Origin of the sequence: Nocardia sp. NBC_01377 (genome assembly GCF_045040005.1) — a bacterium.
GTDB classification, from domain to species: Bacteria; Actinomycetota; Actinomycetes; order Mycobacteriales; family Mycobacteriaceae; genus Nocardia; species Nocardia noduli.
Genome location: NZ_CP109566.1, coordinates 5,471,246 through 5,528,916, shown reverse-complemented (window position 1 = coordinate 5,528,916; position 57,671 = coordinate 5,471,246). Strand labels below are relative to the sequence as shown.

The 57,671-nt window shown below is 68.1% G+C and carries 49 protein-coding genes (1 of these 49 cut by a window edge); 28 read left to right on the top strand and 21 right to left on the bottom strand.

Annotated elements, in window-relative coordinates:
• Positions 1-34: 34 nt before the first annotated feature.
• Positions 35-601, bottom strand: a complete 567-nt coding sequence (locus tag OG225_RS25390; protein ID WP_405177571.1) for a hypothetical protein — start codon at positions 599-601, stop codon at positions 35-37.
• A gap of 12 nt (positions 602-613) precedes the next feature.
• Positions 614-1,531: a papain-like cysteine protease family protein gene (locus OG225_RS25385; protein ID WP_405177570.1), complete on the bottom strand. Its 918-nt coding sequence runs from the start codon at positions 1,529-1,531 to the stop codon at positions 614-616.
• Positions 1,532-2,972: 1,441 nt separating this feature from the next.
• On the opposite strand from OG225_RS25385, the gene OG225_RS25380 reads away from it, so the two are divergent.
• Positions 2,973-3,749: a hypothetical protein gene (locus OG225_RS25380; protein WP_405177569.1), complete on the top strand. Its 777-nt coding sequence runs from the start codon at positions 2,973-2,975 to the stop codon at positions 3,747-3,749.
• A gap of 184 nt (positions 3,750-3,933) precedes the next feature.
• Here the strand turns inward: OG225_RS25380 and OG225_RS25375 are convergent, their stop codons facing one another.
• From OG225_RS25375 to OG225_RS25365, 3 genes are all read right to left on the bottom strand, one after another.
• Positions 3,934-4,818, bottom strand: coding sequence for a hypothetical protein (locus OG225_RS25375; RefSeq protein WP_405177568.1), 885 nt, complete (start codon positions 4,816-4,818; stop codon positions 3,934-3,936).
• A 1,233-nt stretch (positions 4,819-6,051) separates the two neighbouring features.
• Positions 6,052-7,140, bottom strand: coding sequence for an N-acetylmuramoyl-L-alanine amidase (locus OG225_RS25370; RefSeq protein ID WP_405177567.1), 1,089 nt, complete (start codon positions 7,138-7,140; stop codon positions 6,052-6,054).
• 239 nt (positions 7,141-7,379) lie between these two features.
• On the bottom strand, positions 7,380-8,750 hold the full coding sequence (locus OG225_RS25365; RefSeq protein WP_405177566.1) for an ice-binding family protein: 1,371 nt from the start codon (positions 8,748-8,750) through the stop codon (positions 7,380-7,382).
• A 1,693-nt stretch (positions 8,751-10,443) separates the two neighbouring features.
• Between OG225_RS25365 and OG225_RS25360 the strand changes: the two genes are divergently transcribed.
• From OG225_RS25360 to OG225_RS25335, 6 genes are all read left to right on the top strand, one after another.
• Entirely contained in the window at positions 10,444-11,673 is a 1,230-nt protein-coding gene (locus OG225_RS25360; protein ID WP_405177565.1) for a cysteine desulfurase family protein, read from the top strand.
• On the top strand, positions 11,673-12,794 hold the full coding sequence (gene mnmA, locus OG225_RS25355; RefSeq protein WP_405177564.1) for a tRNA 2-thiouridine(34) synthase MnmA: 1,122 nt from the start codon (positions 11,673-11,675) through the stop codon (positions 12,792-12,794). The genes OG225_RS25360 and mnmA overlap by 1 nt, the downstream gene beginning before the upstream one ends.
• Before the next feature lie 204 nt (positions 12,795-12,998).
• On the top strand, positions 12,999-14,066 hold the full coding sequence (locus OG225_RS25350; RefSeq protein ID WP_405177563.1) for a methionine synthase: 1,068 nt from the start codon (positions 12,999-13,001) through the stop codon (positions 14,064-14,066).
• 109 nt (positions 14,067-14,175) lie between these two features.
• A complete protein-coding gene (gene ligA, locus OG225_RS25345) occupies positions 14,176-16,272 on the top strand; it encodes an NAD-dependent DNA ligase LigA (protein WP_405177562.1) in 2,097 nt (698 codons plus the stop codon).
• A 400-nt stretch (positions 16,273-16,672) separates the two neighbouring features.
• Positions 16,673-17,374 (top strand): SDR family NAD(P)-dependent oxidoreductase, encoded by a 702-nt coding sequence (locus OG225_RS25340; RefSeq protein WP_405177561.1) that lies wholly within the window; start codon positions 16,673-16,675, stop codon positions 17,372-17,374.
• Entirely contained in the window at positions 17,371-18,411 is a 1,041-nt protein-coding gene (locus OG225_RS25335) for an S-adenosylmethionine:tRNA ribosyltransferase-isomerase (protein WP_405177560.1), read from the top strand. Before OG225_RS25340 ends, OG225_RS25335 begins: the two co-directional genes overlap by 4 nt.
• Positions 18,412-18,848: 437 nt before the next feature.
• Here the strand turns inward: OG225_RS25335 and OG225_RS25330 are convergent, their stop codons facing one another.
• Complete coding sequence (locus tag OG225_RS25330; RefSeq protein WP_405177559.1) at positions 18,849-19,202, bottom strand: hypothetical protein; 354 nt, start codon at positions 19,200-19,202, stop codon at positions 18,849-18,851.
• Positions 19,203-19,462: 260 nt separating this feature from the next.
• On the opposite strand from OG225_RS25330, the gene OG225_RS25325 reads away from it, so the two are divergent.
• The 3 genes from OG225_RS25325 to OG225_RS25315 all read left to right on the top strand — a co-directional run bounded on the left by OG225_RS25325 (position 19,463) and on the right by OG225_RS25315 (position 21,631).
• Positions 19,463-20,689 (top strand): ATP/GTP-binding protein, encoded by a 1,227-nt coding sequence (locus OG225_RS25325; protein WP_405177558.1) that lies wholly within the window; start codon positions 19,463-19,465, stop codon positions 20,687-20,689.
• Positions 20,690-20,721: 32 nt separating this feature from the next.
• Positions 20,722-21,042 carry a hypothetical protein gene (locus tag OG225_RS25320; protein WP_405177557.1) on the top strand — a complete coding sequence of 107 codons (321 nt, stop codon included), beginning with the start codon at positions 20,722-20,724 and terminating at the stop codon, positions 21,040-21,042.
• Positions 21,043-21,118: 76 nt separating this feature from the next.
• Positions 21,119-21,631: a GNAT family N-acetyltransferase gene (locus OG225_RS25315; protein ID WP_405177556.1), complete on the top strand. Its 513-nt coding sequence runs from the start codon at positions 21,119-21,121 to the stop codon at positions 21,629-21,631.
• A gap of 14 nt (positions 21,632-21,645) precedes the next feature.
• Here OG225_RS25315 and OG225_RS25310 read toward each other — a convergent pair whose 3' ends face one another.
• Entirely contained in the window at positions 21,646-22,296 is a 651-nt protein-coding gene (locus tag OG225_RS25310; protein WP_216914843.1) for an amino acid-binding protein, read from the bottom strand.
• 277 nt (positions 22,297-22,573) lie between these two features.
• On the opposite strand from OG225_RS25310, the gene gatC reads away from it, so the two are divergent.
• Positions 22,574-22,873 (top strand): Asp-tRNA(Asn)/Glu-tRNA(Gln) amidotransferase subunit GatC, encoded by a 300-nt coding sequence (gene gatC, locus OG225_RS25305; RefSeq protein ID WP_109528547.1) that lies wholly within the window; start codon positions 22,574-22,576, stop codon positions 22,871-22,873.
• Between the two features lie 11 nt (positions 22,874-22,884).
• Positions 22,885-24,375, top strand: a complete 1,491-nt coding sequence (gene gatA / locus OG225_RS25300) for an Asp-tRNA(Asn)/Glu-tRNA(Gln) amidotransferase subunit GatA (RefSeq protein ID WP_405177555.1) — start codon at positions 22,885-22,887, stop codon at positions 24,373-24,375.
• Between the two features lie 48 nt (positions 24,376-24,423).
• Here the strand turns inward: gatA and OG225_RS25295 are convergent, their stop codons facing one another.
• Positions 24,424-25,101: an ANTAR domain-containing protein gene (locus OG225_RS25295; protein WP_405183365.1), complete on the bottom strand. Its 678-nt coding sequence runs from the start codon at positions 25,099-25,101 to the stop codon at positions 24,424-24,426.
• Between the two features lie 204 nt (positions 25,102-25,305).
• Here OG225_RS25295 and OG225_RS25290 point away from each other — a divergent pair, with 204 nt between their 5' ends.
• The 4 genes from OG225_RS25290 to OG225_RS25275 all read left to right on the top strand — a co-directional run bounded on the left by OG225_RS25290 (position 25,306) and on the right by OG225_RS25275 (position 29,658).
• Positions 25,306-26,202, top strand: coding sequence for an STAS domain-containing protein (locus OG225_RS25290; protein ID WP_109528113.1), 897 nt, complete (start codon positions 25,306-25,308; stop codon positions 26,200-26,202).
• A 140-nt stretch (positions 26,203-26,342) separates the two neighbouring features.
• A complete protein-coding gene (locus OG225_RS25285; protein ID WP_405177554.1) occupies positions 26,343-27,623 on the top strand; it encodes a PP2C family protein-serine/threonine phosphatase in 1,281 nt (426 codons plus the stop codon).
• Positions 27,620-29,218: an ATP-binding protein gene (locus OG225_RS25280; protein WP_405177553.1), complete on the top strand. Its 1,599-nt coding sequence runs from the start codon at positions 27,620-27,622 to the stop codon at positions 29,216-29,218. Before OG225_RS25285 ends, OG225_RS25280 begins: the two co-directional genes overlap by 4 nt.
• Positions 29,215-29,658, top strand: coding sequence for a response regulator (locus OG225_RS25275; protein ID WP_405177552.1), 444 nt, complete (start codon positions 29,215-29,217; stop codon positions 29,656-29,658). Before OG225_RS25280 ends, OG225_RS25275 begins: the two co-directional genes overlap by 4 nt.
• Before the next feature lie 26 nt (positions 29,659-29,684).
• On the opposite strand, the gene OG225_RS25270 is transcribed toward OG225_RS25275, so the two are convergent.
• Positions 29,685-30,035 (bottom strand): STAS domain-containing protein, encoded by a 351-nt coding sequence (locus OG225_RS25270; RefSeq protein WP_405177551.1) that lies wholly within the window; start codon positions 30,033-30,035, stop codon positions 29,685-29,687.
• Positions 30,036-30,282: 247 nt separating this feature from the next.
• On the opposite strand from OG225_RS25270, the gene OG225_RS25265 reads away from it, so the two are divergent.
• Together OG225_RS25265 and OG225_RS25260 are read left to right on the top strand one after the other, a co-directional pair.
• The gene (locus OG225_RS25265; RefSeq protein WP_216914832.1) at positions 30,283-30,708 is read left to right on the top strand and encodes an ATP-binding protein; all 426 of its coding nucleotides are present in this window, start codon (positions 30,283-30,285) and stop codon (positions 30,706-30,708) included.
• Entirely contained in the window at positions 30,698-31,519 is an 822-nt protein-coding gene (locus OG225_RS25260) for an RNA polymerase sigma factor SigF (RefSeq protein ID WP_405177550.1), read from the top strand. Before OG225_RS25265 ends, OG225_RS25260 begins: the two co-directional genes overlap by 11 nt.
• Here OG225_RS25260 and OG225_RS25255 read toward each other — a convergent pair.
• From OG225_RS25255 to OG225_RS25230, 6 genes are all read right to left on the bottom strand, one after another.
• The gene (locus tag OG225_RS25255; RefSeq protein ID WP_405177549.1) at positions 31,490-32,470 is read right to left on the bottom strand and encodes an anti-sigma factor RsbA family regulatory protein; all 981 of its coding nucleotides are present in this window, start codon (positions 32,468-32,470) and stop codon (positions 31,490-31,492) included. The two genes, OG225_RS25260 and OG225_RS25255, sit on opposite strands and share 30 nt — an antisense overlap.
• 112 nt (positions 32,471-32,582) lie before the next feature.
• Entirely contained in the window at positions 32,583-33,038 is a 456-nt protein-coding gene (locus OG225_RS25250; protein ID WP_254190439.1) for an ATP-binding protein, read from the bottom strand.
• Between the two features lie 169 nt (positions 33,039-33,207).
• Entirely contained in the window at positions 33,208-33,711 is a 504-nt protein-coding gene (locus OG225_RS25245; RefSeq protein WP_405177548.1) for a hypothetical protein, read from the bottom strand.
• 65 nt (positions 33,712-33,776) lie between these two features.
• Entirely contained in the window at positions 33,777-34,223 is a 447-nt protein-coding gene (locus tag OG225_RS25240; protein ID WP_405177547.1) for an SRPBCC family protein, read from the bottom strand.
• Positions 34,224-34,321: 98 nt separating this feature from the next.
• The gene (locus OG225_RS25235) at positions 34,322-35,698 is read right to left on the bottom strand and encodes an alpha/beta-hydrolase family protein (protein ID WP_405177546.1); all 1,377 of its coding nucleotides are present in this window, start codon (positions 35,696-35,698) and stop codon (positions 34,322-34,324) included.
• A complete protein-coding gene (locus OG225_RS25230) occupies positions 35,692-36,468 on the bottom strand; it encodes a hypothetical protein (RefSeq protein ID WP_405177545.1) in 777 nt (258 codons plus the stop codon). The genes OG225_RS25235 and OG225_RS25230 overlap by 7 nt, the downstream gene beginning before the upstream one ends.
• A gap of 168 nt (positions 36,469-36,636) precedes the next feature.
• Between OG225_RS25230 and OG225_RS25225 the strand changes: the two genes are divergently transcribed.
• Positions 36,637-37,854: a sensor histidine kinase gene (locus tag OG225_RS25225; RefSeq protein ID WP_405177544.1), complete on the top strand. Its 1,218-nt coding sequence runs from the start codon at positions 36,637-36,639 to the stop codon at positions 37,852-37,854.
• 65 nt (positions 37,855-37,919) lie between these two features.
• On the top strand, positions 37,920-38,585 hold the full coding sequence (locus tag OG225_RS25220) for a response regulator transcription factor (protein ID WP_216914820.1): 666 nt from the start codon (positions 37,920-37,922) through the stop codon (positions 38,583-38,585).
• A 7-nt stretch (positions 38,586-38,592) separates the two neighbouring features.
• Here OG225_RS25220 and OG225_RS25215 read toward each other — a convergent pair whose 3' ends face one another.
• Positions 38,593-39,426: a hypothetical protein gene (locus OG225_RS25215; RefSeq protein ID WP_405183364.1), complete on the bottom strand. Its 834-nt coding sequence runs from the start codon at positions 39,424-39,426 to the stop codon at positions 38,593-38,595.
• Between the two features lie 363 nt (positions 39,427-39,789).
• Between OG225_RS25215 and OG225_RS25210 the strand changes: the two genes are divergently transcribed.
• Positions 39,790-42,138: a protein kinase domain-containing protein gene (locus OG225_RS25210; RefSeq protein WP_405177543.1), complete on the top strand. Its 2,349-nt coding sequence runs from the start codon at positions 39,790-39,792 to the stop codon at positions 42,136-42,138.
• A 146-nt stretch (positions 42,139-42,284) separates the two neighbouring features.
• Here OG225_RS25210 and OG225_RS25205 read toward each other — a convergent pair whose 3' ends face one another.
• From OG225_RS25205 to OG225_RS25195, 3 genes are read right to left on the bottom strand one after another with little or no spacing between them, the layout of a single operon-like run.
• Positions 42,285-44,777 carry an FtsX-like permease family protein gene (locus tag OG225_RS25205; protein WP_405177542.1) on the bottom strand — a complete coding sequence of 831 codons (2,493 nt, stop codon included), beginning with the start codon at positions 44,775-44,777 and terminating at the stop codon, positions 42,285-42,287.
• Positions 44,774-45,502, bottom strand: coding sequence for an ABC transporter ATP-binding protein (locus tag OG225_RS25200; protein ID WP_405177541.1), 729 nt, complete (start codon positions 45,500-45,502; stop codon positions 44,774-44,776). The genes OG225_RS25205 and OG225_RS25200 overlap by 4 nt, the downstream gene beginning before the upstream one ends.
• A 28-nt stretch (positions 45,503-45,530) precedes the next feature.
• Positions 45,531-45,851: a hypothetical protein gene (locus OG225_RS25195; protein ID WP_216916506.1), complete on the bottom strand. Its 321-nt coding sequence runs from the start codon at positions 45,849-45,851 to the stop codon at positions 45,531-45,533.
• A gap of 194 nt (positions 45,852-46,045) precedes the next feature.
• On the opposite strand from OG225_RS25195, the gene OG225_RS25190 reads away from it, so the two are divergent.
• The 5 genes from OG225_RS25190 to OG225_RS25170 all read left to right on the top strand — a co-directional run bounded on the left by OG225_RS25190 (position 46,046) and on the right by OG225_RS25170 (position 54,460).
• Positions 46,046-47,452, top strand: coding sequence for a sensor histidine kinase (locus tag OG225_RS25190; RefSeq protein WP_405177540.1), 1,407 nt, complete (start codon positions 46,046-46,048; stop codon positions 47,450-47,452).
• Between the two features lie 125 nt (positions 47,453-47,577).
• Positions 47,578-48,231, top strand: a complete 654-nt coding sequence (locus OG225_RS25185; RefSeq protein WP_405183363.1) for a response regulator — start codon at positions 47,578-47,580, stop codon at positions 48,229-48,231.
• Positions 48,232-48,284: 53 nt separating this feature from the next.
• Positions 48,285-51,107 carry a protein kinase domain-containing protein gene (locus OG225_RS25180; RefSeq protein WP_405177539.1) on the top strand — a complete coding sequence of 941 codons (2,823 nt, stop codon included), beginning with the start codon at positions 48,285-48,287 and terminating at the stop codon, positions 51,105-51,107.
• Between the two features lie 290 nt (positions 51,108-51,397).
• Positions 51,398-52,273, top strand: a complete 876-nt coding sequence (locus OG225_RS25175; protein ID WP_405177538.1) for a hypothetical protein — start codon at positions 51,398-51,400, stop codon at positions 52,271-52,273.
• A 96-nt stretch (positions 52,274-52,369) separates the two neighbouring features.
• Positions 52,370-54,460: a protein kinase domain-containing protein gene (locus OG225_RS25170; RefSeq protein WP_405177537.1), complete on the top strand. Its 2,091-nt coding sequence runs from the start codon at positions 52,370-52,372 to the stop codon at positions 54,458-54,460.
• 33 nt (positions 54,461-54,493) lie between these two features.
• On the opposite strand, the gene OG225_RS25165 is transcribed toward OG225_RS25170, so the two are convergent.
• The gene (locus OG225_RS25165; protein ID WP_405177536.1) at positions 54,494-55,534 is read right to left on the bottom strand and encodes an NAD(P)-dependent alcohol dehydrogenase; all 1,041 of its coding nucleotides are present in this window, start codon (positions 55,532-55,534) and stop codon (positions 54,494-54,496) included.
• A 523-nt stretch (positions 55,535-56,057) separates the two neighbouring features.
• Here OG225_RS25165 and OG225_RS25160 point away from each other — a divergent pair.
• A complete protein-coding gene (locus OG225_RS25160; protein WP_405177535.1) occupies positions 56,058-57,092 on the top strand; it encodes an ATP-dependent 6-phosphofructokinase in 1,035 nt (344 codons plus the stop codon).
• Positions 57,093-57,142: 50 nt separating this feature from the next.
• Positions 57,143-57,586, top strand: coding sequence for a hypothetical protein (locus OG225_RS25155; RefSeq protein WP_405177534.1), 444 nt, complete (start codon positions 57,143-57,145; stop codon positions 57,584-57,586).
• Positions 57,587-57,656: 70 nt separating this feature from the next.
• Here the strand turns inward: OG225_RS25155 and OG225_RS25150 are convergent, their stop codons facing one another.
• Positions 57,657-57,671: the final stretch of a hypothetical protein gene (locus OG225_RS25150; RefSeq protein WP_405177533.1), read on the bottom strand. Its footprint extends 312 nt past the window's final position; the window shows 15 of its 327 coding nt (coding positions 313-327); its start codon lies beyond the right edge, outside the window; the stop codon is at positions 57,657-57,659.

Here is a 57,671-nt window from a genome sequence, read left to right as displayed (position 1 = left end):
CGGCTGTCGAGGCGAACCGAGTCCCCGATCGTGTCTACGGCGGGGGACTCGTCGCTCGGGCCAGTTGAGCGAGCTCGGCGAGGAACTGCGCGGCGAGGATCGGTTTGCCTTCTTTGCCGATCGGTGAGGGCTCCAGAGGCGCGAGGATGTCGGTGATCGGGGAGTGCAACCACAGTGCCATCACGTAGAGGGCGGGGATGCGCAGCAGGCGCAGATCGAAGCCGGCGGCCGCGAGTTGGGGCAGTTTTCGAACAACTTTCAATGCTTTGTCGGTGGCCAGGACGAACGGTCCTTCGGTGAACTGCGCCATTTCCTGGGTGCCGTCGGGGGCCAGCGTGGTTTCGGCGCTGGCGATGATCTGTGTGCCGTCCACGACGAGGTAGCGCCAGCCCACCGGCCGCGCCGCGTCCAGGCCCGCGCCGGCGGTGATGTCATCGAGACCCAAGGTGAAGATCTGGTGTGGAGTAGACAGGTCGAGTTGGTCCTTGCGTGCCCCGCGCAGCGCCTTGGTCGAGAATTTCGCGCCGTCGGCGAACGCGTGCAGTTTTCCCTTGACCTTGTCGGGTACCTCGGAGGGCGGGTCGGGCAGATGCAGCGGCATGGTCGGTTCTCCTCAGGGCTTGGTTTTGTAGCTGACGTTCCAGGTTCCGTTGCCCTGGTATCGGTTGCGGAAGACGTCGTAGGTGACATCGGAATCGCCGTACCAGGGATCGGCGACGCTGACGTAGTCGACACCGTTGATGACCGAACGCCCGCGCAGAGCGGCGATGTGGCCGCCACCGCCCTGCCAGGCGATGTTCACCACGACCGGTGCGGATCTGGTCATTTCGGCGCCGAGTTGGACGTTGGTCAAGGCGTTGTCCGAGCGCGCGTTGAGCCGCCCGATCCGGGTGAGCGCGGTATCGGGCCACCGGCCCTGGTTACACGGCGATACCACCCCCGCCCCGACGGCGCAGTCGTTGCGGCCCAACTCCGCGTTGGCCAGTTTGCCCTGGGTCCAGGTCGATGCCGGGTCGTAGAAGGCCGCGGTGCTGACCGTGGCCGCGTTCCAGCACCACATGGTTTGCTCCTGGTGCTGCATACGGAAATCCAGCCGCTGGTCGTCCATGGCGAGAAAGAACTTCTCGTGGATACCGCCCTCGGCACCGAACTGGGCGTTGACCGTACCGCCACCATTACTGGCCAGCGCGGTCAGCCCGCTGCCGTTCAAGCGCAGGTAGACCTTCGGGAACGCGGTCGACTCGAGAGAGACCGAGCCGTCGGTCTGTGCCCTGGCGTAGTACTTCTCCCATGGGCCGGGGCCGGCAGCGCTGTACTGGGCGTTGACCGTGCCGCCCCCGGATTCGGTCTGGGCACTCACCCCTTGGCCGTCCATGCGCAGGTAGACCTTCGGAAAAGCCACCGACTCGAAGGCGAAGGAGCCATCGCTTTGGGGTCGGACCCGGAACCGCTCGTAGAGCCCCACCCCGAACTGGGCGTTGACCGTACCGCCGCCGTGGTCGGCCGGGGCGGTTACCCCGCTGGCGTCCATCCTCAGATAAACATTCGAGAACGCCGTCGACCGGATAGTGATCGGTGTGTCCCCCAGAACTGCGAGGTCGGCTACCGACAATGACATGATGAGCCTTCTTCCGTGCAGGTCTCCAGGTCAGACCCGAAACCCGCTTCGCTGCAAACTATTTCGGCCGATGCCGGTGGCATGGGGCCGGTTCGGCACTCAGAGCCTGAAGTGTGTACGACCTCGGCCCCGGATCAGGTGTTCGTTCGGCGGATACTCGCGGGAACTGGAGCCATCTGTCTTCTTTCTGTGCGAAATAGGCGCACCACGCGAGAATTGCACGGCGAATAGCGATGATTCACGTCTCGCAAACCGTCGAAAGGTAGAGACCGTCCCCCTCTGCCCACCGAATCATACTGTGCAACAACGATGTTAGCGGTATCTGTATGCGGCTACTCGAATACGGATGTTCCGGGCGGAAGAGAGACATTAATGCGCACCGCTTCTTCATATCGGAAGAAATATTCCGGATACGGACCGGTCGCATTCATTGTTGATCAAGAGATTACCGGGATGGTGCGCCTATAGTTCAAACCTGTCGAGAACCGTCGGGGGCGAATCAAAAGTGGAGGCCATGGGATGGAACACCGGAATCGGTGCAAGACGGAGCCGCACCTGACCGACTGCAACCCCTATACGCCGGCGCACGGCTTCGGTCGGAGGTCCGAGGCTACGAGACCGAGCAGTTCGCAGGGCTCAACATGATGGAAGATCGGATCGATACGACCGGCAGATTCCCCGACATCCTGCGCGCCACGGGATGCTGATCAGATGGACGACAACGACGGCATCGCCTGCGAGTCCTGACCAGGATGGTCCCCGTCGATCTCGGGCGGCACACGCCCGAGCGGAGAAGGTCGAGATGTGCGCCCGTCCGGGTGGGGATCCGCCGCGGACAATCCGACTTCGAGTACCTTTCCCGTGCTTGTGGTCATGCCTGTCTTCGGTCACGCTGTGAACGCGGGCCGGTTGGTGCGAGATCCCCCGCAGAGTCAGCTGGAGACCACCGACGACAGGGGCCTCGGGAGTCGAACCATCCGGCCCGTCGCGGCACGCTACGGCGAGCTACCCCGACCACGAAACCGCTACCGGCTCTGCACCTTCCTGACTTCTCATGTGTACAACGCTTCCCGGACTGCAGGCAATCACGATGCGTACTGCCGATTCGGTAATTCATGTGTGGAACCCGCTCGCACTATCGACCGCGAATCGGTACCGAAACATACAGCGCCACAGCGTATCCAGGAGTAGGCTGGACTTCCTCGCTCGGTCCGTTGGGTGAGGTCGTGGGCGAATGTAATGGATGGACCGACCGACCACTTTGGGGCCTACCCATCCGGCTTCGCGAACCGGCCCTGATCGATGCGACATGTGGCGCAGATCGTTTGGCGTGTTGTCGGACGGTGAGCAGTCGATGGTGAAAGAGGCAACCGTGCCAGAGGACTCGTCGGACCCGGTGTCTCCGGTCGGTGACTATCCCTCGCCGTTGCTCGGTACCAGTGAACGGGTGCTCGCGACGATTCTCGGTGTCATCGTGGCGGCCGCGGGGACGGTGGGTGTGTTCGTTTCGGACAATCAGGCCGGAACGGCCGCCCTGTTCATCCTGGCGGCGGCGCTACTCCTGATGGGTGTGCAAGGAACCCCGCTGACGCGTTTCGGCTCCGGCGAGCACAGCATCGAGTTCGTTCGCAGGCGTCTGGGCAGAGAACTGATTCAACAGGGCAGATTGGAACAGAGCGGTGAGGCCGCCCGTGCCTACATCGATGCTGTGGCCATCGTCGCACCGAACTTGCTCAACAGCGTGTCAGGGCGCGCGCTCGTCTGGGAGGCCAAGCTTTCCGAAGCCCTCACCCGGATAATCGGTGCACGGCCACGCCACAGAGAGGAGGGCAATGACCACGTCGCCTTCTCTTTCGGACTTCAACATGCAGGCGAGTTGTTGGGTTTCTGGGCTATCGATGTCGTCGCGCTCTATCGTGACCGGGGCGTATCGACCGCCGAGGTAGCGTCGATGGCCGCTCGGCGTAAGCCGGTGGTGGTACCCGCCCTGATTGTCGCCAACGACGCATCGATCGATGTGCTGGCCCGTATCGGGGAATGGCAGGACAACGTGCGTGTGGTCATATGGTCAGGCGTCCGGGACGACGAGCGGCTTCGCGACGCGATAGATGCGTTGAATCCCCGGACGTAACTGCTGTGCCCTGTGCGTTCTTGTCAGGATCCCGACCCGACCCGACTGTCGTCGGCACCGGATGCTTGTTCGACAATGCGGCGCAACAACTCCGGTGCAGGCCCGCCGCGGGTCTTCGGTATCGGTACACCGTTCTTCCGAACAGTTGCGCCAGCGGTAGCCGAGCACGCTGCTGTTCAGCCCCTCAGGAGGCCGCTTCCGGTGGGCCGACGATAAGTTTTTCCAGGTTGTAGGTCTGGTCGGAGTACCTGTGGATGCTGATGACGGCGACGAACTCGTTGGTGCCGGCGCACTGCTGGAGAGAACTCCAATGGTTGACGAGAAACCAGCCTGCTCCGGCGGCGCCGCGCGGAGCGAGACCGGCGCAGAGGAACCAGTACCGGTCGGGGTTCGGGCCGGGGTTCGGCCTGATCCGGGCCAGGAAGCCGAAATGGCGCTCGCCGTCGGAGTGGTACCGGCTGCCGTCGCTCAGTTCGAGGTATTCGATGACCGGTCCGATCGCCGGATCGGTCGTCGACACTGTGAACAACCGAGGGTCGGCAACACACGGGAGTGAGAGCACGGTGTGGAGCCCGAAACCGATGTACGCGCGGTCGCTGCGCGCGGCCGTCGCTCGGTCGCCGCAGAAAGTCACGCGGATACTGGTGTGACGTTGCAGGAGTGCGGAAACGCAGAGCAGCCCCCGGAGGTCGTTCTCCGGGACGACGACCGCCGCGCCGCGCCGCGTGGGGTACACCAGTGTCACGCCATGGGTGACCATATCGGCGCCCAGGAATGCTTCCAGCTCGCTGTCGATGGGTGTGGAGGGCTGGAGAGTTCGCGCGTCCGTCGAGGAGGCGTCCACTATCTGAAACAGTCTCTCGGTGGTCCAGCCGGGGAACATCCGTTGCAGGACCCGGTGATGATATTCGCGGGGTAAACCGACCATTTGACCCGAAAGCCACTGGTAGTACTGCGCTTTCGCCGGGCCGTATCCCGGTGGGATCGGCGGGTTCAGCTGCGCGGCACACTTGTCGTAGACGCGCAGAAAATCCGAATGACTCTTGAGATGTCGTTCTGCCAGCAGCATTTTCAGCATGGTAGGCACCGAAACCCCCTCACGCCTGCAGATCCACCTCCATGAACGCCCCGACGCTCGCGGTCCGACGAGCGACACCGAACTCGGTCGTCCCCGACGGCCGGGCTCGTAGGGCCTCAGATGTAGCTGTAGGTGGCGTCGGTTCCCGTTCCGGTGAGAGCGATAGCGGTCGCTCGGGTGGCCGAGTTGGTTGTGTAATACCTTGCGGGGCAATTGAACTGCGCCACGATTGGCCTCCCGGAGCCGGTTCCGGCGATCGTGCCGCTGATGGCCGGACCCGAGGTCGGTGCAGGGGAAGGTTCGGCAGGCATGGCGCTGCCTCCTTTTCGTGATGAATGTAGTAGTCCTCGAGCGAGGTGTGCTCGTTGGTGGAGCAGTCCCCGTACCTCCATTAATGCACCGGATCAACATCCAGGGCAATGAAATCAGGTTCCGGTTTGGTCTGTTTTCTCGTCGTTGCTGCAAAGTTGTCCACCCGGCCACATCACGTGGGCGATTCCGCCGGACAACGCCGCAGCGGCCATCGTCGACGCCGCCTCGGTCGGCATGGGTTGGCCTGTGACGGCCGCCGTGATGTCGATGACGAGTGGGACTCGGCCGAGACGAGCCGTTCGCATGACGTGCGACCCCCGGTGGACTCGACCCCGGACAGGCCGAATCCGAGCGACTGCCGGACCGGCTATCGGGCTACGTCCCGGCACACCGAACGCCGGATGCGACTGGGACTCTGCGTCCCGGGTCGATGAGAACGTCTCATCGACTGTGCCGACGATAGCGGACCGTCCGGGGTGCACCGTGACCGCCGACCCCGTGGCAGGTGCTCAACGACGAACTTCCCGACGCGGGTCCGGGGGCACCGAGCAGGTACCGGACGTCCCGAGCACGGCTGATAGGTTGCCGGCAACCGATTCGCGGAGCCGACGCGGGAACCGGCCGCAACCATCGCGGGGCCGCGGATCGAGCGGCCCGAACCCGTCCGCGTAGTCGCACTCGACCGTCGCTCGCCGGCCGGTCGTGGAGATTCACGGACGTGGTTCGTTTTCGCGGTGAACTCGGGACCGGCACCCGATCATCAGCAGTCGGCGGAACCCTCGTCCTCGAGGATCGCACGTCGCATCGCGAGGCCGATTGTCGGCGATTTGTCTTGAGGACCGGCAGTTCTCGCGGCTTCGTCAGGCTCCGCGCCGAGTAACCCCGATCCCGGGTCAGCACCGGGCGAGGCGTTCACGCGTCGCCCGATCCGCCTTCCTCGGCCCGCTCCAGATCCAGGACGGGGGTATCCGGACCTTGCGCGTCCAGCAGTGCGATGGTGTCGCGACGCCCGCCCCAGAAGATCCGACCGTTGTCGAACTGCTGGAACACTTCGCCGCCGTGCAGTATCTGCTCGTCGCGGACCGGCCAGCCGAACGGACCGTTCTCGAAACCGGTGTGGTTCCAGCGCTCGCGGATCGCGCCGTGTGTCCACACCGGTCCGCCATCGTCGCGGCAGTACAGCGCACCACCCTGGAAACCCTGGACACGGCCCTCCGGCAGTTTCGTCGACACGGTGTTCGGGTAGCCGAGCGGGCCGTTCTCCCAGTTCAATTCGGCGAACTTCGCGAACAGACTCATCGGGATCGCGTAGGCGCCGGTGAACGGATGCCAGTAGACATAGCCGAACTCGAATCGCGCGAATCGACCCACATCGTCGCGGGTCGACACCTCCCCCGTCGTGATTCGCGGGCCCAGCCAGGGATTGGCGGCCGCGACGGTGTCGATGGCGGGCGGGGCAGGCGCCACGGCGGGCACACCGCTCGCGAATTCCCTGACATGGAACTCGAATTCGCGCCAGGGGAAGTTGTAGCCGACGTCGGTGTGGGTTCCGATGCCGAGGCATTCGGTCACATACCTGTGATCGGAGATGCCGTCGCCGCGTGCGTACGGTGGCGCGATCACCTCCGTGTCGAACCCGTACTTCCGCCCATCGGCCACCGCCAACCAGGCGGCGATCCGGATATCGTCCTCGATCGCGAGCCACTGGGACCGGGGCCAGCTCGCGCGGCTGCCCGCGAAGCACAGGTTGATGGTGTAGCTGTTGGCATCGAGGACCGACCACGACGCGAAGTCGGTGTCGACCACATCGCAGACGACTCGATCCCCGAGCGTGTAATGGTAGGACACGCCGTTGGCGCCGTTGCCGAGATAGGCGGCCAGCGATTCAGCGGTGCCGTTGCCTTCCTGGGTGTGTATCAGGAAATTGGTGATGCGCGCTCCCCACCGCTGCGAGCGTGAATTGCCGAGCCGATCGAGCTCGGTGTAGATGGGCTTGCTCATTTCTATATTTCTCCTAGATCTTTCGCGCAGCTCCGGTAATGGGTCTCGAGATTGCGTCGGAACGTGATGTACGTGTCCATACCGAATTCAGCTGCGTCGAAAACTCTGTATTTCGCCGATGACACCTCGGGAAGAATTCCCGCACCGAACGAGTATCAGATCGTCGGCTACCCACATCGGACGATCCTGGCCGCGCCGTAACGCGGCCAGGATCGAAATACTTTCAGTGGATAATGGGCTCAGGGCCGCGTGATGGTGTTGGTGTCGAGAGTGACCGCGCCGTTGAGGGCCAGGATCCTCCCGTCCGCCGTGGTGCCGGCCGACACGGTGACCGAGGTGAATGCCAGGACGGTGCCGGCGAGGTCGGTGTCGGCGCCCAGCGTGGCCGAGCTACCCACCTGCCAGAACACGTTGGCCGCGGTGGCGCCGTTGACGAGGTTCACGGCGCTGTTGGCCCCGGTGATCAGGGTTGTTCCGGCCTGGAAGATGAACACCGCGCTCGGATCGCCCTGTCCATCGAGGGTGACGGTGCCGGTGAGACCGATCCCGGCGACCGCCTTGTACACCCCGGAGGTCAGGGTCTGTCCCCCGAGATCGGTGAGCACGAAACCGGTGGGGATCCGCCCCACCGCGTCCAGGTAGGCCGTCTGGAGATCAGTGTGCGCCTGCGCCGCAGTCGCGTCCCCGGCGTGGATCGTTCCACTGGTGACAGTTCCCGGCGGGAAGCCGGTCACCGCGGTTCCGGGGCTGACGCCCAGGTCGCCGGTGATGGCCGTGGCCCCTCCGTTGGTGACCGTCGCCGCGCCCAACACCGCGAACGTCGATGCTGTGCCCACGTTGACGGGCAACAGACCCGAAATGTAGGTGAAGGTGACACCGTTGCTGGTTCCGCCGGGGGTGGTGGCGGTGACCTGTACCGCCCCTGCCGTGTGGGCGGGGGTGAGGACGGTGATCTGGGTGTCGGAGTTGACGGTGAACAGGGGCGCCGGGGTTGCACCGAAGCTCACTGCGGTGGTTCCGGTGAGACCGGTTCCGGTGAGTACCACCACTGTTCCGCCGACCGGGGGGCCCGAGTTGGGAACGGCGCTGGCGAGGGTGGGCACCGCGATGTAGGTGAAGGTGACACCGTTGCTGGTCCCACCGGGAGCGGTGACCGTGACCTGTACCGCCCCGGCCACGTGGGCTGGGGTCACGGCCGTGATCTGTGTCGCGGAGTTGACCGTGAACGAGGTTGCCGATGTGCCGCCGAAACTCACCGAGGTGACGCCGGTCAAGTTCGTGCCGGTCAGCACGACGGTGGTTCCGCCAGCCGCCGACCCCGAAGCCGGATTGAGGCTGGTCAAGGCCGGAACGAGCGCCCCGTAGGTGTAGGGCAGTGGATTGCTCGTGCCATCCAGCAATACCTGCACGGTGACGTTCACCGTGCCGGTTCCGGGCGGGACGATGGCCGTGAGTTGGGTGTTGGAATCGATGGTGAATGTCGTTGCCGTCGTGCCGAACAGGACACTGATGGGGCCGACGTTGGCGAACCCGGAGCCGGTGATGACTACAGAATTGAAGCCCGCCGGCGGCCCGAAAGCAGGGTTCAGCGAGGTGAGCGTAGGTGCCATTTTACTAATTCCAATCGAAAGGTTTGGTGTTGCAGCAGGGCCTTCGGCCGTCGATTTTGCTGCTGCTTCCAGTACGCCTCTTGGAGTGGCTCTTTGGCAACGAAATACGTGTCCGGTTTAGTCCGTTTTCACAGCTTCGAGTTCGGTTGTCATAATTTGTAGATCTTGTTATCCCACCGGCGGGCTTCGAGAATCTGTCGGCAGCGACGACAATTCATGATCACGTTGCGGCTGACCTACATACATTCGTGACGTTGCATCGGCACGAAAAGCGCGGAGTAAGGTCATTCGCGGATCTGCCCGCTCGGACCGAAGGGCCCGCATACGGGCGAACGATGATGCGACAGTGGCGTTCACGCACTGTGTTCGGTGTCGAATTCGGGAGCCGAACGTGCCGCTTCAGCCTCATCTACATTGTCGGATCGTCTCTCGGGGGATTCGTCCTGCGGGAAGGCGGTATGGCGCCGTACAGACCCGCGATTTCGGCACTGTCGATCAGGAGATCCGGACATGCCCCATAGTCCAGGATGAACCGCATGCCGCCCGCCCCGACGTGAATCCCACCGGGTTCGGTGCGCACCGAACCCGGTGGGATTCATGTGCACGGCTTGGCCAGATGGTGACGATGGCAACGCTGACACCACGCGCCCTCGGCGGTATGCGCGACGGCATGCGCCATCCTTCCGCACACGCAGCACGATTCAGGATCCGATGTCGCACGGGTGACATCGCGCGCACATCCGGCCCCGCGCGGGGCGTTGCGGGTCGGGTGCGGTGGTAGCAGGAATGGCACAGCCCTCGTCTGGCCAGAAACCGGTCTCGGTGATATTCGGCGCAGACGCCTCGCCCTCTCGCCATGCACACTCGCCCACGGGCTCAGCGTTCGGCGTCGAAGAAGTCCGCCGACAGCAGCGGCCTGTCCGGGAGCACGGGCCGAGGTCCCTGCTGCGGCGCGTAGCGTCCTTCTCGACGGGGTCGACACGCACGACCAGGTCCTCGAAGCGGCAGCCCGGGACGTCGCACAACGTGAGGATCAGCTTCGTGGCGATGGTCCAGTTCCTGCGTATCACCATCAGTTGCGGCAGCCGCCGCTCATAGCGCGGCTGCAACCCCTCCAGCCCCGCGGGCGACCGATCGCCGGGTTCCGACCCGGGACGGACTTCATCGCGCCCCTGCAATTGGCCACTCGCCGGGATGGTGCCGGGCTACGGACGCACGCTGGCCAAGTAGAACTCGACCGTACGCACCGCACAGGGCCACACGGAGACGACCGTGCGCCGCCGGGGCGGCCGGCCCGCAGTCGACTTGCCCCACCGCACCGCCAGCGCCAGCGCCAGCGCCGCATAGTCACCGAACTCAGGCAACTTGGCCTGTCGCCGCCAGTCGTGCGTCTCGAGCAGGGCCGCTTCCCGGCGACGCAGACCCCACCCGTACGGAACAGTCGGTCGCGTCGGCTGGTGAGTAAGTTGATGGCTCGGCGCCATCGCGGTGGATCCGGCGTCGGACGTTCATACATACCTCAACGGCGAAACGGCGATGGCGGTGACACCAGGAGATGTGCTGGCACAAGGGGTGGGGGAATAGCAACGCACCCGCATGGCTTGCATATGGTGGGTAAATCGTAGACAGATCGTAGACAGCAGGGGGATACCCCGAGGATGCGCAGGTCGTGGTGGGATAGGGTTTTAAGGTCATGAAGTCGGCTTTTTCGGGTCAGGTCACCGGTGGTGCGCCCAAGACGGTCTACCTCGATCATGCGGCCACCACACCGATGTTGCCTGCCGCCGTCGAGGCGATGACGGCTGTCTTCGCACGGCCGGGTAACGCGTCGTCGCTGCACGGGTCGGGGCGGGCGGCGCGGCGGTCGTTGGAAGAGGCGCGTGAGTCGATCGCGGCGGATCTGGGCGCGCGGCCCTCGGAGGTCATTTTCACCTCCGGTGGGACCGAGAGCGACAATCTGGCGATCAAGGGGATTTTCTGGGCGCGGCGCGACGCCGATCCGCGCCGGGTGCGGATCATCGCGAGTTCGGTGGAACATCACGCGGTGATCGACGCGGTCGAGTGGCTGGAAAAGCACGAGGGCGCGCAGGTGAGCTGGCTGCCGGTGGACGCCGACGGTATGGTGTCGCCGCGCACCTTGCGGGCCGTGCTGGCCGACCATCCCGACGAGGTGGCGCTGGTCAGCGTCATGTGGGCCAACAACGAGGTCGGCACGATTCAGCCGATCGCGGAGTTGGTCGCGGTCGCACGGGAATTCGATGTGCCGATGCACAGTGACGCGATCCAGGCCGCGGCGCAGCTGCCGATCGATTTCGGCGCGAGCGGGTTGTCCGCGGCCAGTTTCGCCGCGCACAAACTCGGTGGCCCGCACGGAGTCGGGGTGTTGCTGCTGGGCAGGCAGGTGCCGTGCGTGCCGTTGCTGCACGGCGGCGGGCACGAGCGTGATCTGCGTTCGGGTACCTCCGATACGGCGGGTGCGGTCGGGCTCGCGGCGGCGTTGCATCAGACCGTTGTCGAATTGCCGGTATTCGGTGGTGAATCGAGCGCGCTGCGCGATGAGTTGATCGCGCGCGTCATCGAGGCGATTCCCGACGCGATACTCAACGGACCCGTCGGCGCGCGGCGGCTGCCGGGCAACGCGCATTTCACCTTCGCCGGATGCGAGGGCGATTCGCTGCTGATGTTGCTCGACGCGGCGGGTATCGAATGTTCGACCGGCTCGGCCTGCAACGCGGGGGTGGCCTCGCCGAGTCATGTCCTCATCGCCATGGGTGTCGAGCCGTGGCAGGCGCGGGGTTCGCTGCGCTTCTCTCTCGGGCACACGTCGACCCGTGCCGACGTCGATGCCCTGCTGACTGTCCTCCCGAACGTGGTGGAGCGGGCCAGGGCCGCGGGCCTTGCCGGAGCGAAAGGTGGTGTGTGATGCGAGTACTCGCGGCGATGAGCGGTGGTGTGGATTCCGCCGTGGCGGCGGCGCGCGCCGTCGATGCCGGACATGAGGTGGTCGGCGTCCATCTCGCGCTGTCGGCGTCTCCGGGCACGTTGCGCACCGGTTCGCGCGGTTGCTGCTCCAAGGAGGACGCGGGCGACGCCAGGCGCGCCGCCGACGTCCTCGGAATTCCCTTCTACGTCTGGGATTTCGCCGACCGGTTCAAGGAGGACGTGATCGACGATTTCGTCGCCTCCTACGCCGCCGGTGAGACGCCCAACCCCTGCCTGCGGTGCAACGAGAAGATCAAATTCTCCGCGCTGTCGGATCGGGCCGTCGCGCTCGGATTCGACGCGGTCGTGACCGGGCACTACGCCAGGCTCGAGGACGGTGTGCTGCGCCGCGCCGTCGACGCCGACAAGGACCAGTCCTACGTGCTGGCGGTGCTGAACGCCGGGCAGCTCTCGCGCGCGATGTTCCCGGTGGGCGACACCCCGAAGCCGCAGATCCGCGCGGAGGCCGCCGAACGCGGGCTCGCGGTGGCGAACAAGCCCGACAGTCACGACATCTGTTTCATCCCCTCCGGTGACACGCGCGCGTTCCTCGGCGCGAAGATCGGCATCAGGCCGGGCGCGGTCGTCGACGCCGACGGCCGGGTGCTCGGCGAGCACGAGGGTGTGCACGGTTTCACCGTCGGCCAGCGCAAGGGGCTCGGTCTGCCGGGACCCGCCGCCGACGGCAAGCCGCGCTATGTCACCGCGATCGACCCGGAATCGGGCACGGTGCGGGTCGGTTCGGCGGAGGATCTGCACGTGTGGACCGTCAGCGCGCAGCGGGCGATCTGGACCAGCGGTGTGGCCCCGAGTGGTCCGATCGAATGCGTCGCGCAGGTGCGCGCGCACGGTGGTATCGCGCCCGCGGTGGCCGAAGCCGTCGGTGACGGGCTCGTCGTGCGGTTGAGCGAGCCGTTGACCGGTGTCGCGCGCGGTCAGGCCGTGGTGCTGTACCGGCCGGACGAGGCGGGCGACGAGGTCATCGGCAGCGGAACCATCAGCGATACGGCGGGCGCCGACAGCGCGGTCGGTGCCGATGTCGGCGCGGGTGTCGGCGAATAGCGTTCGCGATGCCCCGGGGTCGATGGCGTCATCGACTCCGCGAACCCACCGGACGGGGCTCGCGGTGTCGGGCGGCGGTCCCGCCGATTCGGTCGGCCACGTCGCCCTCGTGAGATACGAGCCGGGCGGGGCGATCAGGACGGAACTGACCGGATATGGTCGCCCGGCCGGGTATCGGCGACGAACCGACAGGGGTATCACGTGGTGAGCGAAATCCGGACCGGCGAAGCGGCAGTCGAATCGACGGCGTTGCTGCGCGGCGGCACTGCGACGGGCGTCGGCTCGTGGCCCGGTGTCGATCCGCGCGAGGCCGCGACCACGATCCTCGGTGAACTTCCCGACCTGACCCATCTGGTGGAACTTCCCGCGCGCGGACCCGGAGCCGACATGGTCGGACGCATGTCCGCGCTGCTGATCGACCTGCGCTTCGACACCACCACCAGGGGTTACCGGCTCTCACCACGCCCGGGGTCGTTGTCGCGCCGGGCACGGGATCTGCTGCGCGCCGATCTGGACGCACTGGAGGAAGCCTGGGAGGTATCCGGTTCCACCGGCACGGGTCGGGTGGTGAAGGTCCAGGTCTGCGGGCCGCTGACGCTCGCGGCGCAGGTGGAACTGCCGGGTGGACATCGGATTCTGACCGATCGCGGCGCGGTCCGCGATGTCTCGGAGTCGCTGGCCGAAGGTCTCGACCGGCACGTGGCCGAAATCCGCAAACGGCTGGGCGCCGAGGTGGTCGTGCAGTTGGACGAGCCGTCGATCGATGATGTGTTGAACGGTTCGTTGCGCGGGGTGAGTGTCCTGGACACGGTGCGCGCGATGCCCGATCCCGAAGCGCTCGCCGTCCTCGACGCGGTCATCACCGCCCAATCCGCGCCCGTGCTCGTGCACAGTTGCGCCGAACCGCCGCCGCTGGATTTCCTGCGCCGTAGCGCGGCCGCCGCGGTCGGTTTCGACCTCGCGACCATCGGGACGAAGAATCTCGACGCGATCGGCGAGATCGTCGACGCGGGGAAGTTCGTCGCCCTCGGTCTGGTCCCGACCACCGCGCCGTCGGCCCCGGTCACCTGGCGTGAGATCGCCGAACCGGGTGTGCGACTGATCGACCGTCTCGGTTTCCACCGTTCGGCACTCGCGAACTCGGTCATCGTGAGTCCCGCGTGCGGCCTGGGTTCGGCGCCGCTGCCGTGGGCGCGCACGGCGATCGGTCTGGCGGCTGAGGTCGCGCGGGCCTTCGGCGAAGAACCCGAATCGCTGGATTTCGACGCCTGATTCCGGGCGGACCGCCGCCGCCGCGTGAGTATCGCCCCGAGTGGGAATATGGCGTTGACGTGCGAGTATGTTCCCGGATGTGTCGGTGGGCTCCGATAGAATCCACGGTGTGAGTGACAGCGAGAACGCGGCGGTTCCGGCGACGGCAGAGCAGCGGGTGCGGTGGCAGGAACTCGCGGACGAGGTGCGCGAACATCAGTTCCGCTACTACGTGCGCGACTCGCCGATCATCACCGACGGGGAGTTCGACGAATTGCTGCGGCAGCTCCAGGATCTGGAGGAGCGGCACCCGGATCTGCTCACCCCGGATTCGCCGACGCAATTGGTCGGCGGCGGATTCGCGACCGATTTCACCGCGGTCGACCACCTCGAGCGCATGCTGTCGCTGGACAATGTGTTCGACGTCGACGAGCTACGCACCTGGGCGAGCCGGGTGGAGGCCGAGACCGGAGCGCATCCGCACTATCTGTGCGAGGTGAAGATCGACGGTGTCGCGTTGAACCTGGTCTACGAGAACGGCAGACTGGTGCGCGGCGCGACCCGGGGTGACGGCCGCACCGGCGAGGACGTCACCCTGAACGCGCGCACCATCGACGACATCCCCGGCGAGCTCACGCCGACCGAGGAATTCCCGGTGCCCACCCTGCTCGAGGTGCGCGGCGAGGTCTACTTCCGGCTCGAGGATTTCGAGACGCTCAACGCGCAGATCGTCGCGGAAGGTAAACCGCCGTACGCGAATCCGCGCAATACCGCCGCGGGATCGCTGCGGCAGAAGGATCCGGCGATCACCGCGCGACGTCATCTGCGGATGATCTGTCACGGTTTCGGTCGGATCGAGGGGTACGCGCCCACCTCGCAGCACGAGGCCTACCGGGCATTGGCCGCCTGGGGCCTGCCCGTGTCCGAGCACACCCGCCGCGTGCGGGGGATCGACGCGGTGATCGAGCGGGTGGCCTACTGGGGCGAACACCGCCACGACATCGAGCACGAGATCGACGGCCAGGTCGTCAAGATCGACGAGATCTCGTTGCAGCGCCGCCTCGGCTCGACCTCCCGCGCGCCGCGCTGGGCCATCGCCTACAAGTACCCGCCGGAAGAGGCGACGACGAAACTGCTGAATATCGAGGTCAACGTGGGCCGCACCGGTCGCGTCACCCCCTTCGCGGTGATGGAGCCGGTGTCGATCGCCGGTTCGACGGTCGCCATGGCGACCCTGCACAACGCCTCGGAGGTCAAGCGCAAGGGTGTGCTGATCGGCGACACCGTCACCATCCGCAAGGCGGGTGACGTCATTCCCGAAGTGCTCGGCCCGGTGGTGGACGCGCGCACCGGCGACGAATACGAATTCGAGATGCCGAAGCGCTGCCCGGTCTGCGACACCGAACTCGCCCCGGAGAAGGAGGGCGACGCCGATATCCGCTGCCCCAATCAGCGGTTCTGTCGCGCGCAATTGCGCGAACGCGTCTATCACATGGCGGGACGGGGCGCGTTCGATATCGAGGCGCTCGGATACGAGGGCGCCGAAGATCTGCTCGAATCGGGCGCGATCACCGACGAGGGCGATCTGTTCGATCTCGACGAGGCGCGGCTGCTCACCACCTCGCTGTATTCCAACAAGGACGGCGCGCTGTCGGCGAACGGCAAACGCCTGCTGGACAATCTGCGCACCGTGAAGGAACGCCCGCTGTGGCGGGTGCTCGTCGCGTTGTCCATCCGCCACGTCGGCCCGACCGCGGCCCGCGCGCTCGCCGCCGAATTCGGCAGTATGGACCGGATCGAGTCGGCCACCGCCGAGGAACTGGGCGGCGCCGACGGCGTCGGCCCGACCATCGCCGCCGCCGCGGCGGAATGGTTCACCGTGGACTGGCATCGCGCCATCGTGGACAAATGGCGCGCCGCCGGGGTGCGGATGCGCGACGAGCGCGACGAATCGATCGAACGCAACCTCGAAGGTCTGTCGATCGTGGTCACCGGTTCGCTGACGGGTTTCACCCGCGACGGGGCCAAGGAGGCGATCCTGGTCCGCGGCGGAAAAGCGTCCGGGTCGGTTTCGAAGAAGACCGCTTTCGTCGTGATCGGGGATTCGCCGGGCACCAAGGGGGCCAAAGCGGAAGAACTCGGCGTGCCGATTCTCGACGAGGACGGATTCCGGCTGCTCCTCGAAGCTGGACCGGCCGCTGTGCTGCCCGAGTCGCCTGACGAATAGGCCGATGGGGGGCGTCGCCCGGACATCCGAGACGCGGACCAGGTCTCGGCGTACCGGCCGACCGAAGGGGGCGAGCCATGACCGGGAACTACTCGGAAGTCCACACACCGCTCGTGGGCAGGACGCGTCCGCGATCGACCGTTCGTCCACCGACGCCGGTTCCTGATGGCAGCGGGAGGCCAACGCCCGACAGTCTGGCGGCCTGGCTGAGAATCCCGCCGAGCGAACGGCGACGCCGTGCCGTGAATCCACGGCCGCGAATATCGCCGGTGGCGAACGTCGCTTGACCTGAACCTCGCTTCAGGTAACACGATCGGAGCGGTAGGTGGCCGCACCCGCCGCTCGATCCGATCGACGAGGGTGTCCGGCCGCACCCCCTGGCGACCCTCAGGAGATCGCAATGACGTACGAAAACACCGCGTTGATCACCGGCGCCTCCACCGGATTCGGTCTCGCCCTCGCTCGCGCGCTGGTCGCGCGCGGCGGACGGGTGATCGGCACCGCGCGCCACGCCGACCGGCTGGAATCGGCGCGCAGGGAACTGGGCCCGGCGTTCCTGGCCGTTCCCGGTGATATCACCGACCCGCGGCACCGCGCCGACCTCGCCGCGACGGTGCGCGCGGCCGGGCCGCTCGATCTGCTCGTCAACAACGCGAGCAGCCTGGGCCCCAGCCCGCTGCCCCCGCTGATGAACTATCCGCTCGACGAGCTGGAGCGGCTGTACCGCACCAATGTCGTTGCCCCGCTGGCAGTTCTGCAATTCGCTCTGCCGCTGCTGGGCGATGCCGGGGTGGTGGTGAACATCAGCTCGGACGCGGGACGCGAGCCGTATCCGACGTGGGGCGGGTACGGCTCGTCGAAGGCCGCGCTCGACCAACTCACCGCCGTGCTCGGCGCCGAACATTCGGAGATCGCGATCTACGCCTTCGATCCCGGCGATATGCGCACCGCCATGCACCAGGCGGCGTTCCCCGACGAGGACATCTCCGATCGCCCCGAACCCGAGACGGTCGTCCCCGCACTGCTGCGGCTCATCGCGCGGCGTCCACCGAACGCTCGCTACGCCGCAAGCGATTTCGCCGACCTGGACTCGGTGCGATGAGCACCGGGGTTGCGGTCCTCGACCGGTCCTTCTCGCTGCCGCCGCAACGTCACGCGACCACGCCGCCCGAAGCGCGCGGTCTGGCGCGCGACGAGGTGCGCCTGCTGGTGGCGCAGGACGGCATCGTGCACGCGCGGTTCCGGGAATTGCCCGGGCACCTGCGCGCGGGTGATCTCGTGGTGGTCAACAACTCCGCCGTCATGACGGCGGCGGTCGACGCCAGGCTTGGTGAGCTGCCGTTGACGGTGCATTTCTCGACCTGGCTCGACGACGGCCGATGGGTCGTCGAAATCCGTTCCGCCGAACGCGCGCCCTTCCCCGACGACGGCCTCGACGCCGGGACCGAACTGCTACTGGCGGACGGGTCGTCGGTCGTGCTTGCGCGACCGTGGTTGCCACCCGCGCGCAGGCTGTGGGTGGCTCGGACCACTGTCGACCCGCGGGTGTCGATGGCCTCGCACGGCCGCCCGATCACCTATTCGTATGTGCCGCAACGCTGGTCGGCCGATTACTACACGACGGTTTTCGGTCGCCTGCCCGGCAGTGCGGAAATGCCGAGTGCCGCAAGGCCGTTCACCGACCGGTTGGTGCTCGATCTGCTCACCTCCGGAATCGCGGTCGCGCCCGTGACGCTGCACACGGGTGTCTCCTCCCCGGAGACCGGCGAGCCGCCGAGCCCGGAACGATTCGTCGTCCCGGCCGCCACCGCACGTCAGGTCGACGCGACGAAGGCGGCGGGTGGTCGCGTCGTCGCGGTCGGCACCACCGTCACCCGGGCTCTCGAATCGGCGACCGACCGGCAAGGATCCACGCACGCCCGGTCCGGCTGGACCGATCTGGTGCTGGGCGTCGACCGCCCGGCCCGCGTGGTCGACGGCCTGATCACCGGCTGGCACGCCCCCGGCGCGTCGCACCTGGACCTCCTGGTCGCGGTCGCCGGTCCGGAGATCGTCGGCGAGTCCTACGCCGCCGCGCTGGAGACCGGCTACCTGTGGCACGAATTCGGTGACAGCGCACTGCTGATGCGCCCGGTCTGATCCGGCCCGGCGATGTCGTCGTGCAGGCTCAGCGGCACTGTCCGGGTTCCGGGTTACTTCTCCTGGTCGCCGATTTCGGTCGACAGTGTGGGTCCGATCCGGCGTAATCGCCGGCGCGGTGCTGATGCGCGCGGTCTGATCGGGCTCGGCCATGTCGCCGCACACGGCTCAGCGGCACTGTGCAGGCATCCGGGTAGTCACCAGTCGAGTAGACGGTTCACATCGCAGGCATGGCCACGGCTGCTCGCTGAGGGGGTCGGGCGATGCTGCTGACAGGGAGATCCGGACACCGATGAGCAAACCAGCAGGGCGAGTTCGCTTGTAACAGCCGAGCTTTCCACTGCTTCTCCGGCCTGCCAGTGGCCATCACCCTGGTCGCGTCCATCGACCGAGTCGAGATCGACCCGATTGCCGACTTCGGCCGAAAGCGTTTCGAATCAGGCGGGTCCGACGACGACCGTCGCGCTCTGCTGACCGTCGAGGTCGAGGCGGGCGCAGTGGCCGCCCGGATCCAGTTCGATGTGCTGGCGGTTGACGCGGCGCTTACCCGTGGTGTCGATGACGGCGACGGTGCCGCTGGTCGTGCAGATCTTGGTGGCCCACGGAGCGGAGTAGGTCGCGGCGCCCGAGCCCTGGCAGGTGTTGGTGGAATTGCTGAGGAAGACGCGGACGGTGCCGTCGGGGCAGGGGGCGTCCGCGACGGCGTTCGGGCCGAGTACGACCATCGACCCGATACCCAGCGCGGTCGCGATGGAGCCTCGGACCACCAGACGACGAACCGAAATTTCCATCGCTAACCCTCATCCGCTCGAACCGTCAGATCACGCGACGCACACGCCGCGTCCTGCATGCTAGCGCTCCTACCGGCACTTGTCCGTGCGCGTGCTCACCGCGCCCGCGGGTCGGACGCCGCGTTCGGAGAGTCGCGCCGAGCGGGGTGACCGAGGTCCGACGTCGGAGTTCCGCCGTGACGACGCTCCCGGGTGACCGGGGTGATGTCGGAACCGGATCACCCGACCGGAAGTATGGCGTCATGCTGCGGAGTTTTCAGGTGACCAACCACCGATCGCTGGCCGAACGGCAGGAACTGCGGTTGTACCGGGGGAGCGGGCCCGTCGCGGTGCCGGTGACCGCGATCCACGGCGGGGCCGCGGCGGGGAAGACGAGTGTGATCGACGCGCTCGCCCAGATGCGTGACGCGGTACTGCATTCGGTGACCGGATGGGATCCCTACGCTGGACCGGTGCGCGCGCCGCACCTCGGATTCCCGGATCGGCCGACGGAATTCGTCGCCGGATTCGTGGCCGAGGGTGTGCCGTACACCTACGGCTTCCAGTTGGACAACGCCGGGGTGACCGCGGAATGGCTGCACACCCAACCGCGTTCGCGTAAAAGGATCGTCTTCGAGCGCGCGGGCGAGCAGATCAAGATCGGGCCCATGTTCGAGGCCGCGCGCTACGGAATCGCCGCGCTGGTCCCGCTGGTGCGTCCGAACGCGCTGCTGCTCGGTCTGGCCGGGCAGATGTACGCCGAGGCGCTGGTACCCGCCTACCGGTGGTTCGCCGCGGTACTCCAGGTCGAGCACGGCGCGCGCGATACCGCCGGGGTGGCCCATCGGCTCGGCTCGCACCTGTCGCGCGCACCCGAGAACGCCGCGCGGCTGTTGCCGCTGCTGCACGCCGCCGGACTCGGCATCAGCGACGTGCTGATCGCCGACGACGACCCGCTCTATGCCGATTACCTGCGCGAATTGGACGGTGATATCGCGGAGACCGCCAAACAGGTCGAACTGTGCGCGACCTCGCCCGGTCACGCCGACGCGCTGTTGCAGACCAACGGTGTCACGGCGGTCATGCTCCAACGCGAACTCGGCAATCTGCGTGCCGCCCGCGAGGCCCTCTACGCGCGCATGGTGGCCCGGCGAGGTGTCGGGCTGCACCTGGTGCACGCGGGCGTCGACGCGCCTTTCGAGATCACCGACGAATCCGCCGCCACCGTCTCGCTGCTGCGGCTGCTGCCGCCGATGCTGGACGCGCTCGACGAAGGTCTCGTCCTCGCCGTGGACGATATCGGCGCGCGCCTGCCCGCCGAGCAGACCGACCGCCTGATCCGGCTGTTCCAGAGTCCGGAGACCAATTCCTTCGGCGCCCAATTGATTTTCACCACCGACGATCGCGCGCTGATCGATCGCGGTAACGGCCGATCGCAGGGCACCCGCAGCGCCGTCTGGCAGGTGCGGCGCACCGAGCGGGGTGTCAGCGAACTCGTCGCGCTGTAGCGGCGGCGCGCCGGACCCATAGAGTGGTCGGCATGGTGGAGATCGCGATGTTGGTGATCATGGCCACGCTGCTGGTGGCGATGATCGTGCTGTATCGGCGCGGCAGGGGTGAGCCGAAGTACCCGGCGACGCCGGAGCGTGGTTCGGTGCACGTCACCGGGGTGAGTCCGCGCCCGGACGCCGAGGGCGAGCAGTTCGTGACGATCACGGGCAACCTCGCCGGTCCGTCGGTGCCGGACCAGGTCGTCTACGGGCGGTTCGTCTGGGACGTGAACAGCTGGCCCGCTATCGGCGAGGAGATTCCGGTGGTCTACCCGGCGGGTAAGCCGGACCGCTGGCAGATCGCGCGGTAGGCAACCCGACTGTTCTCTCGGGTGCGGGCCTCCGCCGGGTACGGGACGGTCCGGCACGTGATGGCAGGATGCGGTTATGGGTGAGAACGACGCCGACGTCGCTGTCCGGACGGCGAGCGTCGCCGAATACGACGCGGTCGGAGCACTGACGGTCGAGGTCTACGTGGGCGAGGGTTACGTCCGCGCGGACACCCCGTACGCGGCGCAACTGGCCGATGCCCGTCATCGGGGCGCGGCGGCGCAGATCCTCGTCGCGGTGCACGCGGGGCGCGTCGTCGGATCGCTGACCGTGGCTCGTCCCGGCACCGACTACGCGGAGATCGCGCGTGCGGGTGAACTCGAGTTCCGCATGCTCGCCGTCTCGAAGGCGGCACGCGGGCTCGGGGCGGGAACCGCGTTGGTGCGCACCGTCATCGAGACGGCGGCGGCCGAGGGGTTCCACGCGGTCGTCCTCACCACGATGCCCGCCATGGCCGAAGCCAGGCGCATCTACGACCGCTACGGTTTCGTCCCGGTCCCCGAGCGGGACTGGACGACCGACACCGGCGAGGATCTCACCGTGCTGCGGCTGGAACTGCCCGCCGCGTAAGGGATTCGAGGCGTTCAGCCCAGTACCGTGGCCACTATTCCGGCGAGATAGCCGAGCCGTGCGACCTCCGAGGGCCGGAAATCCGGTCCGCCCGGCCTGCCGAGCATCAGCACCTTCCCGCTGGTGCCGAGCGGCGCCGCGGCGAGTTTGGTGTCCATATCGCGCCAGATCTGCGGAACCCATTCGGATTCGGGATCGAGCACCGCGGGCTTGTCCAGCGGCATCCACGGCGCCGAACCCGCCTGGGTCTCCGGCGCGCTCTGACTGCCGACCACCCGGTACGCGCCCTGCGGGCCCATATCGATGATCGTGCTCCAGCCGACCCGGAGCACCCGGGGAACGCCGTCGACCAGCACCTGCATCCGATCGTCGCGGGCGCTGGCCACCTGGTCGATCAATTCGAGTTCGCGATGGGTGTCGAGCACACCGGAGTACGGGCGGATGGAATCCACGTGGACGTCGCCGATGGATTCGGCGGCGGTGATCAGGGTGTCCGGGAGGGCGTTGGGTGGCACCTCGACGACGAGATCGTCGACGGCGAAACCCGCACCGCGCTCGACGACGTCCAGCGAGAGGATATCCGCGCCGACGGAACCGAGTGCGAGTGCGAGTGCGCCGAGGCTTCCCGGGCGATCCGGAAGTTGCACGCGGAGCAGATATGACACGCGCGTTCCTTTCCTCTTGCCGGCCGAGCGTGGTCGCTGGATACCCGGTCTGGCAATCTTTACACCCCCGGGCTTCGGTTATCGACCCGAAGTACGGCCAGTGAGGTACGCCACGCAGAAAAATCGCGCGCCGTCGGCGTGTCACTCTAGTTGAAAGGGTGTGTCGCCACACGGCGGGCGCGAACGCAGGGGGTCGCGCAGCGCCCGCTAGGCTGTTCGATGGCCGAATTCTCCAGGCCGATTTTCCATGCTCGACGATGCCGAAAGGGGTCCCGCGGTGCCCGCCATCTCCCGCGACGAGGTCGCACACCTCGCCCGGCTGTCCCGGCTCGCGCTGTCCGATACCGAACTGGATCAGTTCGCCGGTCAGCTGGATTCGATTCTGAGTCACGTCCGGACCATCTCCGAGGTCGCCGCCGCGGATGTCCCGCCCACGTCCTCGCCGAATCCGGCCACCAACATCACCCGCCGCGACGAGGTGGTTCCATGCCTGACCCCGGAACAGGCGCTCTCGGGCGCTCCGGCGCAGGAGGAGCAGCGCTTCATGGTTCCGCAGATTCTTGGAGAGGGCGAATGAGCAGAGGGCGAATGAGCGCGGCACCGGGCGGCAGCGGCGTGATCACCTCGACGGCGGCCGAACTCGCCGCGCGGATCCACGCGCGCGAGATCACCTCGGTCGAGGTCACCCAGGCGTACCTGGACCGCATCGCCGAGGCGGACGGCGCCATCCACGCCTTCCTGCACGTCTCGGGCGAGCAGGCGCTGACCGCGGCGGCCGAAGTCGACGCCGCGCTGGCCGAGGGCAAGTCCCCGGCCTCGCCGCTGGCCGGAGTTCCGTTGGCGCTCAAGGACGTCTTCACCACCACCGACGCGCCGACCACCTGCGCCTCCAAGATTCTGGAGGGCTGGGTCTCGCCCTACGACGCGACCCTGACCACCAGGTTGCGCGCCGCGGGTATCCCGATTCTCGGCAAGACCAATATGGACGAGTTCGCCATGGGCTCCTCCACCGAGAACTCGGCCTACGGCCCGACCAAGAACCCGTGGGACACGACGCGTATCCCCGGCGGTTCCGGCGGCGGTTCGGCGGCCGCCCTGGCGTCGAATCAGGCGCCGCTGGCGATCGGCACCGACACCGGCGGTTCCATCCGCCAACCCGCCGCGGTGACCGCGACGGTGGGCACCAAACCGACCTACGGCACGGTCTCGCGCTACGGCCTCGTGGCCTGCGCGTCCTCGCTGGACCAGGGCGGCCCCTGCGGACGCACCGTGCTCGACACCGCGCTGCTGCACGAGGTGATCGCGGGGTACGACCCGCGCGACTCCACCTCCCGTGATGTGCCGGTGCCGCCGGTGGTCGCGGCCGCGCGCGCGGGTGCGGCGGGTGACCTGCGCGGCGTGAAGGTCGGCGTCGTCAAGGAATTGCATTCCGACAGTTACCAATCGGGTGTGATCGGCTCCTTCGACGCGGCGGTCGCGGTGCTGAAGGAACTGGGCGCGGAGGTCATCGAGGTCTCCTGCCCGAATTTCGAATACGCCCTCTCGGCGTACTACCTGGTCATGCCGAGCGAGGTGTCGTCGAACCTGGCTCGTTTCGACGCCATGCGCTACGGCCTGCGCGTCGACGACGACGGCAAGCACAGCGCCGAACAGGTGATGGCGGCCACCCGCGCCGCCGGATTCGGCCCGGAAGTCAAGCGCCGCATCATGATCGGCACCTACGCGCTGTCGGCGGGCTATTACGACGAGTACTACGGTCAGGCGCTCAAGGTGCGCACGCTGATCACCCGCGATTTCGACAGGGCCTACGAACAGGTCGACGTGCTCGTCTCGCCGACGAGTCCGTTCACCCCGTGGAAACTGGGCGAGAAGGTCGACGATCCGCTGGCCATGTACCTCTCGGACCTGTGCACCCTGCCCACCAACCTGGCCGGTCACCCCGCCATGTCGGTGCCTTCGGGACTCAGCGCCGACGACGGTCTCCCGGTCGGATTCCAGATCATGGCGCCCGCCCTGGCCGACGATCGCCTCTACCGGGTCGGCGCCGCCTACGAAGCGGCGCGCGGACCCATCGCCTGACGAAGCGCGGGTCCCCTTCGCTCCGGCCACGGCGCGGAGGGGACCGCGCTATTCGCCTCGCGCGCCGATTCTTTCGTGCACCGTGAGCAGCAGGTGATCGAATCGGGTCTGGACGTGCGCGGCCGGGCCGGGCAACGTGTCCAGGTCGATCAGCAATTGCGCGGCCAGGTCGCGGAGTTTGGTGTTGGTCTCCTGTGAACGCCAGCGCAGGACGTCGAACGCCTGGTCATCGGTGATCCGGTAGACGTAGCGCAGGATGCCTTTGGCCTGTTCGATCGCCGCACGGGCTTCCGGCGGCCCGGCGTCCTGCTGCTCGACGGCCCGCCGCTGTTCCTCGTCGCGGGCGTCGGTGAGGTCGATGTAGTACCCGGCGGTCCCGACGACCACGCCGTCCTCGAGCAGTTGATCGGCCAGCACGATCACCTCGTGCGCAGTGCCCGCGATATCGACGATGCGATGGCGGCTACAGAACGCCTGCCCGTTCGCCACCGCGTCGGCGATCACCGCGGCCACATGGTCGCGATCCTCGGGATGTTTGTGCGAGAGCAGAAGTTCGGTCGTCGGCAGGGCCTCGCCGAGGGCGTAGCCGTGCATGGCGGCCACCTCGTCGGACCAGTCCCACCGTTGGTCGGCGAAGCGGAATCCGAACCGGCCCGCGGTCAGTCGCAGGCCGCCGCCGAGCACGCGGTCGACGTCCTCGGTGATACCTTCGGCGGATTCCGTCATATCGGTCACCAATCGAGTATGCCCGTGGGGTGGAAACGGCTGCTCACCGGTCCGCGTACGAACGCGAGTTCGACACACGCGGGGTTCGTCGTGCACGCGCTCGTGGCGACGGCTACGCTACGTCAGCCCTTCATGGGAGCTGCGCTCCGAGGGGTATCGCTGATCCGGAAAGGCCGGGTAATCCAGGTGTTGGTAGGCGGAACCATGGAGACGGTTTCGGAGGTGGCCGGCGCGGGCTTGTTGTCCGAGCTGGTGGAACACCTGCGACAGAACCGTACGGTGTTGCGCGAGGAGTGGGCGCGTCGAATCACCGAGGCCGAATTGCTGACGGCCATGTCGCCGGAGGAGATGTTCTCCGAGGCCACCTCGGTCTACGACAACTACGTCGCGGTCCTGGAGACCGGCAGCGTGGAGGCCCTTCGTGACTACGCGCGCGACCTGTCCGAGCGCATCGTTCCGCGCGGTGTGGAGACCGACGAGGTCGTCGGCATCGTCCTGCTGCTCCGCGATGTGCTCGCCCGCTCGCTGTTCGAGAAGTACCAGTCCGATTTCGAACTGCTCAACAACGTGCTCGACGCCTACGAGCCCGCCGCCAACCGGATCGCCAACACCGTCGGCGTGAGTTTCGTCGAGGAACGCGAACGCATCATCCGTCAGCAGCAGGAAGCCATCCGGGAACTGTCCACCCCGGTGCTCCAGGTGCGCGAGCAGTTGCTGATCCTGCCGATCATCGGCGTGCTCGACGGTCAGCGCGCCCGTCAGCTGACCGAACAGTTGCTCGGCGCGATCCGCGCCAACCGCGCCAAGGTCGTGGTGATCGACATCACCGGCGTGCCGACGATCGATTCCACCGTCGCCAACCATCTCGTGCAGACGGTCGAGGCCTCCGGTCTGATGGGCGCGAGTGTGATCATCACGGGGCTGTCCTCGGAGATCGCGCTCACCCTGGTGACCATCGGGCTGGACCTATCGAAGATGAACGCGGTCGGTGACCTGCAGGGCGGAATCGAGGAGGCCGAACGCCACCTCGGCTACGAAGTCAGCAGGACCTCGGATCTGTTCCGTTCCCAGACCGCCACCGAGCCACGTCTGCGTGCGTGATCGAACACCTCCCGTCGGGCGTCGTCTAGGGTTGCCCTGGTGCCCGTGTCCGCCCGCTGACGGCGGCCGCACGGCATCGCGAGCTCTGCCGCGTGCCACGACGGTGAGTATCCATCGCTGGACGAGAAGGAGATCGTGCGATGCTTTCCGGGCGTAAAGAGGGAATGGGCCGTGCCGCGGCCGACCTCTCCGGATCGGAGACCACACTGGACCCCATCGGTGCCGGAGTGTGGCACAAGCCCGAGCCGCTGGTGCTCCTGGTCGAGGACGACGCCGCCGACGCGCTCCTGGTCGAGGAACTGATCGCCGACGGGGCTCCCGGGGTCCGGCTGGTGTGGGCGAATTCGATAGCTCAGGCCGGTGAACGGCTCGCCGAAGGCCTGCCCGACTGCGTCCTGCTCGATCTGAACCTGCCCGACGCCCACGGTCTCGACGCGCTCGCGAGCATCCACGACTACACCGACCAGGTCCCCGTCGTCGTGCTGACCGGTCTGGATCAGGAGCAGACCGGTCTGGCCGCCGTCGCCGCCGGTGCGCAGGACTATCTGGTCAAGGGCCGGGTGGAGCCCGAATTATTCGGGCGCGCAATCCGTTACGCGATCCAGCGTAAACAGACCGAACTCGCCGCCGCCGCACTGCGCCTGAGTCAGCTGCGGGCCGAGGAGAACGCGCGACTCGAGCGCGGGCTGCTCCCGAAACCGCTGTTACGCGGCGAGCGGGTGATCGACGTGGTGGCCCGCTACCGCCCGGGCCGGGTCAAAGCCCTGCTCGGCGGTGATTTCTACGACGTGGTCCAGCTCGCGGACGGCACCGTGCACGCGCTGATCGGTGATATCGCCGGGCACGGACCCGACGAGGCGGCGATCGGTGTCGCGCTCCGATTGGCTTGGCGCACACTGGTTCTGAGCGGGATCACCGGGCCGAGGCAACTGGGTCTGCTGGAAGAGGTGCTGCTCGCCGAACGCACCGGACGGCGCACCTTCGCCACCGTGACCACACTCGTACTCGATCCGGGCGTGCGCGCCGCGCGGGTGTTGCGCGCGGGCCATCACGGCATGTTCCTGTGCCGGGGCGGCGAGGTCGACATGATCGAGGTGCCGGGCGGACCCGCCCTCGGATTCCTTCCCGGACAGGCGAATTGGCCGGAACAGGAATTGCTGGTCCCGGTCGGGGCCGGGTTGATGCTGTTCACCGACGGCCTGTTCGAAGGGCATATCGGCCCAGGTTCCGAGCGCCTCGGCGAGGACGGGCTGCTGAACCTGGCGCGCGGCCTGAGCGGACCCGCGCCTGCGGATTTCGTCGACGCGCTGATCGAACAGGCCGAAGCGCTCGCTGCCGGACACGGCGGACTCGCCGACGACGTGGCCGTTCTGTACCTGAAGTGGAGTACCGAGCAGGGAACCGGGAGCGGCGGTCGATGATCTCGAGTTCGCCGAGACGCGGGCTCGCGGGCAGGCTGACGGTACAGACCTGGTTTCAGCTGGTTCTCGGACTGATGGCACTGCTGGTACTCGTGTCCACCGTCGCGGGCGCCGCGCTCATCGCGCAGACCAATCGGGTCGCCGACCGCGTGCTCGACTACGTCCAACCCGCCGCCACCGAGGCCTACCGCCTACAGACGGCCCTGGTCGACCAGGAGACCGGAATCCGCGGTTACGCCATCACCGCCGACCCCCAGTTCTTCACGCCGTATCTGGAAGGCCGAGCGCAGCAGGCGCGGTCGACGGCGCGACTGCGCGAACTGCTGGCGGGCCGTCCCGCGCTGCTCGCCGATCTCGACGCGGTGGAAAGCGCCGCCGCGCTGTGGCGCGACACCTACGCCGAACCCCTCGCCGCCGGTGTCACACCGTCCGCCGCGCGCCCGACGGTCCAGGCGGCGGTCGTGGCGCGGGGTAAGACCCTGTTCGACGAACTCCGGCTGCGGTTCACCGCGCAGAACGAGGGCCTGGCCGCCGTCGCGGACCGTGATCGCGACGAACTCCGACACGCGCGCGCGGTCCGCGACGTCGTGCTCACCGGCATGATCGTGGCCTTTCTGCTGACCAGCGTCGTGTTGACGGTGCTGATCCGGCGGCTGGTGGCCCGGCCCCTCGACGAGCTGGAGAAGGCCTCGCTGCTGGTCGCCGGTGGTGATTTCGACCACCGCATCACCGCGCGCGGGCCGTCGGATCTCGCGACGGTCGCCGAGGCGGTCGAGAGTATGCGCCGTCGGATCGTCGCGGAACTGGCCTCGTCGCGGGTCCAGGAGACGCAGTTGGCGCGGCAGGCGGCCGATCTGGACTCGCAGACGGTCGAACTGCGCCGGTCCAACGCCGAACTCGAACAGTTCGCGTATGTGGCCTCCCACGACCTCCAGGAGCCGCTGCGCAAGGTGGCCTCGTTCTGCCAGTTGCTGGAGAAACGCTACGGCGATCAACTCGACGACCGGGCCAGGCAGTACATCGACTACGCGGTCGACGGCGCCAAACGGATGCAGGTCCTGATCAACGACCTGCTCACCTTCTCCCGCGTCGGCCGGATCAACGACCGCACCGAACCCGTCGCGCTCGACCACGCGCTCGGCAAGGCCGTCGACAACCTCGCCGCGGCGATCGAGGACACCGCGGCCACGATCGTCCGGCCCGAGACCCTGCCCGAGATCACCGGCGATCCGACACTGCTGGTCATGCTTTGGCAGAACCTGGTCGGCAACGCGATCAAATTCCGCAGCCCGGACCGCGCGCCGGTCGTGCGTATCGAACACGACACCGACGCCGACGGTGTGCGGCAGTTCACGGTGGCCGACAACGGGATAGGTATCTCACCGGAGTTCGCCGACAAGGTGTTCGTCATCTTTCAGCGCCTGCACAGCCGCGACGAATACAGTGGGACGGGAATCGGATTGGCACTGAGCAAGAAGATCGTCGAGTACCACGGCGGACGTATCAGGCTCGACACCGACTATTCCGGCGGCACCCGATTCGTTTTCACCCTCGCCGAGCCGACACCGTCATCCGAGAAGGAGTTCACTACGTGACCATCGAAGCCAGACCCATCGACATCCTGCTCGTCGAAGACGATCCGGGCGACGAATTGATGACGAGGGAGGCGTTCGAGGACAACCGGATCGGCAACACCCTGCATGTCGCGCACGACGGCGAGGAGGCGCTCGAATTCCTCTACCGCCAGGGCCCGCACGCCGAAGCGCCGCGTCCAGACCTGATCCTGCTCGACCTCAACCTGCCGAAATACGACGGCAGGCAGGTTCTGGAGAAGGTCAAATCCGACCCGGATCTCGCGCATATCCCGGTCGTGGTGCTGACGACCTCCTCGGCCGAGGAGGACATCCTGCGCAGCTACAAATTGCACGCCAACGCCTACGTGACCAAACCGGTCGATCTGGATCAGTTCATCGCGGCCATCAAGCAGATCGACGATTTCTTCGTCCAGGTGGTCCGGCTGCCGCAGCGCCGGTGATCGGCGCGCGGCGGCCGGAGCCGCGCTCAGTTCGCGTCGACGGCGCGATCCACGGTGTCGAAGACGGCGAGCAGTTTGTCCAGACCGGTCACCTCGATCGGCCTGCGCACCTGATCCGATGCCACCACCCTGAGCCCGCCCGAGGGCGCGGCCTCGGTGGCGACGAGCAGCACGCTCAGTCCGGCGGATCCGAAGAAACCGACACCGGACAGGTCCACGACCAGCACCGGAGGCTGCTCGCGCATCGCCTCGTCGATGGCCGACTGCAACTGCGGCGCGGAGGCCACGTCGACTTCACCACTCACCGTGAGCACCGCCGTCGAGCCGACGGAGGTGCGTTCCACCTCGAGGAGCAGGTGCTTACCCTCGGCGCTCATCGGGCCGTCACCCGCGCGTCGCGCGTGCCGGAACCAATGCGCACACACGGTGCGCTCACGGTCGCGTTCACTGCACTACCTCCGCTGCCGATCGAACCTCTGCCGAATCCGAATGCGGCGCAGAGGATGAGCCTTCGTGGTCAACTTACCCGACTCCGGGCCACCGTACGCCCCTGGTTCTGTTCCCCGGCGAGACAGAGTTATTCTGGCCGCCCCGGAGGCTCTACATCTCGATGAGGCGGTAGCAATGGCAGAGTGGACCACGGATAACTCGACCACGATCGAGGTCCGAGTGCCCGCGCAGCTCGAACAACTGGCCATGCTGCGTGCACTCGTCGAAACCGTGGCTTTCATGGCGGATTTCGCCGTGGACGAGGTCACCGACATCCGGTTGGCGCTGGACGAGATCGCGACCGGACTCATTCTCGACGCGGTGCCCGATTCGACCATCGACTGTCGGTTCACCTACCACGACGCCGCCGCCATGCGGGTGCGGGTGCATTCGGTCTCGGCATCGCAGACTCCGCCCAGTCAGGACAGTTTCGGCTGGCATATCGTGCGCACGCTGACCCGGTCGGTCAATGCGACGCAGACCGAGTTCGACGCGGCCCGCAGCGGCTATCCGGTGGTCGTCGATTTCGAATGGGCGCGCGGCGGCACCGATGGCCGATAGCGCCGAACCGCGCTCGAGACCGGAGCAGCGTCGAAGTCATTCGGGTACCGAGAGTTACGACAACCTGGAACCGATGTTCGCCCGGCTCGCGGAGTTCGACGCCGACGATCCGGCCCGTGCCGCGTCGCGTCAGGACATCATCGAGCGCTGTCTTCCGCTGGCGGCCAATATCGCCCGCCGGTTCTCCGGCCGCGGCGAGAATTTCGACGACCTGTTGCAGATCGCTCGCGTCGGCATGGTCCAGGCGGTCGACCGATTCGATCCGTCCTACGGCGCCTCGTTCCTCTCCTTCGCGGTGCCGACCATCATGGGCGAGGTCAGGCGGCATTTCCGCGATCACACCTGGGCCGTGCGGGTACCGCGCAGACTCAAGGAGATCCAGCAGACCATCGGACCGGCGACCGAGAAACTGACCCACGAACTGGGCCGGATGCCACGGGCGCGCGAGATCGCCGAGGAGATCGGCGCGGATCTGACCGAGGTCACCCAGGCGCTGATCGCCAGGAACGCCTACCAGAGCACGCCGATCGACCCCACCCCCGAGGGCGGCGATTCCGACAACACCCCCGCCTCGGTGCTCGACACGCTGGGGGCCGACGACACGAACTACGATTCGGTCGAGGACTACCTGGCCGTCCGTCCGCTCATCGCCGCGCTTCCCGAACGGCAGCGACAGGTGCTGGTTTGGCGCTTCTTCGATTCGCTGACGCAGATCGAGATCGCCGAGCGACTCGGCTGTTCGCAGATGCAGGTCTCGCGGATTCTCACCAAGACCCTGAGTTCACTGCGCGAGCAGGCGATGCGCGACTGATCGCTGCGCCGGGCTGAGCGCCATCATCGCGTACTGGGTGGTGCCGTCCGGGGCGGCGTGGGTGCGAACCAGATCGCAGAGCCGGTGCACGAGCAGCAGACCCCGGCCGCCGATCACCCCGGCGCGGGCGGGTCTGCGCCCGGCGAGCGCGTCGTCGAAACGTCCGAAGTCGTGCACTTCGCAGACGAGGTGGTCGCCGTCGGTCCAGAGCCGGACCGACGACGGCCCTTTACCGTGGCACAGGCTGTTGGTGGCCAACTCGGTCACGATCAATTCCAGATCGCCCAGTCGCGCGTCGTCGAATCCGAGGCGTGTGCCGTGTTCGGCGGCCCACCGGCGCGCGGTGCCCATATCGGCGAATTCGGCGACGGTGAGTTCCGCCGCGCCCTCCGGTGTCGGGATCGCCCGGTTGTGGCGCTCGATCACGGCGTCCGGGTCGTACTCCGGGCTGGTGGTGCGGCGATCCCCCCGCCAGAGCGTCGGGTGGGAGGCATTGGCGTCGGCGATGACCTCGGCGCCGAGCGCGGCGAGATCGTAAGGACAGACGATCGTCACCTCGCGTCCGGCGAACGCGGGATTGATCAGGGCCTCGTGCTGGGCGCAGGCGGGGTACTCGAGTTCGGTCCGTCCCGCCCAGACGGGTTCGCCGATGATGCGGACGTGCGCGCCGGGATGTTCGTCGGCGAAGGCGCGCAGCACCGTCGCGATGATCCGGCCGGGATTGCGGCCTTCCCGCTCCATCTCGACCCACGTCACCTCTGCCGCCGAATCGCCCAGCGCCGCGCGCAACAGACGGAGTTTGGCGTCGGGCACCGCGACGGCGACCGGTTCACCGAGGGCGAGGCCTTCGCGAATGAAGGGAACCAGGGCCGCCAGGTACTCGTCGTCGCCGTCGTAGAACAGGGCAGGGTGCGAGAATTCGCGGGTCGCGCCGGTTTCGGTGACGGTCATGGGGTGTCCGTTACGTGGGTATCGAGCCAGTGTTGCCTCTGTCACCGTATCCTCCCATCTCGCCGATGTGGGCGACGCACCGCCGCGACGGTGCGCGAACCCGCGCTCGGCCTCAGTCCTGATCACCACGGTCGATGCTCTCGTTCGTCGTCGGTGCGCCTCGCCGCCAATCGAATTCGACATGGGTCGGATATCCGGAGACGGTGATGTCGAACGGCTCCTGGCTGGCGGTGGCGTCATGGGTGAGCGTGCGGACGATGCGCCACGCGAAATCGCGTTGTGTCACCCCGCGGTTCGCCCAGGCCGCGGAGTCGACCTCGACCGACATGCGGTCCTTGTCGTAGGTGAAGCGGCAGTCGATCATCGATCCGGGCACCGCGTCGACGACGAGTGCCGTCGCCACCTCGTTGAGGACGAGCCGGATATCGGCGATGTCCTCGGGACGGAATTCGGCATCGACGGTCACCGCGTCCGCGAGTGCCCGCATCAAAGCGAGGTGTTCGCGCCGTGCCGGTACCTGGATTCGGACGGTGGTCGTGTCGGACAGGGTTTCCGAAGCCGATTGCATGTCTACCTCACCACCTATTACCCGCCGACCCCGAATATCGGGCGGCTGCCCGGCCCGGAACCTCTGGTTCACTGGAAGAATCGGTCGATATCTTGTCGGTCGATTACCCCGTCACATGTGATCGAATCGTGTGCTCCACGTCCCTTTCGCGCCGGTCGCCGACACGCGGTCAGATCGGTCGGAATCCGGCTCCGACCTCGGGTCCGGCGAGATCACCCCAGGTGACCCCGCAGGTATTGCCGGTGGTCCGGCCTTTCTTGCACACCACGTTCGGGAATTGGGCCGGTGCGCCGATATCGGCGATGGACAGCGTGCCGACCCGGTTCACCGGACTGATCCGATCCGGATCGAACGCGATGACGGCATAGTCCAATGCGTGATTCGTCCGAACGAATCTGCCGATCACGCCCTGAGCCGGATCCGCCTCGGCCGACACCGCGGCCCCCGGCTCACCGCAATGCCCGGCGGTCCGCCCGACCAACCGGCCCGCGGCGTCGTGGCCCACGGTGGTCAGCGTGCAGGTGGCCCGCTGATCGATCACTATTCCCGAGCCGCCGCCGACGGCCGGGGGTTCGTCCCGAGCCGCCGCCGGGCCCGCGCCGAGTGCCGCTGCCGCGACGGCGAACGCGACGACGGCGGGCAGGGTCGTCTTCCTCGAATGCGTCGCTCCCACATTCGTGCGGGTGCCCGACCGGGACGGTGCCAAACGGCGTCGGGTCCGATCGGCCCGGGGGGCTCTCAGCCGGTGCGCAGGGATTCGGCCCTGAGCTGGATCCCGGCCGCCATCCCCTCGAAACCGTGGCGCAGATTACGGCCGAGGATCGCGGCGACGACGGGATGCAGCCAGCCGTCGAGTTCGAAATGGGATTCGTAGCGGGTGCGGTGCTCTCCGGCCGGGGTGACGGTGTGCGAGCGCAGGCTGCGCAGGGCGCCCGCCGGTACCGGCTTCATCGAGTAGCTCAGTTCGCGGCCGGGAATGTTGGTGCGGATCCATTCGCGCTGTTTACGCGCGGCCGAGCCGATGACGGTGACGAGCATATCGATCGGCGCTCCCGGTTCGAGGGTGCTCTCGCACCGTTTCACGAACGGATTCCACTCGCCGTAGCGCGGGAGATCGGTGATCACCTGCCACACCAGGTCGGCGGGAGCGTCGATGTAGACCGCGGCGTCGATGACAAAGCCCATGGGAGAAAATTAGAACAAGTTCTACTCGGGGGCAAGGTTCGATGTAGTAGTACTCCTCAGCAGTCGCCCCTCAGCAGTTGCCCCTCAGCAGTTGCCCCTCAGCAGTTGCCCATACTCGTGCCCTGGTCGGTGCCGTAGCGGTGGCCGTGGCCGGTCGGCGCGTCGAGAGCCGACAGCAGGTCGGCGGTAGTCTGGACGAAACTCAGCACCGGCAGCCAGGGCGGAATCGGTGCGTCGACCCGGACGTCGTCGAGGTCGGGGGCGCGCCACAGCAGCGACGGCGACCAGTGCACCACCGGGTCCGAGCTGTTGGCCAGGATCGTCGCGCGGCCGTGGTGCACATCGCCCGCGGGCGGACCGGCCCACAGCGCGGCGCAGGTCCGACGGTCCTGATCGGCGTCGTCGGTGAACAGCGCACTACCGCCCAGCGCCCCGAGACTCTGCCCGTAGACGAACAGGCGCGGCGGGTGGGTGTCGCCGGCGAGACGCCGCTCGATCGCGGTGAACAGCGCGCGGGCCGAGGAAGTGGCCTCCTCACGACCGAAGACGAATGTCGCCCAGCTCGGCGCGAAGGAATACTGCAAGCCGACCAGTGCGACGTCGTCGCCGAAACGTTCGGTGAACCCGACGGCCGCGTCGGCGTCGATCCATCCCGAGCCGGTGGGGACGGTGACGACGATATTGCCGCGCCGGAAACCGCCGGACCGTTCCAGTTCCGCGAGCGCGAGTGCCACCCTGGCGTCGAGATCCGGCGCCGATTCGAGTCCCACGTAGACGCGGATCGGCCCGTCGGGTCCGTCCGCGACGAATCTGCGACCCTGGCTGCCCAGCGAGGACCAACTCACGGCGGACGTCGCGGTACCCGATCTGCCGGACGACACCGGCGGCGTCACCGTGGGATCGACGGTGGCGTTGGCCGCCGCGTAGACCCCGTAGCGCCATTCGGCCACCGTCGGCGCGACGATCGCACCGCCGAGGACCGCCGCCGCGACCGTGACCGCGACGCCGCGCGCCGCACCGAGCCGACGCAGTACTCGACCGACACCGCGTGCGAATCCGAGGCCGAGCCCGGCGATCAGCGCGGCGCCCACTCCGCAGCGCACCCAGTACCCGGGGCCGATGAGCGCGGTGCCCATCGCGGCCCGCAGACCGTTCTGCCAGTGGCCCGCCTGCGCGACCGCGGCGACCACGAGCACGACGGTGAGCGCGAGTAACGGCCCACGGTAGGCGGCGAAGTGGACATCGGTGTCGAAACCCTTGCGGCGCACCGTGAAACGGACGAGTCCGGCGACGCCGAGTGCTATCGCGACGAGCAGTCCGGTGAGAATCGCCTGCGCGCCCGACGTGCGGGGGAGCAGTCCCGGGGAAAGGGACGCCAGTACACCCGCACCGGCCGCGAGCGTCGTCCCGATCCGTGGGCGTAGCAGCCGACCGCCGTGCCCGATCCGCGCCCACGACCGCCTGTGCGTCACCACGGCGCGCATCCCACCGCGGCGAACCGCGTCGGCTCGCTCGTGGCGGTCCCGCGACGCATCGCGTCGAGCAGGAACCGCAGCAGAACCGCCATACCGGCGACGCCCAGCCCGATGGTTCCCACCAGCCACCCGCTCACTCCCGAGCCCGCGAACAGCGATTCGACCACCGGTGCGCCGTAGTGCTGACGGCGTGAATTCAGATCCACCGCCACGTCGGCGATATCGGCCATGGTGCGGCAACGCGCCCGTCCGACCGTTCCGGTGCGGTCCGCGCACGCCTGCCGCATCCGCAGGTCGAGCGTGGTGTCGATGGCCTGGCGGGCCCACGGGCCGAGCGGTTCGCCGTGCAGGTCCGCGTAGCGCAGCAGGTCGTAGCCGAGATCATGCGCCTTGCACGCGATATCGAATTCGGCGGGCAGCGGGACCGGCGAGGAGCAGTCGCCGCCGGGATTCACCAGCAGACCGTCGATCGTGCTCGGCCGGTACCCGAATACCGAGGTGAAATCGTCGGGCAGGACGAACACGCCGGTTCCGGAGTCGGTGATCGCGGCGACGGCCCGTGTGGCCGAGGTGTTCTCGACGGCGGGCGGCCGGTCGACAGTGACGGCTCCCGTCACCGGGGCCAGGGTGACCGTGGCGGTGATCGCCGTCAGCGCGACGGCCGTCACCGCCGCGCAGCGCCGCACGACGGCGCTGGGAGTGGCGGCAGCGCGGGTGTGGACCCGGTCGGATCCGGGGTTCACCCGTCGTGCGGTGCTCGAGGTGCTCATGGTCCTCGACGCTAGGAATCGCGCGCCCCGGCGGGCGTCCCGCCGCGGCACGGTTCGTCGCGCCCGCCACCGGGGGAGCGGCCCTGTCGCCTCACCCCGGGGTACGGGGAGCGAATTCACCCACGGGTATGAGGCGCGCGATCGGGCCGGGTTTCTACTGTCGTAGTCATGGAACAGCGAAGCCGTGCCTGGTTCAGGGTGATGAGCGCACGGATGTGGATCGATGTGTGCACCGTGGTCGCGGCACTCGTGCTGTTTTCGGTCGCGTGGCCGACACTGCACGTCACCCACGTGGTTCCGGTGGCGGTGCAGCCGTTCATCGCCGCGTTGGCGGTCTTCCCGATCCTGCTCGTGCGGGTCAACCCGGCATTGGGCTGGGCAATCTCGGCCGGATCGGCGCTGGTGATCGCGTTGGCGATACCGCATCAGCCGGGCAGCGACCTGCCGTTCCAGGTGGTGCAGATCCTGTCGCTGATCGCGTTGCTGTTCGCGGTGGGTCTGCGCGCGTCCATGCAGATCGTCGCGATCGCCTGGTTCGCCACCTCGCTGCTGTTCGCGACCACCACCTCCGGCGAGGGGGTGAGCGCGGCGTGGGGCTGGCCGATCGCCCTGTCCGCGGTGGTGCTGTTCGCGCTGCTGGTCCGCTGGCTGGTGTCCTCGCGCGTGCAATTGCTGCGCCAAGAGGAGGAGACCGAACTCGAACGCGCCCGCCGCGCGATTCTGGAGGAGAAGGCTCGGATCGCCCGTGACCTGCACGACGTGATCGCCCACCACATGTCGCTGGTCGTGGTGCAGGCGCAGACGGCGCCCTACCGCGTCGAGGGCGTCACCCCTGCCGCGCGCGCGGAATTCGACTCCATCGGCGCCACGGCCCGCGAGGCGTTGAACGAGATCAGGGGCATGCTCGGCGTCCTGCGCAGCGACGGCCAACTGCCGGAAACCGCGCCGCAGCCCAAGGCCACCGAGGTGGTCGGCCTGTTCGAGGGCGCGCGGCGCGCGGGCGTCTCGATCGAGTGGACCGTGAACGGCGACCTGGAGGCGATCGGCGAGACGACCGGTCTCGCGCTGTATCGGATCGCGCAGGAATCGCTGTCGAACGCCTCGCGTCACGCGCTCGGCGCGCCGGTCCGGGTGCTGATCGTCTGTGATCTCGACCTGACGTTGCGGGTCACCAACGACGCGGGCACCGAATCGGCGCGTCCGGTCGGCAACGGTGGTCACGGGATAGCGGGCATGCGGGCCCGCGCTCTCGCCGTCGGCGGCGAGGTGATCGCGGGCCCGAACTCGGACGGCGGTTTCGTGGTCGAGGCCCGGCTGCCGCTCGGTCCGGGCACACTCGACCCGGTGCGCGCTCCGGCCGAAATGCCCGCCGTCCGGTCCGCCTAGGAGGTCGGGGACGGTCACGGCGACGGCGGAACGCGGTGTCGAACAGCGGGCCTTACGCTGGGCGCGTGGCTATTACGGTTTTGATCGCCGACGACCAGGCGATGGTGCGCCAGGGATTCGGCGCCCTGCTCGCCGCCCAATCGGATATCAGCGTGGTGGGCGACGCGGCGGACGGGAAGATCGCGGTGGCCGAGGCCAAGCGGTTACGCCCCGACGTGGTGCTGATGGATGTCAGGATGCCGGAGATGAACGGCCTTGACGCCGCCCGAGCCATCCTGGCCGCAGGATTCGATCCGCCGGTGCGCGTCCTCATGCTCACGACGTTCGACATCGACGACTACGTGTACGAGGCGCTGAGCATCGGCGCCAGCGGATTCCTGCTGAAGGACGCGCCCGCCGAGGAATTGGTGCGCGCGGTCCGGGTCGTCGCCGACGGGCAGGCGCTGCTCGCGCCCACCGTCACCCGCAGGCTGATCGCCGACGTCACCCGTCGCCGCACCGCGACCCGTGCCAAACCGACCCCCGCGCTCACCTCGCTGACCCCGCGCGAACGCGAAGTACTGGAACTGATCGCGCGTGGCATGTCCAATATCGAGATCGCGGAAAGTCTCTTCGTCGCCGAACAGACCGTGAAAACCCATGTGTCCAAGGTCTTCTCGAAACTCGGTCTGCGCGACCGAGCCCAGGCCGTCGTCCTGGCCTACGAATCGGGGCTGGTGACCCCCGGCTGATCGGCGCTCAGCGCGTACAGTCGCCGCCGCGCAATTCCTCGCGGTGTCGGTCGAGCAGACGGGCCAGCCGGTCCAGCAGCAGGGTGGCGTCGTCGTAGGTGCCCGATTCGGCCTGCGCGGCGACGGCGACGGCGACCTGCCCGGAAGGGGTGGGGATCAGGCCGAACTGGCGGACGGTGTACACCCCGGTCTCGTCGTCGGGACCCCAGCCGCCCTTGAATTCGGCGCCGTCGATGGTGCCCAGGCCCCAGCCCTGTTCGGGTGTGATCTCGCCCATGAGTCTGGTCACCTCACCGGTCTGGGACAGGCACGGCAGTTTGGAGGCGAAACGCGCCTGCTCGGTCAGCGTCCATTCGGTCGAACCGAACGAGGTGTAGTCCAGGGTGGTGCGCGGACCTGCGAGTCCGGTGGTGCGATCGCCCGCTTCGTCGAGCACGTCCTGCACCGCCTGCGCCGCCTCCAGGCCGTCGCCGAGTGACTGCCACAGCGCTTCGGCCGCGCCGTTGTCGGAATAGGTGATCGCCGCCTCCGCGTCGCCGCGCGCGCCCTCGGGATCGTGGCGCAACGCGGCGATGGCGAGCGGGACCTTGATCGTCGACCAGGCGATCCCGGTCGTCCAGTCGCCGAAGACCGTCATCCGGCCACCACCGACCGGCATGATCGCCACGCCGACCTGCCCGGCCAGCATCGGTTGCAACTGGGTGAAATCGGCGGCGAGCGATCCCGGCCTGGCGACCGACCAACCCGAACGCCATGTCCCACCGGAACTCAGGGTCACCGCCGGTGCGCCGGACGCGTCGTTGTGCTGTGGGAACAGCGCGCAGGACGCCAGAGTGAGCATCACCAATACAGCGGTACCGCGCAGTACCGATCGAGGGACATGAAAGTTTCGAGCCGTCTTCACCACCGCGTCCTCCCCACCACCAGCGCATCGCGGAGCCATCGGCGGTGAAACACTCCTCATCTCGCCGACCCGCAAGAATGCCGGACGACGGGAACATCCTCGTGCGTTTCGCGAATCGCGAACGCGTCGACGACGTCCCTCTCCTAGTTTTCCCGATAATCGCGAAGATTTCGAAATCCCGAGGTGACGCGGTCGACGGGTAGGCTCGGAAGGTGCGTTCGGCTCCGGAACTCGTACGCGGTGAAGAGCGGTCGCGCACTCGCTACGCTTCTCTGTGCTGGTTCACGGAAGGGGGCGGCGTTGATCGACAGCGGTGAAGTGTTCGCCGGATACACCGTCGAGCGACTGCTCGGTCAGGGCGGCATGGGATCGGTGTACCTGGCACGTCATCCGCGGTTCTCCCGCCAGACCGCGCTGAAACTGCTGAATCCGAACCTCTACACCGACAACGAGGTGCGCGCCAGGTTCGAACGCGAAGCCGACCTCGCCGCGCAACTGGACCACCCGAGCATCGTCACCGTGTACGACCGTGGTTCCGAGAACGGCCAACTCTGGATCGCCATGCAGTACATCGACGGCGTCGACGCGGCGACTGTGAATCCGATGACCCTGCCGCCGGAACGCGCCGTGCAGATCATCGAGGGTGTCGCCGACGCGCTGGACTACGCGCACGGCATGGGGGTCCTGCACCGCGACGTCAAACCGGCCAACATCATGCTGGCCCGTTCCAGCGTGGGGCAGGGCGAGCGGGTCTTCCTCACCGATTTCGGAATCGCCCGGCTGCGCGAGGATTCGACCCACCTCACCCAGACCGGCATGTTCACCGCAACGCTCGCCTACGCGTCGCCCGAACAGATGACCGGCGGACACCTCGATCCGCGCACCGACCAGTACGCGCTGGCCTGCGCCCTGTACTGGCTGCTCGCCGGTGTCGGCCCCTTCGACGCCGACAACCCCGCCGACATCATCCACGGACACCTCCAACTCGCTCTCCCCCCACTGGCCGTGCGCCGCCGCGGCCTGAACCCCGCGCTGGACGCGGTCCTCGCCGCGGGCATGGCCAAACGTCCCGAACATCGATACAACACCTGCGCCGAATTCGCCGCCGCCGCCAAACACGCTCTCACCACCACGTCCGGGCCCCGCCTGCCGACGCCGCCACCCGGTGCCGTGCGCGGGAATCCGGTGGTGCCGCCGCAGCATCCCGGTGCGTATCCCGCACCCGCGCAACAGTTTCCGCCCGCCACCCCTGCGTATCCGGCTTCTCCGCAGCCCGGGGGTCCGTACGCGGGTGCCCCACATCCCGCGGCCCCGCCCGTGGTTCCGCATCCCGCGTCCCCGCAGAATCCGGCTCCCGCATATCAGGCACCACCGCAAGGCCCCGCATCCGTACTTCCGGCACCGCGAACCGGCGATGCGCGGTCTTCCGAAGCCGATCGAGCGGATATCGAGCTGGCCGAGGAGGATTCGGGGTCCGGAGGAAATTCGGATCGGGGCACGAAGGCAGGGCATGTCGGCTTCGAGGGAGATCCGGGCCCCGATGCCGGTCGTCCGAATCCGGAGCAGATCGGTTCATCGAATCCTGATTCGGCGGACTCGGGGGTAGGTCCGCTGCTTTCCGGGGCGGCAGCTCCCTACGGCGGCCCGCCGAATCCGGAGGTATCAGGCCCCGGAATGGGGCCGGTGAATCCCGAGGCGGCCGGGGCAGGTGTAGGTCCGCTGCTTTCGGGGACCGCTGCTCCCTACGGTGGTTCTCCGAATCCGGAGATGTCGGGTCCCGGTGTCGGTCCGTCGAATCCCGAGTCGACCGGCCCTGGCTCGGATCCCAGAGGGGGACAGGGGGGTTCGAGGTCGGGGGTGGACGGGCCGTTCGCTGGAGCGCCGGGTGGTCCGCGCGGTCGGGGGTATCGAGCGGGCCCACCCGTCGGGTATCCGCCGTCGCAGGATGGTGGGGGTCAGCGGAAATCGCGGATGACGGGAGCGCTGATCGGGGTGCTCGCGGTGGCCGTCGCGGCGGTAGTGGTCGCGGCGGTGGCGTTGATCGCGGTGGTGATGGGTGGTGAGGAGTCCTCCGATACCGCGGCGTCGCCCGCCACATCGGGTCCGCGCGCGGTCACGCCTTCGGGGGCGGCGGATCCGCTGACGGCGAGTACGCGGGCATTCCCCCGGCTGCTGCCTCCGGGTGGCGTCGATGCGGGGGAGGGGTACCAGGACGCCGAATGCACGGCCTACGAGCCGGACGACGGGTTCGTCCCGAGAGACGAACCGATGCGGTCGAGTTCGTGGACCATCGCGTGGCAGTGCGATCGCGTGATCGACGACCAGAGCTATATGAGCTACACGATTCTCGGCTATCGGTCCCCGGCGGCGGCGCGCGCGACGGTCGCGGCTCTGCCGTCGCACACCGAAACACCCGGTCTGAAGAGCGGCTCGCGCCACACCCGTCACGGGTGGATCGTGCCCGACCCGCCCGGCCCGTTGCAGCCGTACTTCTACACCGCGAAAATGGTGGTCAGCTTCGAGGACGATCCGGCCCGCGCCGACTACCTCCTCTACATCAGCCACCGCGGCACTTCGAAGAGCCCACAATCCCTGCAACCCTCCGCCGACGTGGATATCGCCGAATGGTGGTCCGCCGCCCCTCTGTGAGCGCATCGATGTCCAGCAGGTCGCCGGTGTATTCCGCGGAGCGGCCCACAGAGGACGGCGGCCCCCTTCTTCCCCACGTCCGCTCGGCGGCCACCACATCCGGTGTCGGCGCACCGAGTGCTGGTGCATCGCGAGGCGAACGCCGTTCAGTCCGCCGCCAACGCCTCCACGATCGGCATGCGGGCGGCGCGCAGTGCGGGCGGGATGGATCCGAGCAGGGCGAGGCCGAGCGCCGCCAGTCCGTAGATCAGGATCAGCGGTCCCGGGGCGTAGACGATATCGATGGTCATGGCGTGCCCGATCGCGACGGTCGCCAGGTATTGAACCGCCGTGCCGACGGCCAGACCCAGTGCCGCGCCGACGATTCCGATGCCCGCGGCCTCCGCCAGCACCGACCGCAGCAGGAATTTGCGCCCGGTGCCCATGGCGCGCAGCACCCCCAGTTCGCGGCGGCGTTCCAGCACCGAGAGCATGAGCGTGTTGAGCAGGGCGACGGTCGCGACGAGCACCACGATCCACAGGATGGCTGTGCTCATCGCCGAGCCCTGGCGCACGCCGGAGGAGATGGCGGTGACGGCGGCCCGCCCGGTGTCGATGTGCATCTCCGGCGGGGCGATCGACCGGATATCGGCGATCACGGCCTGCGGATCGGCCCCGGGTTCGAGGTCGATGGACAGGATCGTCTCGCCGGGCCGCTGGTACCACTGCCGCAGCTGGTCCAGATCCATGATGACCACACCCGCGACCGCGCTGAAGTACGGAATCACCTGGAGCACTTCGACGGTGTGGGCTCCGGTCGGCGTCGGCAGCGTCACCGGCGACCCCGGTGCCAGATCAAGCGACCGCGCGACATCGCGGGAGACGACCACTCCCTCGCCCGCCGCTATGCGAGGAAGCAGCGAACGGTCGACCGCGGCGACCCGGATATCGCCGCTTTCGGCGGGCAGGCCCTGCAACATGACCCGTCCGCTGCCGAGGGTGGCGAAGGCCATCTGCGCCGGGCTCACCTCTTCGATCCCGGGCAGCGCCGCGATCTTCTCGCCGAGCCCGGTCGGCAGCAGAGGCCCGGTCGGGAACTGCTCCATGGCGCTGGGACTGACGAAGATATCGGTTTTCGCCAGTTCCTCGAACGTGACGGTGGCCGAGTCGACCATATTGCGTGAAGCCCCGCCCATGGCGACGGTGGCGGCGACCCCGATCATGACGGTCATGGCCGTCGCCCACACGCGCCGCGGCGCCCGCTCCAAGGTGGTCGCGCCGAGCGCGCCCGGTGCGCCGAACAGGCGGGCTATGGCGGCGGCGGCCCGCACGATCGGCCCGGTGGCCGCGAAGCAGAGCACCACCGCCGCGCTGAACGACAGGGAGATCGAGGCCAACGACACCCGGCCCAGATCGGTTTCGGCGATGGCGACAGCCGCGACGGTCGCGGCGATACCGACGACGATCGCGATCCAACGAAGCACCGGCCGCGTCACGTCGGAAGTGCCGACACCGACCGGTACCAGCGCCTCGATCGGCTCGACCTTGTAGACCTGCCTGGCGGCGATGCCCGCGGCGGACACACTGGCCACCACGCAGGCGGCCACCGCGACCGGAATCGCGTAGCCGGGCACCAGGTACTCGGTGCGCGCCTCGACCGATTGCATGATGGCGGCGGGCAGTCGTCCGATCGCGACTCGGCCCATGAAAACGCCGATCAGCGCTCCGATCGCACCGCCGAGCACACCGAGCAGCGCCGCCTCGACGAGCAGATCGCGCACCATCGGCGCGCGTTTGCCTCCGATGGCTCGCAGCAGCGACAGCATCGGTCTGCGCTGGGCGATCGCCATACTCATGGCGTTGTAGATGAGGAACGCCGAGACGATCAACGCGGCGGCCGACGACATCAGCGTCGAATACCGCACGATCTGGATCGCGCCGCCCGCTTGGACGGTGCGCAGACTCGGATCCGCCACCACCGCGCGGCCACCGACCACCTCGGTCAGTCGCGCGCGCAGCGCACCGATATCGGTGCCGTCGACGGCGACGATCTGCACCGAATCGAGGCGGCCGACCCGGTCGGTGAGCTTCTGCGCCAGCCCGAGCGGGGCGGCGACGATATGACCGCCGTTGAGTTCGGCCGAGGTGTCCTCGTCGAGAACGCCCGCCGCCGTGACGGTTCCGGAACCCAGCGGGAAACTCTCGCCTTCGGCCCTGCCCATCGCCGCGCCAACCAGCACCCCGTTCGGCACCGCGAACAACTTGCCGATCTGTGCGGACATCGGGCCTGCGAGTTCGCTGCCGAGCGCGCCCATATTCGCGTCCGCGCCGATCAGCAGCGCCCGGTCGGCGCCGCTGCCGAGTTGCGCGCGCAACATGGGCACCGCTTTATCGACGCCGGGGGTGGCCGCGACGGCCGGGAGCAGCGACTGGTCGAAACCCGCGTCGGTGATGCCGGTGATCTCCAGTTCGGCCTTGCCGCCCAACGCCTTGGTGAGCCGGTCCACCGATCCGGTCACCGAACCGGAGATGCTGAGCACCGCGACGAGCAGCGCGGCCGAGATGGCCATGACGGCCAGTGACATGGCCGAACGTCCGCGGTGTGCGAACAGTTCACGAATATTGAACAGCCGCAGCCGGTCCCAGGCGGCCCCGATCATGCGCGCACCGCGTCGGCACCCGATCCGGCCGTCCGGTCGACCTTGTCGTTGGACCTGATCTTGCCGTCGCGCAGGGTGATCACGCGATCGCAGTACTCCACCGCGCCCATGTCGTGGGTCACCATGACCACCGAACTGCCGTTGGCGGCGATCTCGCCGAGCAGTCGGAGAATCGAAGCGCCGGTGCTGGAGTCGAGGTTGCCGGTGGGTTCGTCGGCGAGGATCAGCGGCGGATCCATGATCAGCGCCCGCGCCACCGCGACGCGCTGCATCTGTCCGCCGGACAGTTCGGCCGGTCGGTGTTCGGCGCGGTCGCCGAGCCCGACCCGGTCCAGCAGTTCCAGCGCGCGCGGTTTGGCCTTGCGTAATCCGGTGCCGTCCAGCAGTTTCGGCACCGCGACGTTCTCCCAGGCCGACAGCGTCGGCAGCAGATTGAAGAACTGGAAGACGAAACCGACGCGATGCCTGCGGAATTCGGACTGACGCTCTTCGTCGAGCGCGCCGATCTCCTCGCCGCGGAAGCGGATCGACCCCGCGTCCGGACTGTCGAGCGCGCCGAGCAGGTGCAGCAGCGTGCTCTTCCCGGACCCCGAAGGTCCGATGATCGAGGTGAATTCACCGGATTCGATCCGTAGGCCGATCCCGTCGAGCGCGACGACCGTCTGCCCGCCGACCCGGTACCGCTTGGTGATATCGGACAGTTCCAGCATGGCCGGTTCCGGCATCGTCGGTCCCCCGTTTCTCTTTCGTTGGTCAGCGGGCCATCGCCGCGGCGGTGGAGTCGCGGTGACCATACTGGGCGTCGAGCAGCGCGCGCAGTGCCGGTTGTTCACCGCGGAGTTCGAGATAGGCCTCGGCATCGGACTGTCCCTGCGCGAGCGCCTGATCCAGTTTCGCCGCCAGGTGATTGTTCCAGCGGTGCCGCAGGGTGAGCAGCAATCCGGTGGGTCCGCCGAACAGGCGATCCAGATCCGGGATGCCGGCGAACAGGTCGGGGTCGTGCGGGTCGAGCGTGGCGCGCTCGAGGACGGTGTGCACGATGTCGGAACGGCGGTGGTGATCTTCCCAAGACATGGCGTCGGACCTTCCGTGTGACGTCCGCGGTGCCCCGGATCGTTTCGGGGCCTGGTGGGGATGTCTCAACGCTACGGCCGGACCGGGGCCGGGTCGTCGTGCCAGGGACCCGAATCCGCCTCCTACCCGGGTAGGAGGCCGGGCCCACTCGCGGGACGATGCGTGCGCCCGGACGCTACGACTAACCTGGGCGTATGGATGTGACCCACGCCATTCCCGCCGCCGCGGGCGCCCGTGCGGCGGTACCCGCCGGGCAGCGTGGGAGTGTGCGCGACCGATTCGTCGCTTTCTCGCGTAATCCGGTCGCGACCCTGCGCGCCAATCTGGAACAACTGCCGTTCGACTACCCGCCCTCGCTGATGATCAGCGCCGACGCCGCGCTCGCCGTGGTCGGCGTCGCGGCGACGATCCAGCGCCACGAGTATTTCCCCACCGTGCTGCCACTGCTGGCGATGATGCTCGCCTTCGCCACGGTGCCACTGTTCTGTTTCTTCGGCATCGCCCCGACCCCGGTCATGCTCGCCGTGACCGGGCTCGGCTCGACCGCGGTATTCCTCGCGCAGCCGGTGTCGGTCGATTTCGCGCCCTTCGTGCTCGTTGTCGTGGTCGGTGAGGTCGCGGCGATCGCGCCCAAACGGTGGAGCGCCCTGTTCGCCGTCGTCGGGGCGCTGGAACTGGCCGCCTTCGACGCGGCGGGGGATCTGCTGTGGAGTGTCGACGGCGAGCGATTGCACGGCCTGCCCATGTACACCGTCGGCATCGCGCTCGGCTGGCTGGTCGGCGTGATGTTGCAGTACCAGCGCAAATTCCTGTACCAGGAGCGCGAGGGTCAGGCGATCCGCGCGGCGCAGGCGGCGGGCGAGGAACGCAGGCGGATCGCGCGCGAGGTGCACGACGTGATCGCGCATTCGCTGAGCATCACCCTGCTGCATCTGACCGCGGCCAGGCACGCGTTGCAGACCGACCGCGACGTCGACGACGCCGTCGAGGCGCTGATCGACGCCGAACGTCTCGGCAGGCAGGCGATGGCCGATATCCGCCGCACCATCGGGCTGCTCGACGCGGGCCCGTCCCGATCGGCGCCCGAACCGGGCATCGGCGATATCGAGGATCTCGTCGGTGATTTCGTGCGTGCCGGGCTCGATGTGCGCAGGACCGAGGAAGGCGACCTCGGAGCCGTTTCCGCCGCCGTCGGCCTCGCGCTCTACCGCATCGGACAGGAATCACTGGCCAATGTGGTGAAACACGCGCCCGGCGGCAGCGCCCGGGTGCGGCTGACGGTGGATTCCACCTCGGTGCGACTCGTCGTCGACAATTCCGTGCCGTCCGGTGCACCGCGCGACGCCGGTGGCGGGATGGGTTTGTCCGGTATGCGTCAGCGCGCGGAACTGCTCGGCGGCCGGATCGTCGCGGGACCGGAGGGCGGCGGCTGGTCGGTGCGCGCCGAATTCCCGCTCACCGCGTCGCGTGGCTGGTTATCGTGCCCGCTGTCGGAGCGGGATACGACGAGCAACGCGGCCGTGATCGCGGCGGGGGGAACACATGACCGGGACCATGACGGGGAGACCATGACTGTGACCCTGTCGGGGGAGAGCAAATGACTGTGACCCTGTCGGGGGAGAGCAAATGACCGTGACCCTGTCGAGGGAGAGCAAATGACCGTGGCCCTGGAGAAGGAGAACGAGTGACGACTGTGTCCTCGGCCAACGGTGTGGACGCCGTCGCCGTGCTCGTCGTCGACGATCAGGAATTGGTTCGCGGTGGTCTGCGCCGCATCCTGCGCCGCAGAGACGGATTCCTGGTCACCGAATGCAGTGACGGCGATCAGGTGCCGGTCGCGGTCGCGACCGCGCGCCCCGACGTGGTGCTGATGGATCTGCGGATGAAGCGGGTCGGCGGCATCGACGCCACCAGGACGCTGCGCACCGGTCAGGACGCGCCGCCGGTGCTCGTGCTCACCACTTTCGACGACGACCAGTTGCTCTCGGGTGCGCTGCGCGCGGGCGCCGCCGGATTCATCCTCAAGGATTCACCCGCCGAGGATCTGATCCGCGCGGTCCGCACGGTCGCGGCGGGCGGCGCCTGGCTCGACCCGTCGGTCACCGGGCGAGTGCTCTCGGCCTATCGGACGGTGCGCCCGGTCTCCGCGCGCGACGGCGACCGGCTCGGTGAACTGACCGCCCGCGAATACGAAGTGCTCGAACTGATCGGGCGCGGACGCAGCAATTCGGAGATCGCCAAAGCTCTCGGCATCTCCGAAGTCACCGTGAAAAGCCACGTAGGACACATATTCGGCAAGCTCGACCTGCGGGACAGGGCCGCGGCGATCGTCTTTGCGTTTGACCACGGGGTGGTCGCACCAGGAGAATCCAGTCTTTGACGGGCAGGACGACCGGGTACCCGGCGTCGCCCGGGAAGCGGAGGTTTCACGGGGTGGACGGACCTGGGTGGAGGGACGGCAGCAGGTTCGGGCCGTACGAGTTGCGCTCGCTGCTCGGCCGAGGCGGAATGGGCGAGGTCTACGAGGCCTACGACACCGTGAAAGATCGAGTGGTAGCGATCAAGCTGCTGCCCGAAGAATACGCCAAGGACCCGGTCTATCAGGTGCGTTTCCGCCGTGAATCGCAGGCGGCGGCACGGCTGGACGAACCGCACATCATCCCCATCCACGACTGGGGCGTGATCGACGGAGTCCTGTTCATCGATATGCGACTGGTCTCCGGCGTCGACCTGCGCGAAATCCTGCGCGGCCAGGGCCCGATGAGTCCCGAACGCGCACTCGGCATCATCGATCAGATCGCGTCGGCGCTGGACGCCGCGCATGCCGCCGGGCTCGTGCACCGCGATGTCAAACCCGCCAATATCCTCGTCGGCGAATCGGATTTCGCCTATCTCGCCGATTTCGGCCTCGCGCACAGCGAGGGCGACAGCTCGGTCACCCAGGTCGGCATGGCCGTCGGCTCCTACATCTACATGGCGCCGGAGCGTTTCGACGTCGGTGACGTGAGCGGCAGCGCCGATATCTATTCGCTCACCTGTGTGCTGCACGAATGCCTCACCGGGGCATCCCCGTTCGCGTCGGCCAGTATGAATGTGCTGATCAGGGCGCATATGACCGAAGCGCCGCCGCGTCCGAGCACGTTACGCGCCGGACTGCCGCCCGCGCTGGACGCGGTGATCGCGCGCGGTATGGCCAAGGCTCCTGGCGACAGGTATCCGACGGCGGTCGCGCTGGCGCAGGCCGCGCGCGCGGCGCTGACGGGACCGATTCCGGTCGCGCCGACCTTCGTTGTCCGCACCCCCGACCCGGCCCGTTTCGGGCAGCAGTCCGAACCCGCCCCGCTGAGTTCGCTGGTGCCGCCGGAGCCCACCGGGGAATTCTCGATCATCCCGACCGCCGCGACCGCCGTGCCCACCGAACTCCAATTCGAACCGCTGCCGTCGCGTCAACCGAAGAACGCGGCACCGCCGGTCGCCGCACAGGCCGACGAACCGCCCGTGCCGATCCGTCCGTTCCCGGACGCGCACCTGTACGAGCAGGGGCAGCAGGAGTACACCCCCGAGCCCGCGCGGTACCCGGCGCCGCAGACCCAGCGATACGGGCCGGTGCCGTCGGTCTCCGAACCCGCCGTCGCGATGCCGCAGCAGCGTCTGCCGGAATTCCCCCGCCCGGACGCGGGTTTCGCACCGCCCACCGAACAGTACGAGCGTGCCGTGCCCACCCCGGGTGCCTACGCACCCGCTTCCGGAGCATTCCCCGCCGAGACCGGAGCTGCCGAGGGGTACGGTCCGGAGACTCGGGCGTACGGAGGATCCGCGCCGGGTTCCGGTTCGTTCGCGGCTCCCGAGACGCAGCGTTATGACGGAGGGGTTCCCGACGCGTACGGTCCCGCCACTCAGGTGTTCGGAGGTTCCGCGCCGGGTTCCGGTTCGTTCGCGGCTCCCGAAACTCAGCGGTACGACGGTGCGGGCTCCGACGCGTACGTGCCCGAGGTTCGGGCGTATGGCGATTCCGCGCCGGGTTCCGGTTCGTTCGCCGCGCCCGAGACCCAGCGTTACGACGGAGCGGCCCAGGCTTACGGTTCGGACGCTGGGTCGTACGGCGATCCGGCACCGTCGTCGGGGGGCTTCGCCGCCGAGACCCGGCGCTACGACGGCGGGAACCCGGAGCAGTACGGTCACGGTGCACCGCCGTACGGCGAGAGCGCCTCGCAGCAGGGGTCTTTCGCGCCGGAGACCCAGCACTACGACGGTTACGGTGAGGACCCGTACTCGCCGCCGACGCAGCAGTTCCGCGATCCGGGCGCGCTCTCGCAGGCCGCCGAGGAGACCAGGCAATACGGAATCGACGCGCCGCAGGCCTACGCGCCGTCGGCCGCGCACGATGCCTTCGCCGACCCCGCCGAGGTCTACGGCGCGGCATACGATCCCGATCCGCACGTCGCCGCCACCCAGCACTACGACGGCGCGCGGCAGCAGACGCCGAACGATCCCCGGTATCCCGAACCCGACGCCTACCCGGCGGCACAGGCATATTCGGACTACCAGCCCGATTCACCCGGGTACCCGCACGGAACCGGCGGTTTCTACGCGCAGGACGTGGCCGATCCGCAGGCGGCGTACGGCTACGGTGGTCACGGCGAACCCGCCGACGGCGCGCAGGGTTACGCCCCCGGCAACGACGGCAACGACGGCTACGGCGCACCCGGTGAATACGACGACTACTACGGGAACGGCTACCACGAGCCCGAGCGGCGACGTTCGATCGTGCTGCCCATGCTGGTAGCGGGGGTCGTCATCGTGGTGCTGGCCGTCGGCGGTGTCATCGGCTGGACGATGTTCGCGTCGAAGGACAAGAGCGCGGACATCGTCGACCAGGCGGGGTCGATCACCACCTCGGCGGTCTCGCGCGGCACCACCCCCGGTGCGGCCGCGGCGCCGAGCGCGTCGTCGACCACCTCGGCCGCCGCCACGTCGACCGCCCTGCCCGCGGGCGCGAAATCCTGTTCGGCCGGTCGAGCGGTTCCCGGCTCCTTCGCCCAGACGGCGACGGGCAGTGAGGTGACGAGTTGCCCGTTCGCCGAGGCGGTTCGGCAGGCCTACGCCGAATCCGCCGCGGCCACGTCCTCGCGCGCGCCCCGATCGATCGTCGCGGTGAGCCCGGTGACCGGGCGCAGTTACACGATGAATTGCGTCGCGTCGGGACAGCTCGTCACCTGCACGGGTGGCGAGAACGCGGTGGTTTACATCTACTGAGCGCGTCGCGCGGTCCGGTGTCCGGGCCGCGGGTGTCGGGGCGGAGATATTTCCGAACGGAATGCCCGCCCCGACACGCCGGAATGCGGGTTAGGCTCGGTGCGTGTCGAAGCGGGGCTCCCAGGAGCGTGGGCGAGACGGGACGCCCCGAGCGGTACCCGCTCACAGATGGACGTCGGGTGTCGGGCAGGCGCGCGCGGTACGCGCGCCGTCGACGGCCCGAGTACGGTTACCCGTTACCGTACGTACGCAGGTATCGTGGGGAGCTCTCGAAAGTAATGCGTCAAGTGATGTCCGATAGTCGTATTCGAAAAGCCCTCGGTGCCTGCGCGCTCGCGCTGATGCTCACCACCTCGTGCGCGGCCCAGAACGGAAGCGTCGAGGAGATCGAGTCCTCGACGATCACCCAGGCCGCGGCGGTTTCCGAACCGAAGATCGAGATGACCCTGCCGGGCACCCTCGCGGCGGGTTTCCAGCAGTTCCAGGCCTCGATGAAGGGCCACTACGGCATGGCCGTGGTCGCGGTCGGCGGCGACGATGTGGTCACGTTCGGAGACTGGACGACCGGTCCGGCGTGGTCGACGATGAAGGTGCCGTTGACGATCGCCGCGATCCGTGACAGTTCCGCGAACGGCGGATTCGCCGCGACCGCCGCGATCACCGAATCCGACAACGCCGCGGCCGATGTGCTGTGGGCGGCGCTCGGCTCCGGTCAGGAGGCGGCCTCCTCGGTCGAGGCGGTGCTGCGCGAAGGCGGCGACGTCAAGACCGTCATCCCGGCCACCCGTACCCGCACCGACTACTCGTCGTTCGGGCAGGCGGAATGGACACTGAACGACCAGGTCAGGTTCGCCTCGCGACTGCCGTGCCTGAACCGGGTCTCCACCGTGGTCAAACTCATGGAACAGATCGTCCCGAGTCATCGCTGGGGTCTCGGCGCGTTCAACGGCGCCGAATTCAAGGGCGGCTGGGGTCCTGACACGTCGGGCAAATATCTCGTCCGCCAGTTCGGTCTGATCTCCACGGCGCGCGGGCAGATCGCCGTCGCACTTGCGGCCCAACCGGATTCCGGTACGTTCTCCGACGGTATGGCGGCGATGGACAAGATGGCGGCACTGATCTCCGAGCACCTCGGTGAACTGGCCTCGGGCAAATGCTCGTCTTGAGAAACGTGAAACGCCAGGGGAGCGAACAATGTAGGTGAGGTCGTGGACGCGTGCGTGCGCTCCGGACGGCCGCGCCCGCGAGGTGGAGGTAACGGGGTGGATGACGCGGATTCGCGGATCGGTTCCCGATTCGGTCCGTACGAGTTTCGCTCACTGCTCGGCCGAGGCGGAATGGGAGAGGTCTACGAGGCCTACGACACCGTGAAGGGCCGGGTCGTCGCGGTGAAACTGCTCCCGACCGAGCTGGCGAGGGATCCGGTGTTCCAGCAGCGGTTCCGCCGCGAGTCGAAGGCGGCGGCCAGGCTGGCCGAACCGCACGTCATCCCGATCCACGACTGGGGCGAGATCGACGGCGTCCTCTATATCGATATGCGACTGGTCCGCGGCCGCGACCTGCGGTCGGTACTGGAGGAGAAAGGTCCGCTGAGCCCGGTCCGCACGGTCGGCATCATCGAGCAGATCGCCGCCGCGCTCGACGCCGCGCACACCGAGGGATTGGTGCATCGCGACGTCAAGCCCGCGAACATCCTGGTGACGCCGTCGGATTTCGCCTACCTCGCCGATTTCGGCATCGCGCGATCGGCGGGCGATCCGAGCGTCACCGACACCGGCACCGCCGTCGGCTCCTACAACTACATCGCGCCGGAACGTTTCGACACCGCGCCGGTCTCCGGCGCCGCCGACGTCTACTCGCTGGCCTGTGTGCTCTACGAATGCCTCACCGGCGCACAGCCGTTCCCGGCCGAGGGCATGAACGTCCTGATCCGCTCGCACCTGACCACGCCGCCGCCGCGCCCGAGCGCCAAACAGTCGGGCCTGCCCCCGGTGCTGGACGAGGTCGTCGTCCGCGGCATGGCCAAGGATCCCGCCGACCGCTATCCCAGCGCGAGCGCGCTGGCCTCGGCGGCGCGCGCCGCCCTGACCGCACCAGGACCGGAGTCGCAGCGCCTGCGACGCGAACCGGGCCTGCCCGCCCCGACCACGGTCGTCTTCCCCGCCGTGGAACCCGGCGGCGGACACGGCGATCCCCGCGCCTCCGATGCGACCACCCGGCGGATCCGCGACGCGCGGCCCCCGTCCGGGCCGAACCCGACGGTCCCGCCGGGCCGCCCCGACGCGCGACAGACGCGTGAACCGAGCGGTGGCGGCGATTCGGGTGGGCGGGGCCCTGCGCCCCGGGAGGGGGTGGCCGCGGGGTCCGGCGCGCCGAACGCGCGCGAATCGATCGCGGCGGGCGAAGGCGAGGCCGGGGGCACGTCCGCGCCGACTGTCGATCTCGACGCGGTGACCGCGAAATCGACCACCGCCGCCCCGGCCCCGGCGACCGTCAGAACCCCGAGGGTCCCGGAGAGTGGTTCTCCCGGTGCTGGTCCTCGGGACGGGGCGCAGGCGCCGAACACCGCGCAGGGAGGTGCGCCGCACGCCGCGGCCACCGTCGACTTCACCGCGCTGGCGCGGAACCACCCACCGGGTACCAGGGGCCCGGCGGGACCGCAGGCGACCGGCGGTGATCCGTCGACCGTCGATCTGGGGGCGACGGCGAACCGGCTTCCGGGGCGATCGGCGTCGTCGGTCCCCGGTCGCGAATCCCGGCCCGGCACGGTCGGTCCATCTCGCCCGCCCGTCCGATCCGCGCGGACTCGGAACTCCGGCCCGATACCGGCCGGGCGCCCGCAGCCTTCCGCGCAATCGGCCCCGCCGACAACGCACTTCGGCCGGGTGGGTGACGCCGCCGTCGCGCGGTCGGCCCAGCCCGAACCACCCGCGCGAGCCGCTCGCGGCCGTACCCCTCGGCTGCTGTTGCTGTTCGCCGCCGTGCTCGCGATCGCCGCCGCCGTCGCGGGCGTGGTCGGTTGGCACGCGCGCGGCGGCGGCGACGCACCGGCGCAGGATCTGTCGACGAGTACGGTCCGGCTGCCGGACGACGCGCAGGCCTGCGCGCGATCCAAGCCGAAGGTCGGTCGCTACTCGGCTTCGGCGACGGGCAGCCGGGTGACCAGCTGCCCGTTCGCGGAAGCGGTGCGCGAGGCGTACGGGTGGGCGGCGGGTGACGCCGAAGCGGGCGACGAACACAGCGTGACGGCCACGAGCCCGGTCAGCCAGCGCGAGTACACGATGGACTGCACCGCGGGCATCGACTTCGTGACCTGCACGGGCGGCGACAACGCGATCGTCTACCTCTACTGATCCGTCGCATGGCCATCGCGTGCCCGGTGGCGATCACCCGTTGGGCAGGATCACCGCGCGCCCGTCTATCTTCCCCGCGTGCAATCGCTCGTAGGCGAGCGGAGCCTCGTCCATCCCGAACGTCTCGACGTGGACATCGACCGCCCCCGCCCGCGCGAGGTCGAGAACCTCACGCAATTCGCCGCGACTGCCCCAGTACGGAGCCGTCACGCTGACCTCGAAGGGCATGACGCCGAAGCCGACGGGCAGCGTGCCGCCCCCGATGCCGACGATCGTCACGTCACCTTCCATGGCGACGCATGCGCCCGCCGTGGCGACGGTCGGTTCGGCCCCGACGAAATCGAAGACGGCCGTCGCACCGCGTCCGCCGGTCAGTTCGCGCACCCGGTCGGCGGCCTTGGCGTCGGAGGTCACGGTCTCGTGCGCGCCCACGGTGCGCGCCAGTTGGAGTTTGTCGTCGCTGATATCCATCGCGATGACGCGCGCCGGGCTCACCGCGCGCAACAGCTGGATCGCGACGTGCCCGAGTCCGCCCGCCCCGATGACGACGGCCGTCGAGCCCGGCCCGAGTTTCGGCAGCGAGCGCTTGATGGCGTGGTAGGGCGTGAGCCCGGCGTCGGTGAGCGGTACCGCGCGCACCGGGTCGAGTCCGTCGAGCGGCTCGAGGTGGCGGGAGTCGTCCACGATCAGGTATTCGGCGATGGCGCCCGGCGCGCCGAGTCCGGGCGGGAAGATGCTCAGTTCGGTCGCGCGCACGCAGTAGTTCTCCTTGCCCGCCGCGCACGGGGCGCACCGTCCGCAGCCCCACGGGCCGTAGACGGCGACGGAATCGCCGATCGCGACGCCGGTGACGCCGTCGCCGAGCGCGGCGATCGTGCCCGCGCCCTCGTGGCCCAATGTCAGGGGCAGCCGGTACGGAAATTCGCTTTCCGGCCAGGACATGACGGCGATATCGGAGTGGCAGACGCCCGCCGCCGAAACTTTCAGCAGCACCTGCCCCGGTCCCGGCTCCGGATCGGGGACGGTGACCAATTCCGGCGCCGCGCCGATTTCTCGATACTGAAGGGCCTTCATCGCGATACCTCCCTGATCGAATTCTCGAAGAGGGCGCATCGCCCGGCCCGGCGCGATTCGCCCCCGGTGGATCACCATGGAACGCCGCTCGGACGCCGGGCGTTCCGGCACGTCACCGTGGCCGATCGAGCTCCGATAATGCGCTGCGACGTGCGATTATGCTGTTCGATCACCCTGCGGCTGCTACCGCGACGGCCGTATTCGATGATACGGCTCGGCCCTCGCGCACCCGGCGGAATCGGCCCCGCGGTGGACGCGACAACGGCGGATTCGCGCGCGGAACGAGAAAGGTCGACCGGACGACCGCCGCACTTCCCCGCATTCGCCTACGCCGAATTCCGCCTTGCCGGTCTGTCCGGTTTGCGAAACGCGCCGGGACATCGAGACTGGAAGGAGCGCGCGACCAGAACCTGTCGACATTTCTACCGAACGAATCCGGAGATCCACGGTGAGTGCAGCTGGTTACCCAAGGTTCACGGGGCCGCAGGCCCCCGGATACGCGGGGCGGGGCAAGATATCCGCCATGCGCATCGGAGTCTTGACCGGAGGCGGAGACTGTCCAGGACTGAACGCGGTCATCCGCGCCGTCGTTCGTACCGCGAACGGGCGATACGGAGACGCGATAGTCGGCTTCGAGGACGGTTGGCGCGGCCTATTGGAGGATCGCAAGATCCAGATCCTCAACGACGACCGCACCGACCGGCTGCTCACCAAGGGCGGGACCATACTCGGCACCGCGCGAACCAATCCCGACGTCCTGCGCGAGGGCCTGCCCCGCATCAAGCAGACACTCGACGACAACGGCATCGACGCACTTATCCCGATCGGCGGCGAGGGCACGCTCACCGCGGCCAGCTGGCTGTCCGACGAGGGCGTGCCGGTGGTCGGCGTGCCCAAGACCATCGATAACGACATCGATTGCACCGACGTCACTTTCGGACACGACACCGCGTTGAGCATCGCCAGCGAGGCGATCGACCGCCTGCACACCACCGCGGAATCGCATCAGCGCGTCATGCTGGTGGAAGTGATGGGAAGGCACGCGGGCTGGATCGCCATCAACGCCGGGATGGCCGCGGGCGCGCACCTCACCCTGGTACCCGAGGTGCCCTTCGACGTGGACGAGGTCTGCACCATGATCAAACGGCGCTTCCAGCGCGGTGACAAACATTTCATCTGCGTGGTCGCCGAAGGTTCCCATCCCGCGCCGGAATCCGATTTCGCGTTGCGCGAGGGCGGTATCGACGAATTCGGCCACGAGCGATTCACCGGCGTCGCCCAGCAATTGGGGTCGGAGATCGAACGCCGCATCGGCAAGGAAGTGCGCACCACCGTGCTCGGCCATGTGCAGCGCGGCGGCAGCCCGACCCCCTACGACCGGGTCCTCGCCACCCGGTTCGGCCTGCACGCCGCGGAGGCCGTGCACGCGAAGCGTTTCGGTCAGATGGTGGCGTTGCACGGCACCACCATCGATCTCGTCCCGCTCTCGGAAGCGACCAAGCAGCTCAAGCGTGTGCCGGAGAGTCGCTACGGCGAAGCGTCGGCTTTCTTCGGCTGACACGCGGACCGCTCTGGTCGGGGGAACCCGCCGGGTTTACGCTCGTCCCCATGGCACTCATCGATTTCGACGACCTGCCCGTCGCGACGGCCGACGTTCTGCGCCGTCGCGCGCGGGGCGCGGGACTGGGTCCCGCCGAATACGTTCGGCGGGAACTGATCTCTCGCGCGCGGACGCGGGTGCCCGATGACGCGGTCGTCGATTTCGTCGAACAGCAGGGCTGCCTGCCCGGTCCGGTCATCGATGCTGACGCCGTCGCCGTGATCCACTCCTACGACATGCCGTTCGATGTGCTCGACCGATTCGCGCGCCGCGCGTCCGCCACCGGTATGCCGATCGGCGAGTACATGCGCGGGCAGCTGATCGCGATGGCGCGTCGATCGACCGTCGACGACGCGATGGGGGAATTCGAGGAAGCGATGCGCGCGGACCCGAGCCTGGATCTGGATATGAACGAGATCGCCGCCTCGGTCCGCTACGCGCGCGGACTGTAGCGGCTCGATCGCCTCTGCACGCCGATCGCCGCGCACGCGAGCACGATTCGCCACGCCGCGGCAGTCCTTGTCATGTGCTCTGCGC

What these genes read in the sequence shown, in the direction of transcription:
- OG225_RS25390 (WP_405177571.1), bottom strand. Translation starts at nt 601, where the DNA reads ATGCCGCTGCATCTGCCCGACCCGCCCTCCGAGGTACCCGACAAGGTC.
- OG225_RS25385 (WP_405177570.1), bottom strand. Translation starts at nt 1,531, where the DNA reads ATGGACGCCAGCGGGGTAACCGCCCCGGCCGACCACGGCGGCGGTACG.
- OG225_RS25380 (WP_405177569.1), top strand. Translation starts at nt 2,973, where the DNA reads ATGGTGAAAGAGGCAACCGTGCCAGAGGACTCGTCGGACCCGGTGTCT.
- OG225_RS25375 (WP_405177568.1), bottom strand. Translation starts at nt 4,818, where the DNA reads ATGCTGCTGGCAGAACGACATCTCAAGAGTCATTCGGATTTTCTGCGC.
- OG225_RS25370 (WP_405177567.1), bottom strand. Translation starts at nt 7,140, where the DNA reads ATGAGCAAGCCCATCTACACCGAGCTCGATCGGCTCGGCAATTCACGC.
- OG225_RS25365 (WP_405177566.1), bottom strand. Translation starts at nt 8,750, where the DNA reads ATGGCACCTACGCTCACCTCGCTGAACCCTGCTTTCGGGCCGCCGGCG.
- OG225_RS25360 (WP_405177565.1), top strand. Translation starts at nt 10,444, where the DNA reads ATGAAGTCGGCTTTTTCGGGTCAGGTCACCGGTGGTGCGCCCAAGACG.
- mnmA (WP_405177564.1), top strand. Translation starts at nt 11,673, where the DNA reads ATGCGAGTACTCGCGGCGATGAGCGGTGGTGTGGATTCCGCCGTGGCG.
- OG225_RS25340 (WP_405177561.1), top strand. Translation starts at nt 16,673, where the DNA reads ATGACGTACGAAAACACCGCGTTGATCACCGGCGCCTCCACCGGATTC.
- OG225_RS25335 (WP_405177560.1), top strand. Translation starts at nt 17,371, where the DNA reads ATGAGCACCGGGGTTGCGGTCCTCGACCGGTCCTTCTCGCTGCCGCCG.
- OG225_RS25330 (WP_405177559.1), bottom strand. Translation starts at nt 19,202, where the DNA reads ATGGAAATTTCGGTTCGTCGTCTGGTGGTCCGAGGCTCCATCGCGACC.
- OG225_RS25320 (WP_405177557.1), top strand. Translation starts at nt 20,722, where the DNA reads ATGGTGGAGATCGCGATGTTGGTGATCATGGCCACGCTGCTGGTGGCG.
- OG225_RS25315 (WP_405177556.1), top strand. Translation starts at nt 21,119, where the DNA reads ATGGGTGAGAACGACGCCGACGTCGCTGTCCGGACGGCGAGCGTCGCC.
- gatA (WP_405177555.1), top strand. Translation starts at nt 22,885, where the DNA reads ATGAGCGCGGCACCGGGCGGCAGCGGCGTGATCACCTCGACGGCGGCC.
- OG225_RS25295 (WP_405183365.1), bottom strand. Translation starts at nt 25,101, where the DNA reads ATGACGGAATCCGCCGAAGGTATCACCGAGGACGTCGACCGCGTGCTC.
- OG225_RS25290 (WP_109528113.1), top strand. Translation starts at nt 25,306, where the DNA reads ATGGAGACGGTTTCGGAGGTGGCCGGCGCGGGCTTGTTGTCCGAGCTG.
- OG225_RS25285 (WP_405177554.1), top strand. Translation starts at nt 26,343, where the DNA reads ATGCTTTCCGGGCGTAAAGAGGGAATGGGCCGTGCCGCGGCCGACCTC.
- OG225_RS25280 (WP_405177553.1), top strand. Translation starts at nt 27,620, where the DNA reads ATGATCTCGAGTTCGCCGAGACGCGGGCTCGCGGGCAGGCTGACGGTA.
- OG225_RS25270 (WP_405177551.1), bottom strand. Translation starts at nt 30,035, where the DNA reads ATGAGCGCCGAGGGTAAGCACCTGCTCCTCGAGGTGGAACGCACCTCC.
- OG225_RS25265 (WP_216914832.1), top strand. Translation starts at nt 30,283, where the DNA reads ATGGCAGAGTGGACCACGGATAACTCGACCACGATCGAGGTCCGAGTG.
- OG225_RS25260 (WP_405177550.1), top strand. Translation starts at nt 30,698, where the DNA reads ATGGCCGATAGCGCCGAACCGCGCTCGAGACCGGAGCAGCGTCGAAGT.
- OG225_RS25255 (WP_405177549.1), bottom strand. Translation starts at nt 32,470, where the DNA reads ATGACCGTCACCGAAACCGGCGCGACCCGCGAATTCTCGCACCCTGCC.
- OG225_RS25250 (WP_254190439.1), bottom strand. Translation starts at nt 33,038, where the DNA reads ATGCAATCGGCTTCGGAAACCCTGTCCGACACGACCACCGTCCGAATC.
- OG225_RS25240 (WP_405177547.1), bottom strand. Translation starts at nt 34,223, where the DNA reads ATGGGCTTTGTCATCGACGCCGCGGTCTACATCGACGCTCCCGCCGAC.
- OG225_RS25230 (WP_405177545.1), bottom strand. Translation starts at nt 36,468, where the DNA reads ATGAGCACCTCGAGCACCGCACGACGGGTGAACCCCGGATCCGACCGG.
- OG225_RS25225 (WP_405177544.1), top strand. Translation starts at nt 36,637, where the DNA reads ATGGAACAGCGAAGCCGTGCCTGGTTCAGGGTGATGAGCGCACGGATG.
- OG225_RS25215 (WP_405183364.1), bottom strand. Translation starts at nt 39,426, where the DNA reads ATGCTCACTCTGGCGTCCTGCGCGCTGTTCCCACAGCACAACGACGCG.
- OG225_RS25205 (WP_405177542.1), bottom strand. Translation starts at nt 44,777, where the DNA reads ATGATCGGGGCCGCCTGGGACCGGCTGCGGCTGTTCAATATTCGTGAA.
- OG225_RS25200 (WP_405177541.1), bottom strand. Translation starts at nt 45,502, where the DNA reads ATGCCGGAACCGGCCATGCTGGAACTGTCCGATATCACCAAGCGGTAC.
- OG225_RS25195 (WP_216916506.1), bottom strand. Translation starts at nt 45,851, where the DNA reads ATGTCTTGGGAAGATCACCACCGCCGTTCCGACATCGTGCACACCGTC.
- OG225_RS25190 (WP_405177540.1), top strand. Translation starts at nt 46,046, where the DNA reads ATGGATGTGACCCACGCCATTCCCGCCGCCGCGGGCGCCCGTGCGGCG.
- OG225_RS25175 (WP_405177538.1), top strand. Translation starts at nt 51,398, where the DNA reads ATGTCCGATAGTCGTATTCGAAAAGCCCTCGGTGCCTGCGCGCTCGCG.
- OG225_RS25165 (WP_405177536.1), bottom strand. Translation starts at nt 55,534, where the DNA reads ATGAAGGCCCTTCAGTATCGAGAAATCGGCGCGGCGCCGGAATTGGTC.
- OG225_RS25160 (WP_405177535.1), top strand. Translation starts at nt 56,058, where the DNA reads ATGCGCATCGGAGTCTTGACCGGAGGCGGAGACTGTCCAGGACTGAAC.
- OG225_RS25155 (WP_405177534.1), top strand. Translation starts at nt 57,143, where the DNA reads ATGGCACTCATCGATTTCGACGACCTGCCCGTCGCGACGGCCGACGTT.